71 protein-coding genes, 1 tRNA gene and 1 other annotated feature (2 of these 73 cut by a window edge) are annotated in these 57,671 nt (G+C 32.6%); of the genes, 2 read left to right on the forward strand and 70 right to left on the reverse strand.

All coding sequences use genetic code 11. From position 1 onward, the window contains the following. The 3 genes from iadA to HCG76_RS06800 form a co-directional block, all read right to left on the reverse strand. Positions 1-1,041: the 5' portion of a beta-aspartyl-peptidase gene (gene iadA / locus HCG76_RS06790; protein WP_221699489.1), read on the reverse strand. Its footprint begins 132 nt before the window's first position; 1,041 of the gene's 1,173 nt are visible here — the first part of the coding sequence; it begins with the start codon at positions 1,039-1,041; the stop codon falls past the left edge of the window. A 91-nt stretch (positions 1,042-1,132) separates the two neighbouring features. Beyond that, on the reverse strand, positions 1,133-1,657 hold the full coding sequence (locus tag HCG76_RS06795) for a chromate transporter (RefSeq protein ID WP_221699488.1): 525 nt from the start codon (positions 1,655-1,657) through the stop codon (positions 1,133-1,135). After that, entirely contained in the window at positions 1,657-2,193 is a 537-nt protein-coding gene (locus HCG76_RS06800) for a chromate transporter (RefSeq protein ID WP_221699487.1), read from the reverse strand. The genes HCG76_RS06795 and HCG76_RS06800 overlap by 1 nt, the downstream gene beginning before the upstream one ends. A 295-nt stretch (positions 2,194-2,488) precedes the next feature. Here HCG76_RS06800 and HCG76_RS19020 point away from each other — a divergent pair, with 295 nt between their 5' ends. Beyond that, positions 2,489-3,208 (forward strand): helix-turn-helix transcriptional regulator, encoded by a 720-nt coding sequence (locus HCG76_RS19020; RefSeq protein ID WP_260458052.1) that lies wholly within the window; start codon positions 2,489-2,491, stop codon positions 3,206-3,208. A 77-nt stretch (positions 3,209-3,285) separates the two neighbouring features. On the opposite strand, the gene ptsP is transcribed toward HCG76_RS19020, so the two are convergent. From ptsP to HCG76_RS06820, 3 genes are all read right to left on the reverse strand, one after another. Then, positions 3,286-4,905 carry a phosphoenolpyruvate--protein phosphotransferase gene (gene ptsP / locus HCG76_RS06810; RefSeq protein ID WP_221699486.1) on the reverse strand — a complete coding sequence of 540 codons (1,620 nt, stop codon included), beginning with the start codon at positions 4,903-4,905 and terminating at the stop codon, positions 3,286-3,288. Between the two features lie 334 nt (positions 4,906-5,239). Further along, positions 5,240-6,274, reverse strand: a complete 1,035-nt coding sequence (locus HCG76_RS06815; protein WP_221699485.1) for a ribonucleotide-diphosphate reductase subunit beta — start codon at positions 6,272-6,274, stop codon at positions 5,240-5,242. Positions 6,275-6,381: 107 nt separating this feature from the next. Then, a complete protein-coding gene (locus HCG76_RS06820; protein ID WP_221699542.1) occupies positions 6,382-8,595 on the reverse strand; it encodes a ribonucleoside-diphosphate reductase subunit alpha in 2,214 nt (737 codons plus the stop codon). Positions 8,596-8,929: 334 nt separating this feature from the next. Between HCG76_RS06820 and HCG76_RS06825 the strand changes: the two genes are divergently transcribed. Beyond that, positions 8,930-9,787, forward strand: a complete 858-nt coding sequence (locus tag HCG76_RS06825; protein ID WP_221699484.1) for a YitT family protein — start codon at positions 8,930-8,932, stop codon at positions 9,785-9,787. A gap of 27 nt (positions 9,788-9,814) precedes the next feature. On the opposite strand, the gene HCG76_RS06830 is transcribed toward HCG76_RS06825, so the two are convergent. The 64 genes from HCG76_RS06830 to HCG76_RS07145 form a co-directional block, all read right to left on the reverse strand. Continuing rightward, complete coding sequence (locus HCG76_RS06830; RefSeq protein WP_221699483.1) at positions 9,815-10,372, reverse strand: Fe-S-containing hydro-lyase; 558 nt, start codon at positions 10,370-10,372, stop codon at positions 9,815-9,817. Positions 10,373-10,384: 12 nt separating this feature from the next. Beyond that, positions 10,385-11,227, reverse strand: a complete 843-nt coding sequence (locus HCG76_RS06835) for a fumarate hydratase (RefSeq protein ID WP_221699482.1) — start codon at positions 11,225-11,227, stop codon at positions 10,385-10,387. A 165-nt stretch (positions 11,228-11,392) separates the two neighbouring features. Next, positions 11,393-12,088: an N-acetylmuramoyl-L-alanine amidase CwlD gene (gene cwlD, locus HCG76_RS06840; protein ID WP_221699481.1), complete on the reverse strand. Its 696-nt coding sequence runs from the start codon at positions 12,086-12,088 to the stop codon at positions 11,393-11,395. A 122-nt stretch (positions 12,089-12,210) separates the two neighbouring features. Beyond that, positions 12,211-13,824, reverse strand: a complete 1,614-nt coding sequence (locus tag HCG76_RS06845) for a Na/Pi cotransporter family protein (protein ID WP_260458051.1) — start codon at positions 13,822-13,824, stop codon at positions 12,211-12,213. Between the two features lie 260 nt (positions 13,825-14,084). After that, the gene (rpsI, locus tag HCG76_RS06850) at positions 14,085-14,477 is read right to left on the reverse strand and encodes a 30S ribosomal protein S9 (RefSeq protein WP_195986974.1); all 393 of its coding nucleotides are present in this window, start codon (positions 14,475-14,477) and stop codon (positions 14,085-14,087) included. A 26-nt stretch (positions 14,478-14,503) separates the two neighbouring features. Beyond that, positions 14,504-14,938 carry a 50S ribosomal protein L13 gene (gene rplM / locus HCG76_RS06855; protein WP_221699480.1) on the reverse strand — a complete coding sequence of 145 codons (435 nt, stop codon included), beginning with the start codon at positions 14,936-14,938 and terminating at the stop codon, positions 14,504-14,506. 162 nt (positions 14,939-15,100) lie between these two features. Then, on the reverse strand, positions 15,101-15,835 hold the full coding sequence (gene truA / locus HCG76_RS06860; RefSeq protein ID WP_221699479.1) for a tRNA pseudouridine(38-40) synthase TruA: 735 nt from the start codon (positions 15,833-15,835) through the stop codon (positions 15,101-15,103). A 25-nt stretch (positions 15,836-15,860) separates the two neighbouring features. After that, complete coding sequence (locus HCG76_RS06865; RefSeq protein ID WP_221699478.1) at positions 15,861-16,658, reverse strand: energy-coupling factor transporter transmembrane component T family protein; 798 nt, start codon at positions 16,656-16,658, stop codon at positions 15,861-15,863. A gap of 56 nt (positions 16,659-16,714) precedes the next feature. After that, a complete protein-coding gene (locus HCG76_RS06870) occupies positions 16,715-17,569 on the reverse strand; it encodes an energy-coupling factor transporter ATPase (protein WP_221699477.1) in 855 nt (284 codons plus the stop codon). Beyond that, the gene (locus tag HCG76_RS06875; protein WP_221699476.1) at positions 17,554-18,396 is read right to left on the reverse strand and encodes an energy-coupling factor transporter ATPase; all 843 of its coding nucleotides are present in this window, start codon (positions 18,394-18,396) and stop codon (positions 17,554-17,556) included. Before HCG76_RS06875 ends, HCG76_RS06870 begins: the two co-directional genes overlap by 16 nt. 216 nt (positions 18,397-18,612) lie before the next feature. Continuing rightward, positions 18,613-18,954 (reverse strand): 50S ribosomal protein L17, encoded by a 342-nt coding sequence (gene rplQ / locus HCG76_RS06880; RefSeq protein ID WP_195468557.1) that lies wholly within the window; start codon positions 18,952-18,954, stop codon positions 18,613-18,615. A 12-nt stretch (positions 18,955-18,966) separates the two neighbouring features. Next, a complete protein-coding gene (locus HCG76_RS06885) occupies positions 18,967-19,914 on the reverse strand; it encodes a DNA-directed RNA polymerase subunit alpha (protein WP_221699475.1) in 948 nt (315 codons plus the stop codon). Between the two features lie 102 nt (positions 19,915-20,016). Beyond that, positions 20,017-20,637: a 30S ribosomal protein S4 gene (gene rpsD / locus HCG76_RS06890; RefSeq protein ID WP_221699474.1), complete on the reverse strand. Its 621-nt coding sequence runs from the start codon at positions 20,635-20,637 to the stop codon at positions 20,017-20,019. A 31-nt stretch (positions 20,638-20,668) separates the two neighbouring features. Further along, on the reverse strand, positions 20,669-21,064 hold the full coding sequence (rpsK, locus tag HCG76_RS06895; RefSeq protein WP_005212098.1) for a 30S ribosomal protein S11: 396 nt from the start codon (positions 21,062-21,064) through the stop codon (positions 20,669-20,671). A 15-nt stretch (positions 21,065-21,079) separates the two neighbouring features. Next, a complete protein-coding gene (rpsM, locus tag HCG76_RS06900) occupies positions 21,080-21,448 on the reverse strand; it encodes a 30S ribosomal protein S13 (protein WP_042401482.1) in 369 nt (122 codons plus the stop codon). Positions 21,449-21,662: 214 nt separating this feature from the next. After that, a complete protein-coding gene (gene rpmJ, locus HCG76_RS06905; RefSeq protein ID WP_003448032.1) occupies positions 21,663-21,776 on the reverse strand; it encodes a 50S ribosomal protein L36 in 114 nt (37 codons plus the stop codon). 40 nt (positions 21,777-21,816) lie between these two features. Next, the gene (infA, locus tag HCG76_RS06910) at positions 21,817-22,035 is read right to left on the reverse strand and encodes a translation initiation factor IF-1 (protein ID WP_221699473.1); all 219 of its coding nucleotides are present in this window, start codon (positions 22,033-22,035) and stop codon (positions 21,817-21,819) included. Between the two features lie 7 nt (positions 22,036-22,042). Further along, a complete protein-coding gene (locus HCG76_RS06915) occupies positions 22,043-22,324 on the reverse strand; it encodes a KOW domain-containing RNA-binding protein (RefSeq protein ID WP_221699472.1) in 282 nt (93 codons plus the stop codon). An 83-nt stretch (positions 22,325-22,407) separates the two neighbouring features. Next, positions 22,408-23,157, reverse strand: coding sequence for a type I methionyl aminopeptidase (map, locus tag HCG76_RS06920; RefSeq protein ID WP_221699471.1), 750 nt, complete (start codon positions 23,155-23,157; stop codon positions 22,408-22,410). After that, positions 23,157-23,807 carry an adenylate kinase gene (locus HCG76_RS06925; protein WP_221699470.1) on the reverse strand — a complete coding sequence of 217 codons (651 nt, stop codon included), beginning with the start codon at positions 23,805-23,807 and terminating at the stop codon, positions 23,157-23,159. Before HCG76_RS06925 ends, map begins: the two co-directional genes overlap by 1 nt. 23 nt (positions 23,808-23,830) lie before the next feature. Next, positions 23,831-25,108 (reverse strand): preprotein translocase subunit SecY, encoded by a 1,278-nt coding sequence (secY, locus tag HCG76_RS06930; protein WP_221699469.1) that lies wholly within the window; start codon positions 25,106-25,108, stop codon positions 23,831-23,833. Between the two features lies 1 nt (position 25,109). Continuing rightward, on the reverse strand, positions 25,110-25,550 hold the full coding sequence (gene rplO / locus HCG76_RS06935) for a 50S ribosomal protein L15 (protein ID WP_195986986.1): 441 nt from the start codon (positions 25,548-25,550) through the stop codon (positions 25,110-25,112). A gap of 22 nt (positions 25,551-25,572) precedes the next feature. After that, positions 25,573-25,752: a 50S ribosomal protein L30 gene (gene rpmD / locus HCG76_RS06940; protein WP_005212077.1), complete on the reverse strand. Its 180-nt coding sequence runs from the start codon at positions 25,750-25,752 to the stop codon at positions 25,573-25,575. A 12-nt stretch (positions 25,753-25,764) separates the two neighbouring features. Next, entirely contained in the window at positions 25,765-26,262 is a 498-nt protein-coding gene (gene rpsE / locus HCG76_RS06945) for a 30S ribosomal protein S5 (protein WP_032117040.1), read from the reverse strand. 20 nt (positions 26,263-26,282) lie between these two features. Then, positions 26,283-26,645, reverse strand: a complete 363-nt coding sequence (rplR, locus tag HCG76_RS06950; protein ID WP_005212073.1) for a 50S ribosomal protein L18 — start codon at positions 26,643-26,645, stop codon at positions 26,283-26,285. A gap of 19 nt (positions 26,646-26,664) precedes the next feature. Beyond that, positions 26,665-27,207, reverse strand: coding sequence for a 50S ribosomal protein L6 (gene rplF, locus HCG76_RS06955; RefSeq protein WP_221699468.1), 543 nt, complete (start codon positions 27,205-27,207; stop codon positions 26,665-26,667). Positions 27,208-27,272: 65 nt separating this feature from the next. Beyond that, the gene (rpsH, locus tag HCG76_RS06960) at positions 27,273-27,671 is read right to left on the reverse strand and encodes a 30S ribosomal protein S8 (RefSeq protein ID WP_005212071.1); all 399 of its coding nucleotides are present in this window, start codon (positions 27,669-27,671) and stop codon (positions 27,273-27,275) included. 28 nt (positions 27,672-27,699) lie between these two features. Continuing rightward, entirely contained in the window at positions 27,700-27,885 is a 186-nt protein-coding gene (locus HCG76_RS06965) for a type Z 30S ribosomal protein S14 (RefSeq protein ID WP_005212070.1), read from the reverse strand. Positions 27,886-27,900: 15 nt separating this feature from the next. Next, positions 27,901-28,443, reverse strand: coding sequence for a 50S ribosomal protein L5 (gene rplE, locus HCG76_RS06970; RefSeq protein ID WP_195986988.1), 543 nt, complete (start codon positions 28,441-28,443; stop codon positions 27,901-27,903). Between the two features lie 22 nt (positions 28,444-28,465). Continuing rightward, positions 28,466-28,780: a 50S ribosomal protein L24 gene (gene rplX, locus HCG76_RS06975; protein WP_195468546.1), complete on the reverse strand. Its 315-nt coding sequence runs from the start codon at positions 28,778-28,780 to the stop codon at positions 28,466-28,468. 17 nt (positions 28,781-28,797) lie between these two features. Next, entirely contained in the window at positions 28,798-29,166 is a 369-nt protein-coding gene (gene rplN, locus HCG76_RS06980; protein WP_021876949.1) for a 50S ribosomal protein L14, read from the reverse strand. A gap of 32 nt (positions 29,167-29,198) precedes the next feature. Continuing rightward, positions 29,199-29,453 carry a 30S ribosomal protein S17 gene (gene rpsQ, locus HCG76_RS06985; RefSeq protein WP_005212062.1) on the reverse strand — a complete coding sequence of 85 codons (255 nt, stop codon included), beginning with the start codon at positions 29,451-29,453 and terminating at the stop codon, positions 29,199-29,201. A gap of 22 nt (positions 29,454-29,475) precedes the next feature. Continuing rightward, complete coding sequence (gene rpmC / locus HCG76_RS06990) at positions 29,476-29,688, reverse strand: 50S ribosomal protein L29 (RefSeq protein ID WP_005212060.1); 213 nt, start codon at positions 29,686-29,688, stop codon at positions 29,476-29,478. Continuing rightward, positions 29,688-30,122, reverse strand: a complete 435-nt coding sequence (gene rplP, locus HCG76_RS06995; RefSeq protein WP_040419026.1) for a 50S ribosomal protein L16 — start codon at positions 30,120-30,122, stop codon at positions 29,688-29,690. The genes rpmC and rplP overlap by 1 nt, the downstream gene beginning before the upstream one ends. An 18-nt stretch (positions 30,123-30,140) precedes the next feature. Continuing rightward, positions 30,141-30,809, reverse strand: coding sequence for a 30S ribosomal protein S3 (rpsC, locus tag HCG76_RS07000; protein ID WP_221699467.1), 669 nt, complete (start codon positions 30,807-30,809; stop codon positions 30,141-30,143). Between the two features lie 20 nt (positions 30,810-30,829). Further along, positions 30,830-31,165 carry a 50S ribosomal protein L22 gene (gene rplV, locus HCG76_RS07005; protein ID WP_005212053.1) on the reverse strand — a complete coding sequence of 112 codons (336 nt, stop codon included), beginning with the start codon at positions 31,163-31,165 and terminating at the stop codon, positions 30,830-30,832. A gap of 21 nt (positions 31,166-31,186) precedes the next feature. Beyond that, complete coding sequence (gene rpsS, locus HCG76_RS07010) at positions 31,187-31,471, reverse strand: 30S ribosomal protein S19 (RefSeq protein ID WP_005212052.1); 285 nt, start codon at positions 31,469-31,471, stop codon at positions 31,187-31,189. Positions 31,472-31,535: 64 nt separating this feature from the next. Continuing rightward, positions 31,536-32,369 carry a 50S ribosomal protein L2 gene (gene rplB, locus HCG76_RS07015; protein WP_221699466.1) on the reverse strand — a complete coding sequence of 278 codons (834 nt, stop codon included), beginning with the start codon at positions 32,367-32,369 and terminating at the stop codon, positions 31,536-31,538. A 58-nt stretch (positions 32,370-32,427) separates the two neighbouring features. Next, positions 32,428-32,724 carry a 50S ribosomal protein L23 gene (gene rplW, locus HCG76_RS07020; RefSeq protein WP_133016289.1) on the reverse strand — a complete coding sequence of 99 codons (297 nt, stop codon included), beginning with the start codon at positions 32,722-32,724 and terminating at the stop codon, positions 32,428-32,430. After that, positions 32,724-33,344, reverse strand: coding sequence for a 50S ribosomal protein L4 (rplD, locus tag HCG76_RS07025; protein WP_133016290.1), 621 nt, complete (start codon positions 33,342-33,344; stop codon positions 32,724-32,726). Before rplD ends, rplW begins: the two co-directional genes overlap by 1 nt. Positions 33,345-33,368: 24 nt before the next feature. After that, on the reverse strand, positions 33,369-33,998 hold the full coding sequence (gene rplC, locus HCG76_RS07030) for a 50S ribosomal protein L3 (RefSeq protein ID WP_195986993.1): 630 nt from the start codon (positions 33,996-33,998) through the stop codon (positions 33,369-33,371). Between the two features lie 80 nt (positions 33,999-34,078). After that, positions 34,079-34,387 carry a 30S ribosomal protein S10 gene (rpsJ, locus tag HCG76_RS07035; protein WP_021876938.1) on the reverse strand — a complete coding sequence of 103 codons (309 nt, stop codon included), beginning with the start codon at positions 34,385-34,387 and terminating at the stop codon, positions 34,079-34,081. A gap of 797 nt (positions 34,388-35,184) precedes the next feature. After that, on the reverse strand, positions 35,185-36,378 hold the full coding sequence (gene tuf, locus HCG76_RS07040; RefSeq protein ID WP_133017125.1) for an elongation factor Tu: 1,194 nt from the start codon (positions 36,376-36,378) through the stop codon (positions 35,185-35,187). A 186-nt stretch (positions 36,379-36,564) separates the two neighbouring features. Continuing rightward, positions 36,565-38,631 carry an elongation factor G gene (fusA, locus tag HCG76_RS07045; RefSeq protein WP_221699465.1) on the reverse strand — a complete coding sequence of 689 codons (2,067 nt, stop codon included), beginning with the start codon at positions 38,629-38,631 and terminating at the stop codon, positions 36,565-36,567. A 77-nt stretch (positions 38,632-38,708) separates the two neighbouring features. Beyond that, complete coding sequence (gene rpsG, locus HCG76_RS07050) at positions 38,709-39,179, reverse strand: 30S ribosomal protein S7 (RefSeq protein WP_032117019.1); 471 nt, start codon at positions 39,177-39,179, stop codon at positions 38,709-38,711. 155 nt (positions 39,180-39,334) lie between these two features. Next, the gene (gene rpsL / locus HCG76_RS07055; RefSeq protein WP_133016968.1) at positions 39,335-39,712 is read right to left on the reverse strand and encodes a 30S ribosomal protein S12; all 378 of its coding nucleotides are present in this window, start codon (positions 39,710-39,712) and stop codon (positions 39,335-39,337) included. A 55-nt stretch (positions 39,713-39,767) separates the two neighbouring features. Further along, positions 39,768-40,007, reverse strand: a complete 240-nt coding sequence (locus HCG76_RS07060; protein WP_221699464.1) for a ribosomal L7Ae/L30e/S12e/Gadd45 family protein — start codon at positions 40,005-40,007, stop codon at positions 39,768-39,770. A gap of 151 nt (positions 40,008-40,158) precedes the next feature. Beyond that, the gene (rpoC, locus tag HCG76_RS07065; protein ID WP_221699463.1) at positions 40,159-43,695 is read right to left on the reverse strand and encodes a DNA-directed RNA polymerase subunit beta'; all 3,537 of its coding nucleotides are present in this window, start codon (positions 43,693-43,695) and stop codon (positions 40,159-40,161) included. Positions 43,696-43,716: 21 nt separating this feature from the next. Continuing rightward, a complete protein-coding gene (gene rpoB / locus HCG76_RS07070; protein WP_221699462.1) occupies positions 43,717-47,424 on the reverse strand; it encodes a DNA-directed RNA polymerase subunit beta in 3,708 nt (1,235 codons plus the stop codon). A gap of 328 nt (positions 47,425-47,752) precedes the next feature. Continuing rightward, complete coding sequence (gene rplL, locus HCG76_RS07075) at positions 47,753-48,118, reverse strand: 50S ribosomal protein L7/L12 (protein ID WP_005212821.1); 366 nt, start codon at positions 48,116-48,118, stop codon at positions 47,753-47,755. 33 nt (positions 48,119-48,151) lie between these two features. Continuing rightward, positions 48,152-48,655: a 50S ribosomal protein L10 gene (gene rplJ / locus HCG76_RS07080; protein WP_221699540.1), complete on the reverse strand. Its 504-nt coding sequence runs from the start codon at positions 48,653-48,655 to the stop codon at positions 48,152-48,154. Between the two features lie 36 nt (positions 48,656-48,691). Then, positions 48,692-48,823 (reverse strand) — a sequence feature (ribosomal protein L10 leader region). Positions 48,824-48,868: 45 nt separating this feature from the next. Further along, positions 48,869-49,558 carry a 50S ribosomal protein L1 gene (gene rplA, locus HCG76_RS07085; protein ID WP_133017083.1) on the reverse strand — a complete coding sequence of 230 codons (690 nt, stop codon included), beginning with the start codon at positions 49,556-49,558 and terminating at the stop codon, positions 48,869-48,871. Between the two features lie 61 nt (positions 49,559-49,619). Then, positions 49,620-50,045: a 50S ribosomal protein L11 gene (rplK, locus tag HCG76_RS07090; protein ID WP_042402288.1), complete on the reverse strand. Its 426-nt coding sequence runs from the start codon at positions 50,043-50,045 to the stop codon at positions 49,620-49,622. A gap of 82 nt (positions 50,046-50,127) precedes the next feature. Continuing rightward, positions 50,128-50,649, reverse strand: a complete 522-nt coding sequence (nusG, locus tag HCG76_RS07095; RefSeq protein WP_221699461.1) for a transcription termination/antitermination protein NusG — start codon at positions 50,647-50,649, stop codon at positions 50,128-50,130. Positions 50,650-50,688: 39 nt separating this feature from the next. Next, the gene (secE, locus tag HCG76_RS07100) at positions 50,689-50,925 is read right to left on the reverse strand and encodes a preprotein translocase subunit SecE (RefSeq protein WP_195468533.1); all 237 of its coding nucleotides are present in this window, start codon (positions 50,923-50,925) and stop codon (positions 50,689-50,691) included. 50 nt (positions 50,926-50,975) lie between these two features. Next, positions 50,976-51,125 (reverse strand): 50S ribosomal protein L33, encoded by a 150-nt coding sequence (rpmG, locus tag HCG76_RS07105; protein WP_042402281.1) that lies wholly within the window; start codon positions 51,123-51,125, stop codon positions 50,976-50,978. A 175-nt stretch (positions 51,126-51,300) separates the two neighbouring features. Further along, entirely contained in the window at positions 51,301-52,494 is a 1,194-nt protein-coding gene (tuf, locus tag HCG76_RS07110; protein WP_221719004.1) for an elongation factor Tu, read from the reverse strand. Positions 52,495-52,558: 64 nt separating this feature from the next. Then, a tRNA-Thr gene (locus HCG76_RS07115) sits at positions 52,559-52,634 on the reverse strand. A 78-nt stretch (positions 52,635-52,712) separates the two neighbouring features. Beyond that, positions 52,713-53,360 (reverse strand): RNA polymerase sporulation sigma factor SigH, encoded by a 648-nt coding sequence (sigH, locus tag HCG76_RS07120; protein ID WP_221699460.1) that lies wholly within the window; start codon positions 53,358-53,360, stop codon positions 52,713-52,715. 35 nt (positions 53,361-53,395) lie between these two features. Next, positions 53,396-53,905: an NYN domain-containing protein gene (locus HCG76_RS07125; RefSeq protein ID WP_221699459.1), complete on the reverse strand. Its 510-nt coding sequence runs from the start codon at positions 53,903-53,905 to the stop codon at positions 53,396-53,398. Between the two features lie 23 nt (positions 53,906-53,928). After that, positions 53,929-54,795, reverse strand: coding sequence for a 23S rRNA (guanosine(2251)-2'-O)-methyltransferase RlmB (gene rlmB, locus HCG76_RS07130; RefSeq protein ID WP_221699458.1), 867 nt, complete (start codon positions 54,793-54,795; stop codon positions 53,929-53,931). A 14-nt stretch (positions 54,796-54,809) separates the two neighbouring features. Next, a complete protein-coding gene (locus HCG76_RS07135; RefSeq protein ID WP_221699457.1) occupies positions 54,810-55,232 on the reverse strand; it encodes a Mini-ribonuclease 3 in 423 nt (140 codons plus the stop codon). 237 nt (positions 55,233-55,469) lie between these two features. Beyond that, positions 55,470-56,870 (reverse strand): cysteine--tRNA ligase, encoded by a 1,401-nt coding sequence (gene cysS / locus HCG76_RS07140; protein ID WP_221699456.1) that lies wholly within the window; start codon positions 56,868-56,870, stop codon positions 55,470-55,472. A 32-nt stretch (positions 56,871-56,902) separates the two neighbouring features. Beyond that, positions 56,903-57,671, reverse strand: partial view of a proline--tRNA ligase gene (locus HCG76_RS07145; RefSeq protein ID WP_221699455.1) — the final stretch only. The gene runs 941 nt beyond the window's last position; the window shows 769 of its 1,710 coding nt (coding positions 942-1,710); its start codon lies beyond the right edge, outside the window; it ends in the stop codon at positions 56,903-56,905.

A 57,671-nucleotide genomic window follows, 5' to 3' on the forward strand; every position in this document is an offset into this window, starting at 1 on the left:
TCCCTTATTATTTAATTTTAAAACTTCAGCAACATTAGAAGTTATAACTTTAATAGCTTCTTCTATAGGAACCTTATGCTCTATTATACTTTCCTTAACTTCTCCATAAAGTGTTTTTACTGAACATATTCCAAGCCCAATTAATTTACCACTATCATCAAATACCGGCATACTTCCATTTCCATCCGAAGAAAAAGTTATATGTTTGATATCTACTCCCTTCTTTAATAAAAGTGCTAATCCTTCACCAGCCCTTAACTCTCCTGGCTCTAAAAATCTTGGGTCTGAACTTGTTGTTAAATCAATGAATCCACCCTTTTTAGCATAGTCAATTCCTACCTCAAATAATTTATCACTTCTATTAATATGTGTTGGTAAAAGCTGAGTTGGTGGTATTTCAGTTTCTTCAATTACTTTAAATAAATATTCTAATCTTCTTGCTCCATCACCTAAATGAACATTAACAATTCCTGCTTTTCCCGATAATATTCCACCTACCCTGGCTTGTGCTACTGTATTTACGAAATCCTCATATGTAGCTTGTGAACTTCTATGATCAGATAAAGCAACTTCTCCAACACCGATAACCTTATCTACCATCATAAAATCACCTTTAATACTCTCTGTAATAGTTTTTACTGGTATTTCATAAGAACCTGTATAACAGTAAGATGTTATTCCCTCTTCTTCTAATCCTTTAGCTTTAGCAATTAAGGCTCTCATACTTCTACATACTCCATCTGTTCCTATACACCCTACTACTGTTGTAATCCCAGCTTCAACTAAAGAAATAATTGATATCTCTGGAGTTCTAGTTTTAAATCCACCTTCTCCTCCCCCACCAATTATATGAACGTGACAATCTAAAAAACCTGGAAAAATCAATTTTCCTTCTCCATCTATAGTTTCTATTTCTACAAAATTATTAGGAATATTAACATTATCATAAATACCTTCAATTTTATCATTTACTATGACAACATCCTTTTTCCCCATATTTTCCGGTGCATACACATTAATGTTTTTAATAACAGTAATCATTTTAATTCCCTCCTTTATTATCTAATAAATAGTAAATTTGTTATAGAGATTTTAAATAACTTATTCCAAATTATACAATTACCAATAATTGCTATAAATAAAATAACACTCCTAATACAGCTGCTATAACTATTACTAATATAGGATGAACCTTTTTAGATAACAATATAACTCCAATTATCAAAGTTATTATTATACTTTTTATATCTATATACGCTTCCTTTGCTAAGTCAAAAAATGCATATATTATAAGCGCAATAAGTATAGGCCTCATTCCTAACAATGTAGCCTTTATAACCTTTGATTCTTTGAATTTATCTAATAATTTATTTATTACTGTTACTAATATGAAAGATGTTGTAATTACTCCTAAAGTAGCAACTATACTTCCAAATACTCCACCAACCTTATATCCAACAAATGTTGCTGAATTTATTGCTACAGGCCCTGGTGTCATTTGAGATATACCTATTATATCAGTTAATTGAGACATAGATATCCAATTATTTTTTTCTACTATTTCCTTTTGAATAAAAGGTAGCATCGCATATCCACCACCAAAACTAAAAGTTCCTATTTTCAAAAATGCTAAATATAATCTAATTAAAAGTTCCATTAGCTCACCTTTTTCCTTAAGAATATAGCTCCATATACTCCTGATATTATTATTACTATTACTGGATGAATATTAAAAACTATTAACGCAACTAATCCTACAATTATGGTTACTATTGTTCTAATATTTTTAGGTAACCCCTTTGATAAACTAATTGCTCCTACTAATACAAGCATTGGCACTGCTGCTGTTATTCCTTGAAAAGCTGCATTTACATAATAATTATCTCTAAATTGCATAAAGAATACTGCTATTACCAATATTATAAAAAAGGAAGGTATTATTACTGCCATTAATGCAGTTATTGCTCCTACTATTCCACTTATTCTATATCCTAAAAATATTGATGTATTTATAGCTAATGCTCCTGGTAAGCTTTGAGCAACTACTAAAATATCAACAAACTCCTCTTTACTTAACCACTTTTTATTTTTAACTACCTCTTCTTCAATTAATGGAATCATTGCATATCCCCCGCCAAATGTAAATGCTCCAATCTTAAATATAGATATAAATAATTCTATTATCTTTTTCATATAATCACCTCTCATAACTTATAATATATTTACTTTTATTATCTAAAATTAAAATCTAAATTATCCAATAGAAAATTTCACATCATTACCACTATAACAAATTATATAATTATTGGAAAATATTATTTATTAATGTTACTATATTCTTATTGAAATTTTATATGGTTAAAACAGTCCAATCCCTTTAAAAGTAAGAATGCAAAGAGAATTTGCGAACTTAAAAATTAAATGTAAAAGATCAATTGCTAGACTTATATATATCTAGAATAAATACTGGTATTGAGGAGGAAAATTTATGAATATTGCAATGACAATAATTAAAATAAGAAAAGATAAAAAAATGACTCAAGAAGACTTTGCTAAATTATTTAATGTTACAAGACAAACTGTATCTAATTGGGAAAATGAAAAGAGTTATCCTGATTTACAAACATTGATAAAGATCAGTGATATGTTTGAAATTTCATTAGATACTTTAATGAAAGGGGACAAGACTATGGTTAAAAAATTTGATAAAGAATTATTACAAAATAAATATATAAAAAATTTATTTAAAGTACTATCTGTCGTATTTATTGTACTTATTATATCTTATGGCGTTTATACAGCACTTTGGTATAATAACAAAAAGGTTTGTGAAGAGAATTTCTATTCTAATACTGAAGAACTAGGATTCAAATTCGACGATAAACTTGGATATTATAAACTTGAAGCTGATGAAGGTCTTTATTTTACTCCCAATCAAAAAATGCCTAAATATAGTTTCCATTTTTATGTTCAACAAATTTCATCTGAAATACCCGATGAAGATGTTTCTCTTCTTGTAATTGGGCCTGAACATGATGCTGGTTTATATTTATCAAATAGTTATGGGGTTGATTCAGAAGGAAATATAGTTAGAGGTACTTTATCAAAAAGAGATAAGGTTACTTATGAGGAGTTAAAAGATAAAATCGCTTTAATGGCTAAAAAATCATATGAATTATATGATAAAATTTATGGTCAGTACGAATAACATAATTAATTACTCTAATTTAAGTTAACACACTAAATAAAAAAAGAATCGCAAATGCGATTCTTTTTTTATTTATATTATTCTTGTTCTAACATTATCTTCTTAGCGCCTAAGATTGATGTAGCACTCATTGAGAACTCATCTAATCCGTATTGAACTAATGTAGGGATAGCAGCTTCATCTCCTGCCATTTCTCCACACATTCCAACCCACTTACCGTGTTTGTGAGCTCCATCTATAGTCATCTTTATTAATCTTAATACAGCTGGGTGCATTGGGTTGTAAAGGTATGATACCTTTTCACTCATTCTGTCAGCAGCTAATGTGTATTGGATTAAGTCGTTTGTTCCTATTGAGAAGAAGTCAACGTGCTTAGCTAATTCATCAGCCATAACAGCTGCAGCTGGAATTTCAACCATGATACCCCATTGAGTAGTTTCAGAAGTCTTAACTCCTTCAGCATGTAATTCTGCTCTACATTCTTCAACGAATTCTTTAGCAGCTTGGAATTCTTCTAAGCCAGAAATCATTGGGAACATAACGCATAGGTTTCCGTATACAGAAGCTCTTAATAAAGCTCTGATTTGAACCTTGAATATATCTTTTCTATCTAAACATAATCTGATAGCTCTGTATCCTAAGAATGGATTCATTTCTTCAGGTAATGGTAAGTAAGGTAATACCTTATCTCCACCGATATCTAATGTTCTGATAACAACTTGCTTACCGTTAGCTTTTTCTAAAACAGTCTTGTAAGCTGTGAATTGTTCTTCTTCAGTTGGAGCTTGGTCTCTGTCCATGTATAAGAATTCAGTTCTGAATAATCCTACACCGTCTCCACCGTTAGCTAAAACTTGATCTATATCTTCTGGCTTACCGATGTTACCGCAAACTTCAATTCTCTTACCTGATTTAGTTACAGTTTTAACTTCGATAAGTTTCTTTAATTCTTCTTGTTCTTCTGCAAATTTTGCTTTCTTAGCTTGGTATTCAGCAATAACTTCTTCTGATGGATTGATTATTGCAAATCCTTCAATACCATCAACGATGATTGAATCACCATTTTTAACTGTTTTAGTTATGTCTCCTAAACCAACAACAGCTGGAATTTCTAAAGTTCTAGCCATAATAGCTGAGTGAGAAGTTCTTCCTCCGATATCAGTTAAGAAACCACATACTTTTGTTCTGTCTAATTGAGCTGTATCTGATGGAGTTAAATCATAAGCAACTACAACTGTATTTTCTTCAGTTATAGCAAATGCACTTCCACCTTTACCTGCTAAGTTAGAGATTATTCTCTTAGAAACGTCTTTAATGTCAGCAGCTCTTTCTCTCATATATGCATCGTCCATTGATTCGAAAATCATAACGAATGTGTCTGTTACATTTTGAACAGCTTTCATAGCGTTTAATGCTTCACCTTCAACTGTTGCTTCCATTGTTCCAGTAAATTCTGGGTCATCTAATAATGTTAAATGTGCTTCGAAAACAGCAGCTTCGTGTTCACCAATTTCAGCTAAAGTCTTTTCTTTAATTGCTGTTAATTGTTCCTTTGATGCTTCTAAAGCAAGTGTTAATTTTTCCTTTTCTGCAGCTACGTCACTAACTTTTGCGTCAGTTATAACTATTTCCTCATGTTCTTGAATGAATACTTTACCTATTGCATAACCCTTTGATGCAGCGATACCTTTTTTCATTTCAAATTTCCTCCTACACTTAAGCATAAATTTAGTACTGTTATTAATATTCTTATACTTACATCACTATACTACAATATTATGTAAATTTCGTGACAAAATATAAATTAAAATTATTATTTAAAGATAGATTTTAAATCTTTTTAACCTATCTTCTAGAAACTTTATACGAACAAAAATTATTATAACACATTTTTTAGAACGTTATCATTAAAATTTTTAAAATTTATATTTTTGTGGAAACTTTCCCCTAAAATATAAATTTTAATATTTTATATCCTAATTATTATATATCATATCTTCACTCAACCAAAGATTAAATTTTTGCTATTACTTACAAATCATCAACTAAAACACTTGCTTTTGCATATGCTGTTGATTTTGCTTCAAAGAAGTCTGTTTTAACAGAATTAGCATTAGCTAAAGAGTCAACCCATGCAGCTGGATTTTTATCATGACCTTCAAATAATGGTTCTAATCCAATTTCCTTTAATCGTTTATTTCCTAAATACTTAATATATGATTCAATTAAATTTTTATTAATTCCTTGAATATTTTCTCCAATTACGTAATTTCCCCAATTAATTTCATGTTCAACACCTATTTTCATCATAAGCCTTAATTCACTAACTAGATTATCATCAAAAATTTCTGCCTCTTCCTTTTGAAGTTCTCTAATTAAGTTTCTAAATAACCAAAGATGAGTATTCTCATCTCTATTTATATAACGTATTTCTTGAGATGACCCTGGCATTTTTCCATTTCTCTCAAGATTATAAAAGAACATAAAACCTGAGTAAAAATAAATTCCTTCTAATATGAAGTTTGCCATTATTGTCTTTATAAGATTCTCTTTAGTTGGATTTTCTAAAAATTTATTGTATTGCTCACCAATAAACTTATTTCTTTCTAAAAGAACTTTATCATCCTTCCATTGATATAAAATCTCATTTCTTTTTTCTGGTGAACATATAGTATCAAGCATATAACTATAACTTTGAGAATGTACAGCTTCTTGGAATGCTTGAATAGTTAAACATAAGTTAACCTCACTAGCAGTTATATAATTATTTATATTACTTAAATTAGCTGTTTGTATTGAATCTAAAAATATTAAGAAAGATAAAATCTTATCATATGCTGCTCTTTCATACTCGTTCAACTTATTATAATCCTTTAAATCCTGAGATAAATTTATTTCTTCAGGAATCCAAAAATTATTCATTGCTTGCCTATACCAATCAGCAACCCATCCATATTTCATATTATTAAAATCATTTAAGTTAGTAGTATTTCCATTTATCATTCTTTTCTTACTAACTTCTATATCACCATTTTCATTAAATAAAGGCTTTTTATTTATATTCATTATTATTCTCCCAACTTTATCTTATATTTAACTTACCTCAGAGTCATATTAATTTACTTTTATCCTTTCAGTTTCGCTAATATTATCTCCCTCTGAGGCACTTTAAATTAAGCAGAACAGCTTTCACATTCTGCCACTTCTAATGATTTTGATCTAACATAATAAATTGATTTAACTCCACGTTTACATGCTTCTATATATAAATTCATTATTTGTCTCATAGTAAAATCTGTTGTTATATATAAATTAAATGACTGACCTTGATCTATATGTCTTTGTCTAATACCATTTATTTTTACACAAAGGTTTTGATCTACATTATAAGCAGAATTATAGAACCAGAAATTTTCCCAACTCAAATTAGGCGCAGTTTTTGGAACTATACTTCCTTTTTTTTCTTCTAGCCAGAATCTTGCCATAACAGGATCTACACCCTCTGATGTCCCTGCAATAGTCGCTGTTGATCCATTTGGTGCAACTGCAAAAAGATATCCATTTCTTAACCCATATTCTTTAACATCATCCTTTAATCTGTTCCAATCATCTGAATTATAATCTCTTAGTTTAAAATAATCACCATTATCCCAATCAGATCCTTTAAAACATGAATATTTACCCTTTTTCTTTGCAATATTCATACTGGCTTTAATTGCGTAATAATTAATCTTTTCATAAACTTTATCTGTAAATTCTAAGTGTTTCTCTTCATTCCAATGAACCTTATTATTAGCAAGCATATGATGATATCCACTAGTTCCAAGTCCAATAGCTCTATATTTTTTATTAGTAACTTCTGCAAATGGTACTGAATAATAATTTAAGTCTATAACATTATCCATAGCTCTTATTTGCGTTTCAACTACGTACTCTAATTCTTTATCACTATTTACATCTACATTTCCTAAAACAACAGACGATAAATTACATACTACAAAATCCCCTGCTTTAGTTTTTTCTATAATAACAGTATCCCCATTTTCATCACATATAGTTGTCTCTTCAATATCCATTGGACTCATATTTTGCATTATTTCTGTACAAAGATTAGATGAGTATATCATTCCTTTATGCTTATTAGGATTCATTTTATTTACTGTATCTCTATAAAATGCAAATGGAGTTCCTGTTTCTGCAGCACTTTTTATTATTAATCTAACCATATCCTTAACAGACATAACTCTTTTATCTATTCTTTCATCATTAACACAATCATAGTATCTTTTTTCCCATTCTTCGCCGTAAAAATCTTCTAATGAATATCCTTTAATAGACTTTATTTCATGCGGACACATCATATACCAATTTGCATCAATATCTTCTTCTGCTAGCTTCCAGAATAAATCTGGATAGCAAAGCCCTGGGAATATATCATGTGCCTTTTTTCTATCATCACCATTATTTGTTCTTAACTGTAAGAATTCCGGTACTTCTTTATGCCATGCATCTAACCATATAGCAACTGATCCATTTCTAACTCCTAATTGATCAACTGCAACTGCTGTATCATTAAATAATTTTATCCATGGAATTATTCCTCCTGAAGCACCTTTAAATCCCCTTATTGATGATCCTATTGCTCTTATTTTTCCTATATAAATCCCCATTCCTCCACCAAATTTAGAAACTTCAGCAAAATTATCTAATGATTTATATATTCCCTTTAAACTATCTTCTACCGTATCAATAAAGCATGAGCTTAATTGATAAAATGGTTTTCTTGCATTTGACATTGTAGGAGTTGCCATAGTTGCTTTAAGAGAGCTTAAAACATCATAAAACCTCTTTGCCCACATAACTCTATCTTCTTGCTTTTCTGGAATTGCTAAATGCATTGCTATTCCCATAAACATTTGTTGTGGAAGCTCAAGAGGTTTTCTATTATAATCTTGAATTAAATATCTTTTTGTTAATAAATCTATACCACTATAAGTAAAAATAAAATCTCTTTCTGGTTTTATTTCTTTTTCTAATTCTTCAATTTCATCTTGTGTATAATTTTCTAAAATATATTTTCCATATAAATTTTTATCTGTCATTTCATTAATAAATTCATAAAAATTGCTATATGGTTCTACCTCTACGTTTATTTCCCTATTTCTTTTGACTTCATCATACAATCTATATACATATAACTTAGACGCAACATATTGCCATTTAGGTTCTTGCTCAGTAGTTAATTCTAATGCTGCTTGAATTATAGAATCCCTAATTCCGTCACTATCCATAGATTCTCTAATTATATTTTTACAGCTTTCAATAAGTTTCTCTTTTACATAAATTCCTTTTAAATCATCTATTTCCTCAATTGCTTTTTGGCACATATTATCTAAATTAATCACTTTAATTCCTCCACTATATGTTGTACATGCTTATCTTTCTCACACAATATATTGTTAATTATAATATTAGTATTTATTCTTGTAAAACAAAGTAGAAATCAAAAAATTGAAAAAAAAATACTAATTCATTTAATTGCTATCTTTTTCTTTAATTATCTATAATGATTATTTATAGATAATTATTATTCCTTATCTTTCCTAAAAATAATTTTTTTTCATATTTAACATAGTTTTTAATAAATAGCTTAACATACTCTACTTTTTAATATATAATTTTTATGATAACTATAGATATATCTATAACAGAGGTATTATTATGAAAGATTTGTTTAAAAATAAAAGTTTTTATGTTGATGTCGTAGTCATTATATTAGGGTGTTTTATTTCATCTTTAGGAGTAAATCTATTCCTATCTAATGCAAAACTACTAAGTGGTGGTGTAACAGGTATAGGTCTTATTCTTCAATATTTATGGAATATTCCATCTGGTATTACTGTATTTATACTTAATATTCCCTTATTTATAGTTAGCTATAAATTTTTAAGTAAGAGGTTTACTATTTATACAGCTATAGGAATGATTTCTTTTTCAACTGCTTTAATGCTAACTAAACCTTTATCTTCTTTAGTCCAAGTTGATGATACATTATTATATTGTATATATGGTGGTGTTTTAAGTGGAATTGGTTATGGTTTAGTATTCTTTAGAAATGGTTCTATAGGTGGTACTGATATAATTACTATGGTAGTAAGAAAAAAATACTCAAATCTTGATATAGGTAAAGTTGGTTTTGGTTTTAATTTAATTATAGTAACTTTAGCAGCCTTTATTTTTGGTTTACCTAAAGCTCTATATACACTTCTATCAATGTTTATTACAAGTACTATATTAGATAAAGTCTTAAACGGATTTACAAGTAAAAAGCTACTACTTGTTTTAACAGAAAAAGAGGAAGATATTATTACTTACGTTATTAAGGATATGCATCGTGGAATTACGTCTCTTATGGCTGAAGGTGGATATACTCACAATCAAAAGAAACTTTTATATATCGCAGTAACTACATCACAAATGATAAGTCTAAAAAATAGAATCCTTAGAATTGATCCTAAAGCATTTATTACTATAATTGATGTTTCTGAAGTTAAGGGTAAGGGATTCCAGAGTATATAAATAAAAAGCGGATTTATTCCGCTTTTTTTATTTATTCTTTTCTAGATATTCTCTTTTGCCTATTTCATATAAGTTATTTCCCTCAGTATCAATAATGACAACTAAAGGCATGTCTTTTACTTCTAGCTTTCTTATAGCTTCTGCGCCTAAATCATCATATGCAATAACTTCACATCCTATTATGCACTTACTTATTAGAGCACCAGCTCCTCCTATAGCTCCAAAGTATATTGCTTTATTTCGTATTATTGCCTCTATTACCTCTTCATTTCTAGCCCCTTTTCCTATCATACCTTTTAAACCTAAATCTAAAAGTCTTGGAGCATAGCTATCCATTCTATAACTAGTTGTTGGGCCTGCTGATCCTATTACTTCTCCTTCTTTTTCAGGAGTTGGTCCAACATAATATATAATTTCATTCTCTAAATTTATAGGAAGTTCTTTTCCTTCATTCAATAAGCTAATCATTCTTCCATGAGCTGCATCTCTGGCTGTATATATAGTCCCACTTAAAAGAATACTATCCCCAGCTTTTAATCCTAAAGTAATATCTTTTGTTAAAGGTGTCTTTATATTTTTAATCATAGCATATCCCCCTTATATTTCTTTCTCTTTATGTCGAGTTGCATGACAATTAATATTAACTGCTACAGGTAAGCCAGCTATATGAGTTGGATATGTTTCTATATTTATTCCTAAAGCCGTTGTCTTTCCACCAAAACCTTGTGGTCCTATACCTAATTTATTTATTGTTTCCAATAACTCTTCCTCTAAATCGCCATAAAATTTTTCATCATTTCTTTTATTTACTGGTCTAATTAATGCTTTCTTAGCTAAATACGCTGCTTTATCAAATGTTCCCCCAATTCCAACACCAATAATTATTGGTGGACATGGATTTGGCCCTGCTAATTTTACAGTTTCAATTATAAAATCTTTAACTCCTTGTAATCCATCAGAAGGTTTAAGCATCTTTATTCTACTCATATTTTCTGATCCAAATCCCTTTGGAGCTACTGTAATCTTAAGCTTATTACCTGGAACTATATCATAATAAATAATAGCTGGTGTATTATCCTTTGTATTAACTCTATTTATTGGATCTTTAACTACTGATTTTCTTAAAAAACCTTCGTCATATCCTCTTCTTACACCCTCATTAATAGCATCCTCTAATGCTCCGCCAACTATATGTACTTCTTGTCCAATTTCTATAAAAATACACGCCATACCAGTATCTTGACATATCGGCATATTCTCATTTTGTGCAATATTAGAATTTAATATTAACTGATCTAAGACGTTTTCTGCTAATGGCCATGTTTCATTTTCTTTAGCATTATTTAATGCTTCCTTTACATCATTTGATAAATAATAATTTGATTCTATACATAATTCTTTTACTGTATTAATAATTTCTGATATATGTATTTCTCTCACTATATAGTCCCCCTTTTTATTAATATAATTTTAGTTTATTATTTTCTTACATTTTTTACAACAATAAGATTTCAACTCTTTTATAAATTATAAAACCGGCATAAGCCGGCTTTATTTATTTATCTTATTATTTTATAAAATTATTATGTATTTCCTAGGAAATTACTATAATTCTGACCCTTTACCTATATCTCCCTCAAAATATTTATCGATTCCATCAGATATTCCTTCAACGATTAAATTTTGATGATCCTCACTCTTTAATCTTGATTCTTCATCTGGATTTGAAAGGAAACCACATTCTACTAATATTGAAGCTCCTTCATGCTTATCTCTTAAAATTAAATAAGCTTCTGCTGCTGGTTTAGCTACTCTCTTATTATTATCTTTAACTGTTTGCTTTATTGATTCTTGAACAACTGTAGCTAGATTATAACTATTTTCATTTGATGCATACCATACCTGTGCACCATAACATTTACTTTGTGGAAACATATTTTGATGAATTGAAACAAATATATCACATTCTGTTTCCTTTTTCATTTCAACTCTTCTATTTAAATCTTCTCTCTTCTTTTCCTTAACTGTATTTCCTTTTTCATAAAGCCCCTCATCATTATCTCTTGTCATATAAACCTTATACCCTTTTTCCTCTAGATTATCTCTTAGTTTTAATGAAATTTGTAAGTTTATATCTTTTTCTATAGTCCCAGTTTTAGATTTTGCTCCACCATCAATTCCTCCATGGCCAGGATCAATCAAAATTACCTTATCTGAATTATCAATAGTTGACGCATTAATCGGTACTATATAAGTAATAATAAGTAGACATGTAATAATAGCAACAATTACTTTTCTCATGACATATCCTCCATTATTTTAATATCACTTTTATTATGTTTAACTTTTAAGCTTATTATACTTATTATATGTTTTACTTTTTTTATTTTAAAATAAAAAAAAGAAGCCCAATGGCTTCTTTTTTATGCATTATTCTCTACAACTATTTCAGCTATATTCGTAGAGTGGTCCCCTATTCTTTCTAAATTACTTAATAAATCTAAGAATATTGCTCCTGCATATGCATTACAAGTACCTTCATGTAATCTCTTAATATGAAGATCTCTATATCTCTTGTTTTGCTTATCTATTTCTGCTTCAACATTTGCTATTTCATTAGCTTTAGTCACATCTCTATCTGCATAACTTTCAATTGATATATCTAAAGCTTTTAATGTTGTTTCATATATATTAGTTATTTCACCAATAGCCTCTGCGCTATATTGTAATTTTTTATTTATTTTTTGAATCGTTAAATCAGCAAGATTTTCAGCATGATCTCCTATTCTTTCGATATCATTTACTATATGGAAAGTAGATGCTACTATATTCTTTTCTTTATCTGATAATTCACACTTAGAAAGTTTAACTAAATATGTAGTTATACATTCTTCAAGGTTATTAATTATTTCTTCATTTTCATAAACTTTTTCAGCTAAGCTTTCATCATTTTTCATGAACGCATCCATAGCTAATTCTAAGCTTAATTTAGCCTTATTAGCCATTCTAACAGTTTCTTTTAGAACTTGTCCAGCTGCAATTACTGGTGTTTCTAATAATCTATCATCAATATATTTAGGTCCTACCTTTTCATCATCTTCACCAGGTATTATCTTTTCTACTATTTTACACAATACTGGAATTAAAGGTACCATTATTAATGTATTAACAACATTAAATATTGTGTGTGCATTAGCTATTTGTCTCTTTACATCCCCTGTAAAATATGAAACAAAATCTCCTAAGAAACCTGGTATTATTATTGGTAAGAATAATAATGTACCAACAACGTTAAATATTAAATGTAACATTGCAGCTCTATGTGCTGTCTTATTTGTACCTACTGTTGCAAGCATTGCAGTTATACAAGTACCTATATTACAACCCATAATTATTGGTAAAGCTTGATCAATATTTAGTGCTCCAGCCGTAGCTAATGCTACTAATATACCTGTAGTAGCTGATGAACTTTGTAATACTGCTGTAATTAAAGCCCCTGCTATTACACCTAAATACCAGTGTTGTCCTACTGTTGTAAGTATCTCTTGGAACATAGGTAATGTTGTTAATGGCTTCATTGCACCACTCATTGTACCCATACCAACAAATAATATACCAAAACCTAGTATTATATTACCAACTTCTCTTCTTTTCTTGCCCTTTACGAACATTACCATCATAGCACCAACAAAAACAAAAACTGGCGCTATTTCGTCTAATTTAAATGCAACTAATTGAGCTGTAATAGTTGTCCCTATATTAGCCCCCATAATAATTCCAGCTGCTTGAGCTAAATTCATTAATCCTGCATTAACAAATCCAACTACCATTACAGTTGTAGCACTACTACTTTGAATAACCATAGTAACTACAGCACCTACAACTACTGCAATTATAGGATTCTTAGTTACTTTTTCTAGTATCTTCTTTAATCCTTCTCCTGCAGCATTTTCAAGGCCATCACCCATCAGCTTCATTCCGTAGATAAATAGTCCCAATCCACCTAATAACTTGATTATTGTCATTAACGTATCCAAGATTTATTCTCCTTCACTCTTGTATATTTTATATACTTTTATAAAACTTTTACATCGTTAAGTTTACAATAAAATTTAACATTTGTTAATAGATTTCAACAATTTTTAACATAGATTTAATATAACTTTTTCTATGTATATACTTCATGTTAATTAAACCCATTTATTCCTTTATCTTTTTATTTAATTAAATGTATAAAAAAAAGCCTTGGAATAAACATTCCAAAGCTTTTGATACGTCTTTGCTTGAAAAACACAAACTATCTCTTTGAGAATTGAGATGCTTTTCTTGCTTTCTTAAGACCGTATTTCTTTCTTTCTTTCATTCTTGAGTCTCTAGTTACGAAACCAGCTTTCTTTAATTCTGATTTTAAGTTTTCATCAGATTTAATTAAAGCTCTTGTTATTCCGTGTCTGATAGCTCCAGCTTGACCTGTGAATCCACCACCGTGAACGTTAACTAATACATCAAACTTATCCTTAGTTCCAGTTAAAACTAATGGTTGGTTAACTATCATTCTTAAAGTTTCTAAACCGAAGAAAGTTTCGATTTCTCTATTATTGATAACAACTTTACCATTTCCTGGTACAAGTCTAACTCTTGCAACTGATTTTTTTCTTCTTCCAGTACCCATGTATTGAACTTTTGCCATTTTTTATTCCTCCTCCCGAGCCTGTATTAGTACTTTAATTCAAGTACTTCTGGTTGTTGAGCTGCATGTTCGTGCTCAGCACCTTGGTATACTTTTAACTTCTTAAGCATTTTTCTTCCTAATACTCCTGTTGGAAGCATTCTTCTAACAGCTTCTTCGAAAGCGAACTCAGGTTTCTTAGCTAATACTTCTCTATATGGAGTTTCTTTTAATCCACCTGGATATAAGCTGTGCTTTCTCATCATTTTTTGATCTAACTTCTTACCAGTTAAAACAACTTTTTCAGCATTGATAACTATTACGAAATCTCCGCAGTCAACATTTGGTGTAAATGTTGGCTTATTCTTTCCTCTTAATATTGAAGCAACTTGGCTAGCAACTCTTCCTAGTGGCTTACCAGCAGCATCAACAACATACCATTTTCTTTCAACTTCTTGTGATTTTGCAATGTATGATTTCATGTTTTTCCCTCCCTGAACTTACATTTATCGTTATACTCTAATGTATAACATTTATGTCAAGACCTCGGGGCTCGTGGTCTTTCGTACATAAATTATTCTAACAAACAAAATAAATTATAATACACGCTTACGGGCGTGTCAACAATTTTTCATAAATTTTTTTTAATAATATACTTCTTTTAAGATTAATCCATTAGGTGGAACGCAATCTCCTGCTAATGTTCTATCCTTTTTGTTTATTATATCTACTATTGATGTGGCTGGAGTCTTTCCTCTGCCAACATTTATTAAGGTCCCAACTATTATTCTAACCATATTATATAAAAAACCATCACCACTTACAGAAATTTTTATAATTTTTTCTGTTTTTTCTACTTTTACATCAAAAATAGTCCTTATAGTTCCTTTTACAGAACTTCCTTGGGTTCTAAAGGCAGCAAAGTCATGAGTTCCAATAAATTGCTTTGCGCCTTCCTTCATAGCTTCTATATCTAAGTCATATTTATAATGATATACTTGATTTCTAATTAATGCTGAAGGTACTTGATCATTTAATATGTAATATTCATATGTCTTTCCCTTTGCACAATATCTTGCATGAAAATCATCTTCTACCTTCTCTGATTTAATTACAACTATATCATTAGGTAATTTAACGTTTAGTGCCTCTCTAAACCTTTCTGGAGGCACCTTACTATTTGTTTTAAAATTGGCAACAAAACCTTTCGCATGAACTCCTGCATCGGTTCTAGAGCTTCCTGTTACTTCACAAGCTTCCTTTGTAACAATAAAGATAGCCTCTTCTAGCTGTCCTTGTATTGTTTTCATTTCCTTTTGTTTCTGCCAACCATAATATTCAGTTCCATCGTATTCTAATGTCAATTTTATATTGTTCAAATTATCACCTTTTTAATTTTAATTATTATATTGCAAATCTAACTATAAGCGTACTTGCAAATAATAGTGCAAAAACTCCAAATGCAACAAAATCCTTAGAGGTAAACTTTAAAACTTTCATTCTAGTTCTACCTGCTCCCCCTCTATAACATCTTGCTTCCATAGCCATAGCAAGCTCATCAGCTCTTCTAAATGAACTAATAAATAATGGTACTAATAAAGGTATTAAACTCTTTGCTTTTTGAACTAATCCGCCACTTTCAAAATCAGCACCTCTAGCTTTTTGTGCTTTCATTATCTTATCAGTCTCATCAATAAGTGTAGGTATAAATCTTAACGCTATTGTCATCATCATAGCTAATTCATGTGCTATTTCCTTACCAATAGGTTTTAATAGTCTTTCTATACCATCCGTTAGTTCAATAGGAGATGTAGTTAATGTTAAAACTGACGTCCCCATTATAAGAAGTATTAATCTTATTGCCATAAAAAATGCAGTTCTTATTCCCGATTCATAAATTTTAATAAATCCAAGTTCAAAAATTAATCTTCCATCTCTAAGCATAAAAATATTTAATATAGCTGTTAATGCTATTAAAAGGAATACAGGCTTTAATCCTTTATAAAGATATCTTGGAGATATCTTAGCAACATAAACTACTAAAGCTAAAAATGCTACAACAAATATATATCCAACAAACTTATTAACAATAAACAAACTTATTATAAATAAAAATGAAATCAATATTTTAGTTCTTGGATCTAGTTTATGTATAAAAGATTCACCTGGTATATATTGACCTATAGTTATATCTTTAATCATTTTAAACTTCTCTCTTTCACATATTTTTAATAAACAAAATTATATTTATATTTCTACTATTTCTTTAATAACACACTTAGGATTTCTTTATACCCTTGTTCAACAGTAAATATTTCATCAGAAACATTAAATCCCTTTTCCCTTAAAGCTCTCATTAAATAAGTTACTTGTGGAACTGCTAAACCTATATTTTCTAATACTTCGACTTCTCTAAATACTTCTGAAGGTTTACCCATTAATGCTATTTTTCCTTTATTCATTACAACTATTCTTTCAGCAAGTTTCCCAACATCCTCCATGCTATGACTTACTAAAACAATTGTCATTTTATACTCTTGATGAAGAATTCTTATCTGTTCTAGAATATCATCTCTTCCCTTAGGATCTAAACCTGCTGTAGGTTCATCTAATATTAAAACCTTTGGTTCCATAGCAATAACACCTGCTATAGCAACCCTTCTCTTTTGGCCTCCACTTAAGTCAAATGGTGAAATATCTTTATAGGTTTCATAATCTAGCCCAACCATCTCCATTGACTTTTTTACTCTCTTTGAAACTTCATCTTGAGTTAAACCTAAGTTATTAGGTCCAAATGCTATATCTTTTTCTATAGTTTCTTCAAATAACTGATATTCCGGATATTGAAAAACTAATCCTATTTTCTTTCTTATATCAGTAAGCTTTGTTTCTTTATTAGTAATATCAATATCATCAACTAATATTTTACCTGAACTTGGTTCTAATAAACCATTTAAATGTTGTATAAGCGTTGATTTTCCTGATCCAGTATGACCTATTAAAGCTAAAAATTCTCCATCTTCAATAACTAAGCTTACATCATCTAAAGCCTTTTTTTCAAATGGAGTTTTAGGCATATATACATGTGTTAAATTCTCTATTTTAATTGACATAATGCACTCACCATCTCATTCACATTTAAAATTTTAGTATCTATATTTATTCCAGCCTTTCTAAGCTCATAACATATTTCTGTTACTTGTGGAACATCTAATCCAATTTTTTTCATAGTTTCAACATGTGAAAAAACATCACGTGGAATACCTTCAATTATAACTTTTCCTTTATCCATTACTACAACCCTATCAGCTTCTGCTGCTTCATCCATATAATGAGTTATTAAGATTATAGTTATTCCGTGTTTTTTATTTAATTCTTTAATATTATTAATTACTTCTTTTCTTCCTGATGGATCAAGCATTGCTGTTGGTTCATCAAAAATTATACATTTAGGCTGCATTGCTAGTATTCCAGCAATAGCAATTCTTTGTTTTTGCCCACCAGATAATAAATGAGGTGCATGCCTTTTATACTCACTCATACCAACCTTTTCTAATGCATCATCAACTCTTTGTCTAATCTCTTGTGGTGGAACACCTAAATTTTCTGGACCAAATGCTACATCTTCTTCTACTATAGTAGCTACTAATTGATTATCTGGATTTTGAAATACCATTCCCGCAGTAGATCTTATATCCCATATATTCTTTTCATTACATGTATCTAATCCATTAACGATAACTGTACCTTCAGTAGGTGTTAATAATGCATTCATATGCTTTGCTACTGTTGATTTTCCTGATCCGTTATGACCTAATATTACTAAAAATTCACCATTGCTAACTTCTAAATTTAATCCATCTATAGCTATCTTTTCTATTCCTTCTTCAACTGTAGAATATTTAAATACTACATTTTTACACTCTATCATTTTCTCCATTTATATCCCTCCTTTAGTAACATATTAAATATAACTAAGTTATATAAATTTTGATATAAATTTCCATAACTTAATTATATATAAGCATCAATTAATTACAAGTATTTCATATAAGTTATTATTTATTATAATTTTCAACATAATATAATAAAAATAAATAATATGTTTTTATATACAAAAATGGGGATTAAGTTAAACTTAATCCCCCGAGTGAAATTATACTAATTCAAGTATAACAACTTCAGCTCCGTCTCCTCTTCTAGGACCTTTTTTGATCATTCTAGTGTATCCGCCGTTTCTTTCAGCGTACTTTGGAGCGATTTCATCAAATAATGTCTTAACTACTTCTTCTTCTAAAACGTAAGCTAAAACTTGTCTTCTAGCATGAAGATCTCCTCTTTTTGCAAGAGTGATCATCTTTTCAGCTATAGATCTAGCTTCTTTAGCTCTAGTTTCAGTAGTTTCAATTCTACCATGCTTTAAGAAGCTAGTAACTAGACTTCTTAACATAGCTCTTCTTTGGTCTGTAGAAAGACCTAACTTACGATAACCTGCCATGGATTTACCTCCCTACTCGTCGCTTAGTTTTAAGGCTAAACCTAATTCCTTAAGCTTTCTTTCAACTTCTTCTAAGGATTTCTTTCCTAGATTTCTTACCTTCATCATGTCATCCATTGATTTACCAGCAAGTTCTTGAACTGTATTGATTCCAGCTCTCTTTAAACAGTTATAAGATCTAACTGAAAGGTCTAGTTCTTCAACAGTCATTTCTAGTACTTTTTCCTTTTTATCTTCTTCTTTTTCAATCATAATTTCAACATCATTAGTCGCAACGCCTAATGACATGAATAATTTGAAGTGCTCTATTAAAATCTTAGCAGATAAGCTTATTGCTTCATCTATTTTAATAGTTCCATTAGTCCAAATTTCAAGTGTTAATTTGTCATAATCAGTGATTTGACCAACTCTTGTATTGTCAACAGTAAAGTTAACTCTCTTAACTGGAGTGTATATAGAATCAATAGCTATTGCTGAAAGTGGTAATGAATCACTCTTATTTTTATTTTGAGTAACATATCCTCTTCCTCTATTAACTGTTAATTCCATGTATAGTCTTCCATTTTCATCAAGAGTTGCTATGTGTAAATCTTTGTTTACAACTTCAACATTTCCATCTGTTTTAATGTCTGCACCTGTAACAACTCCAGGTCCTTTAGCATCTATATATATAGTTTGTGGACCTTCGCCTTCCATTGTAAGTGCTAAACATTTAATGTTAAGAATTAATTCAGTAACATCTTCTTTAACACCTTGTACAGTTGAGAATTCATGAAGCACTCCATCAATCTTAATTGATGTAGTAGCTACACCTGGAAGTGATGATAAAAGAATTCTTCTCATCGCATTTCCAAGTGTAATACCATATCCTCTTTCTAATGGCTCAACTACATATTTACCATATGTACCATCTTCATTTGATTCTATACATTCAATTATTGGCTTTTCTATTTCTAACATGTACAAACCCTCCTTGTATATAAAATGGCAACCTTATTACGAGGGCAACTGATTCCATTTAATATTTTAATATAATATCTTAATATTAAAAATATTAATTTATTATTTGCTGTATAATTCGACAATTAGAGTTTCGTTAACTGGTACGTCAATATCTTCTCTAGTTGGAACAGCAACTACTTTACCTTCATAGTTTTCAACGTTAGCTTCTAACCATTTTGGTAATGTCTTTGGATTTTCTACGAAAGTCTTGAACTTTTCAGTTCCTCTGCTCTTTTCGCAAACAGATATTACATCGTTAACTGATACTCTGTATGATGGAATATCAACTTTCTTACCATTTACTAAGAAATGTCCATGAGTAACTAATTGTCTAGCTTCGCTTCTTGAAGCACCGTATCCTAATCTATACGCAACGTTATCTAATCTCATTTCTAGTAACATTAATAAGTTTTCACCAGTGATTCCCTTCATGTGATCAGCCTTTTCATAGTAAGTTCTGAATTGACCTTCTAAAACACCGTATATTCTTCTAGCTTTTTGCTTTTCTCTTAATTGTACTCCGTAGTTAGATAACTTTTTCTTAGCTGCTCCATGTTGTCCTGGTGCATAGCTTCTTCTTACGAAAGCACATTTATCTGTATAACATCTATCTCCCTTAAGGAATAGCTTTTGACCTTCTCTTCTACATAATCTACATGTAGCTCCAGTATATCTTGCCATTCGTTACACCTCCTGTTGAATTTAAATATAATTAGACTCTTCTTCTCTTCGGTGGTCTACATCCGTTGTGTGGAATTGGAGTAACGTCTTTAATTAGAGTTACTTCTAAACCTGCAGCTTGTAATGATCTTATAGCTGCTTCTCTACCAGCACCTGGTCCTTTAACGTATACTTCTATACTCTTTAAACCGTGTTCCATAGCTGCTTTAGCTGCAGTTTCTGCTGCCATTTGAGATGCAAATGGTGTGCTCTTTCTTGAACCTCTGAAACCTAAAGCTCCAGCACTTGACCATGATAAAGCATTTCCAGCCGCATCAGTTAAAGTAACTATTGAGTTATTGAAAGTTGATTGGATATGTGCAGCACCATGCTCAACATTCTTTCTTTCTTTTCTTCTTCTAGTAGTCTTTTTGACTTTTTGAGCCATCGAAATCCCTCCTCACTACTTCTTCTTATTTGCGATAGTCTTCTTAGGACCTTTTCTAGTTCTAGCGTTAGTCTTAGTTTTTTGTCCTCTAACTGGAAGACCTTTTCTATGTCTTATTCCTCTGTAACAACCTATTTCAACTAATCTCTTAATGTTTAAAGCAACATCTCTTCTTAAGTCACCTTCAACCATTAAGTTCTTGTTTACATAGTTTCTGATTTCATTTACTTCATCCTCAGTAAGATCCTTAATTCTAGTATCTGGGTTAATTCCAGTAGTAGCTAATATCTTTTGAGAAGTAGATAAACCAACTCCGTATATATATGTTAGACCTATTTCAACTCTTTTTTCCTTTGGTAGGTCAACTCCTGCTATTCTTGCCATTGAACTTACACCTCCTGTTTATTGAAATGCAATTTTTTATTTTTGCTTTTGGTAAATTTATATTAAAATCTTAGGTCGATAGGTAAAAAAACCTATCGTCAGCCGTACCTAAAATTAATAAGCTGATTTAAACGCCTATATAATAATATTGAACTTTCAAAAAAAAGTCAACATATTAATATTTGTAAATTATTCTGCCTAATATTTAATTATATTAGCCTTGTTTTTGCTTGTGCTTAGGATTTTCACAGATTACCATTACTCTTCCTTTTCTTCTTATAATCTTGCACTTTTCGCAAATAGGCTTAACTGATGGTCTTACTTTCATCGCTAACCCTCCTTGTGTAATTTATGGTAAACTTTTTACCTTATTTTGCTCTCCAAGTAATTCTTCCTCTTGTTAGGTCATATGGAGAAAGTTCTATAGTAACCTTATCTCCAGGTAGAATTCTTATGAAGTTCATTCTTAATTTTCCTGATATGTGAGCTAAAATTCTATGACCACTTTCTAACTCAACTTGAAACATTGCATTTGGTAAAGCCTCTAAGACTACACCTTGCATTTCTATTACATCATCTTTTGACATAAGGTAATCAACCCTCCTTAACAATGCCTTTTAGTTTTAGAAATCTTTTAATTTTTAAATCAGTACCTTTATCCTTTAATATAAGTGATGCTTTAATCTCATCATCTACATTTTCTAAAACAATAAAATGTTTTATGTTTTTCTTCTTAGGCATCTGAATTGTCTTATTACTTCCATTAATTAGAAGGTAATAATCATCATTCACTTTATCAACAATAACGTAATAATGATCCTTATCTCTTCCGCATTTTGAAAGAACAATTTTCCCAATTAAGTCATTGTCTTGCAAATTTCTTTCACCTCGATGATTACCTTAGTCATAAATCTACAAGCCACCTTTTGGTATCATGCGAATTTATAACTAAGCAACACTTATTTAATCAGTGTTAATATCTCTGGTCCATCTGGTAAAATTACAACAGTGTTTTCATAGTGAGCCGAAAGGCTCTTATCTGCTGAGACTACTGTCCAATCATCACCTAAAGTAGCTACTCTATATGTTCCCATATTAACCATAGGTTCTATAGCTAAAGTCATACCAGCAACTAATTTTGGACCTCGGCCTGGTCTTCCGAAGTTAGGAATTTCCGGATCCTCATGGACACTTTTTCCTATCCCGTGACCTACGAAATCTCTTACAACTGAGAAACCTGAAGCCTCAACATAGCGTTGTATTTCATGTGAAATATCAGTTAGTTTATTTCCTACTTTAGCAAACTCCAAACCTTTAAAGAAAGATTCTTCAGTAACTTTTATAAGTTTGTTTGCTTCTTCTGAAATATTACCTACAGCAAATGTTCTTGCTGCATCACCGTGAAACCCATTAATATGTGCACCACAGTCTACACTAATAATATCTCCCTCTTTTAATACATACCCTCCTGGTATTCCATGAACTACTTGCTCATTAACAGATATACATAGTGAAGCAGGAAATCCATAGAGCCCTTTAAATGAAGGTATTGCCCCATGCTTAGTTATAAATTCTTCTGCTATCCTATCTAATTCAGCAGTAGTTATCCCTGGTTTAACTTTTGTTTCAACAAGTAGTAGAGTTTCTGCTACTATTCTTCCTGCAATTCTCATTAGGTCGATTTCTTTATCATTTTTGATAATAATCATTAGTTTGCACTCCCTAAAATATTACAGATACCTTCGAATACTTCATTAATAGCTTTTGTTCCATCTACTGTGGAAAGTAAGTTTTTCTCTTTATAAAAATCAATCAGTGGTTGTGTTTGTCTTTCATAGACATCTAGTCTCTCTTTTACTGTTTCTTCAACATCATCTTTTCTTTGGATAATGTTATCACCACACACATCACAAACTCCATCAACAGTTGGTGGATTAAATTTGATATGATAACTAGCTCCACATGATAAACAAACTCTTCTTCCTGTCATTCTTTCAAGTATGAAACTGCTAGGTACTTCGATACATAAAGCTGTATCTAAGTTTTCATTTCTTGAATCTAAAAACTCTTGTAGAGCTTCTGCTTGAGCAACAGTTCTTGGGAATCCATCTAATAGATAACCATTTTTACAGTCTTCCCATGTTAATCTATCTTTAACCATATTTATAGTTACTTCATCTGGTACTAATTGACCATTATCAATATATTGCTTAGCTTCTATTCCTAAAGGGGTTTCTTCTGAAATATTCTTTCTAAAGATATCCCCAGTAGAAATATGTGGTATAGAGTATCTATTACTAATTGATTTTGCCTGTGTTCCTTTTCCAGCCCCAGGAGGACCTAATAATACTATCTTCACGGGCATCATCTCCATTATAAAATCTATTTTAAGAATCCTTGGTAGTGTCTCATAACTAATTGTGAATCTAATTGTCTAGAGAAATCTAAACCAACTCCAATTAAAATTAATAGTGACGTTCCACCAAATTGAATTCCACTTAAATCTGTATAATTACTAATTAATATTGGAGTAACAGCAAGTAACGCTGCAAATAATCCCCCGATTAGAGATACTTTTGTAAGTACCCTTTCAAAATACTTCTCTGTAGCTTCACCTGGTCTTACACCTGGTACAAAACCTGCAGACTTATGAAGATTTTCAGCCATTTCATCTGGTTTAAATGTTATTTGAGTATAGAACCAAGTAAAGAATACTGTTAATACTGCATAACAAAGTGGATACATCCAAGTAGTTTTATTAAAAATACTATATGGACTTGTTAGTATCCATTGAGACCATCCCTTAGTTGGGAAGAAATTTGCTATTGTTTCAGGGAACATCATTACAGACATTGCAAATATTATTGCAATAACTGCTGATCCTATTAAACTTAATGGTATATGAGTAGATTGACCTTTCATAACCTTAGCTCCTACAGCCTTACCAGCATATTGGATTGGCACCCTTCTCTCTGCTAATGAGAAGTAAATTGTAATTGCTAATAGTGCTAATGCACCAATTAAGAATAATGCTATTTCTATTATAGAAATTTCACCTGCGTCTTTTAATGTAAATAATGACATTAAAGTTGTAGGTAATTGAGATACTATATTAACGAATATTAATATTGAAACCCCATTTCCAAATCCTTTTTGAGTTATTTGGTCACCAAGCCACATACAGAAAGTAGATCCTACTACTAATGAAATTAGTACTACAGCTTTTTGAGCTGCTCCTAATCCTGTTGCTGCACCTTGTGCTGCAATCATTGAGTAAATTCCTATTGCTAATACAAATCCTATTGCTATAGAAGCGTATCTTGTAATAGATTGAATTTTCTTTCTACCTTCTTCTCCTTCTTTAGAAAGTTGTTCTAAAGATGGAATTGCAATTGTTAATAATTGCATTATGATTGATGCATTAATATAAGGTGAAACACTTAATGCAAATATACTAAATTTACTTAAAGCGCCTCCTGATATTAAGTTATAAAACCCAAGTAACCCACCAGAGTTAGTCATTGAGCTTAAATAGCTAGTATCAATTCCAGGAACTGGAATATGTATTCCTATCCTGAAAATTGCTACTAAAAATATCGTCCATAAAAATCTTTTTCTTAGTTCCGGAACCTTCCAGGCATTACGTAGGGTTGATAGCATATTACATCACCTCAACTTTTCCTCCAGCTGCTTCTATCTTCTCAGCCGCTGACTTAGACATTTTACATCCTTGTACAGTTAGGCTCTTTTCTAATGTTCCGTTTCCTAATATCTTAACTCCGTCTAATACTTTAGATATTACTCTTGTTTCAAGTAATAATTCTGGAGTTACTACTGTGCCGTTTTCGAATATGTTTAATCTATCAACATTGATAGAAACAATTTTCTTAGCGAAGATATTAGTGAATCCTCTCTTAGGAAGTCTTCTGTATAATGGCATTTGACCACCTTCAAATCCTGGTCTAACTCCACCGCCTGATCTAGCGTTTTGTCCTTTTTCACCTTTACCAGCGTTTCTTCCTAAACCTGAACCAGTACCTCTACCAACTCTCTTAGGAGCTTTTTTGCTACCAGCTGCTGGCTTTAATTCATGAAGTTTCATATCTTAGTGCACCTCCTCTTTATTATACTTCTTCTACTTTTAATAAGTAGTCAACTTTGTTGATCATACCTCTGATTTGAGGAGTATCCTCATGCTCTACAGTTTTATTAATCTTTCTTAGACCAAGAGCATTTGCAGTAGCGATATGGTCTTTCTTTCTGCCTATTAAGCTTTTAACTAAAGTAACCTTTATCTTTGCCATTGCGTATACCTCCTAACCTAATATTTCTTCTACAGTTTTGCCTCTTAACTTAGCTATATCTTCAGCTGTTCTTAAGCTTGCTAAACCGTTAATTGTAGCATTTACCATGTTTCTTGGATTGTTTGAACCTAAAGACTTAGCTCTAACGTCCTTTAATCCTGCTAATTCTAGGACAGCTCTTGCTGGACCTCCAGCGATAACTCCTGTACCTTCTTTAGCTGGCATGATTAAAACTTTACCAGTTCCAAACTTACCATATATTTCGTGAGGAACTGTTGTTCCAACTATAGCAACGCTAACCATGTTTTTCTTAGCGTCTTCGATACCTTTTTTAATTGCTTCTGGGATTTCGATTGACTTACCCATTCCCACGCCTACGTGTCCGTTCTCATCACCAACAACCACTAATGCGCTGAATCTGAAGTTTCTACCACCCTTAACAACCTTAGTAACTCTGTTTATAAAAACAACCTTTTCCTTAAGGTCTAGTGTGCTAGGATCGATTCTCATTGATTTCCCTCCTTGTTTGATTAGAATTTTAAGCCTGCTTCTCTAGCGCTTTCTGCTAATGTTTGAACTCTTCCGTGATATACGTATCCACCTCTGTCGAATACAACTTCAGTAATACCTTTATCTAAAGCTCTCTTAGCAACTAGTTCACCAACTAATTTAGCAGCTTCTTTGTTTCCGCCTACTTTAACGTCAACATCTTTATCTAATGTTGAAGCAGATACTAAAGTAACAGCATTTATATCATCTATTATTTGAGCATATATATTCTTTTCACTTCTATATACTGAAAGTCTTGGTCTTTCAGGAGTACCAGAAACTTTCTTACGTACTCTAAGGTGACGTTTTGCTCTACTTGCTTTTTTGTCTGCCTTCTTGAACATAAGGTTCACTCCTTCCTAATTATTTCTTACCAGTTTTACCTTCTTTACGTCTGATAACTTCGCCTTCGAACTTAATTCCTTTACCCTTATATGGTTCAGGTTTTCTCCACTTTCTGATATCAGCAGCAGCAGCACCAACCAATTGCTTATCGATTCCTGATATAACTACCTTTGTAGCTGCTGGAGTTTCGAAAGTAATTCCTTCAGCTGGTTCTATTTCAACTGGGTGTGAATATCCTAAGTTCATTACAAGTTTCTTTCCTTGTAATTGAGCTCTATAACCAACACCGATTAATTCTAGAGTCTTTTGGTATCCCTTTTCAACTCCTATGATCATGTTGTTGATTAATGCTCTAGTTAAACCGTGAAGAGCTCTATGCTCTTTAACGTCACTAGGTCTTGTAACAACAACTTGGTTGTCTTCAACTACTATATTCATGTCTTTGTCCATAGCCTTAACTAATTGCCCTTTAGGTCCTTTTACAGTAACAACGTTATCTTCAGCAACTGTCACTGTAACACCAGCAGGGATAGCTATTGGTAATCTACCTACTCTTGACATAACCGCACCTCCTGTATTACTTGTTAGATCTATATGTTAATCTAGTTAATTTTCAAAATTAGTTACTACCAAACGTAGCAAACAACTTCTCCACCTAAGCCTAATTTTCTAGCTTCTCTGTCTACAACTATACCTTTTGAAGTTGAAATTACAGCGATTCCTAATCCATTAAGAACTCTTGGAACTTCATCTTTCTTACAGTATACTCTTAAACCTGGCTTTGATATTCTCTTAATTCCAGTTATAACTCTTTCTTTGTTAGAACCGTACTTAAGTGATAATCTCATCATTGGAACAACACCGTCATTATATTCTTCAATATTCTTGATGTATCCCTCTTGTAATAATATATTTGCAACAGCCTTCTTTACGTTTGAAGAAGGAACTTCTACTACTTCGTGTCTTACAGCATTCGCATTTCTAATACGAGTTAGTAAATCTGCGATAGGATCTGTCATAACCATTTAATTTGCCTCCTTTCAGTCGTTAGGTTTACCAGCTTGCCTTCTTACAACCAGGAATTTCACCTTTGTAAGCAAGTTCTCTAAAGCATATACGGCAAATACCAAACTTTCTTAATACTGCATGTGGTCTTCCACATATTCTGCATCTTGTATAAGCTCTTGTTTTATATTTAGGAGCTTTGCTCCACTTTTCAATAATAGCTTTACGTGCCACAGTTTTCCCTCCTTATTATTGAGCGAATGGCATTCCAAGGAATCTTAATAATTCTCTTGCTTCTTCGTCAGTCTTTGCAGTTGTAACGAAGATAATATCCATTCCTCTAACCTTATCGATTTTATCGTATTCTACTTCTGGGAATATTAATTGTTCTTTAATTCCTAAAGAATAATTTCCTCTTCCATCAAAAGCTCTATCAGAAACTCCTCTGAAGTCTCTAACTCTTGGAAGAGCTATTGACATTAGCTTATCAGCAAATTCAAACATCTTTGCTCCTCTTAATGTAACTTTACATCCTAATGCCATGTTTTCTCTGATCTTAAAGTTAGCAACTGATTTCTTTGCTCTAGTTAAGATTGGTTTTTGTCCTGAGATAAGTTGTAAGTCAGCAACCGCAGATTCTAAAACCTTTTGGTTATCTTTAGCTTCTCCAACTCCCATATTTATAACGATTTTTTCAAGCTTTGGAACTTCCATGATGTTTTTGTATCCGAACTTTTCTGTCATAGCTTGAATTACTTCATTTGTATACTTCTCTTGAAGTCTTGGTGTCATAATTAGTACCTCCTTTCAGATTTTAGAATGTTTCTCCACACTTCTTACAAACTCTAACCTTAGTACCATCTTCTAAGATTTTACTGCTAATTCTTGTAGCATTTTTGCATTTTGTGCAGTATAACATAACTTTTGAGCTATATATAGCTCCTTCTTTTTCTATTATTCCACCTTGAGCATTTGCTCTAGTTGGCTTTTGGTGTTTCTTTACTATGTTAACTCCTTGAACAAGAACCTTTCCTGTTTTTGGATATACTTTTAAAACTTCACCAGTTTTTCCAGCATCTTTACCAGAAATAACTACTACTGTGTCGTTCTTTTTAACGTGTAACTTCAAATTAGCCACCTCCTCTATTATAGAACTTCTGGTGCTAATGATAATATTTTGTTAAATTCTTTATCTCTTAGCTCCCTAGCAACTGGTCCGAAGATACGAGTTCCTCTTGGTTGCTTATCATCTTTTATTATAACAGCAGCGTTCTCATCAAATTTGATGTATGAACCGTCAGCTCTTCTTAATCCTCTTACTGATCTAACAATAACAGCTTTTACAACGTCACCTTTTTTAACAACTCCGCCTGGTGTTGCACTTTTAACGCTAGCTACTATTATATCTCCAATGTTACCGAACTTTCTCTTTGATCCGCCTAAAACTCTGATACACATAATTTCTTTAGCACCTGAGTTATCTGCTACCTTTAATAAGGTTTGTTGTTGTATCATTGAAATTTACCCTCCTTTCAGTCCTAAAAAGCTTATTTAGCTCTTTCAACTATTTCAACAAGTCTCCATCTCTTATCTTTAGATAATGGTCTAGTTTCCATTATTAATACTCTATCATTCATGTTAGCTTCATTATTTTCATCATGAGCTTTGAATTTAGTAGTTCTATTCATAGTTTTTCCGTATAGTGGATGTCTTACCTTAGTTTCAACAGCAACTACGATAGTCTTATCCATTTTATCAGAAACAACTCTACCGATTTTCTTCTTTCTTAATCCTCTTTCCATTAGGGGCTACCTCCTTCCAGATTTACTGTTCAAATGCCCTGATCTCTTCTTCTCTAATGATGGTTTTGATTTGGGCTATAGATTTCTTTACTTCTCTTATTCTCATAGGATTTTCTAATTGTCCTGTAGCTAATTGGAATCTTAAGTTGAATAATTCAGCTTTTAATTCTCCTAGCTTAGCAACTAAATCTTGAGGATTATTTGCTCTTAAATCTTTTAATTCTCTAGCCTTCATTATTCTTCACCACCCATTTCCTCAAAATCTCTTCTTGTAACGAATTTACACTTTACAGGAAGTTTGTGTGATGCAAGTCTCATTGCTTCTCTTGCAACTTCTTCGTTAACTCCTGATAATTCAAATAATACTCTACCAGGTTTAACTACAGCTACCCAATATTCTGGTGAACCTTTACCAGAACCCATTCTTGTTTCAGCTGGTTTTTCAGTAACTGGCTTATCTGGGAATACTTTTATCCAAAGTTTTCCTCCTCTTCTAATGTATCTGTTAATTGCTATTCTGGCAGATTCTATTTGGTTACTTGTTATCCATCCACAAGTTTGCGCTTGGATACCAAAATCTCCATATGCAAGGAAATTACCTCTAGTAGCTTTTCCTTTCATTCTACCACGTTGTACCTTACGATGCTTAACTCTTTTAGGCATTAACATGATTATATTCCTCCTTTCTTACGCGTTAACTTCTTCCTTCTTTTCAACTTTTTTAGTTGGAAGAACTTCTCCATTATAAACCCAAACTTTAACTCCGATTTTACCGTATGTTGTATCTGCTTCAGCAAATCCATAATCGATATCAGCTCTTAATGTTTGTAGTGGAATTGTTCCTTCGTGATATTGTTCAGTTCTAGCGATTTCAGCTCCGCCTAATCTTCCTGAACAAGCTGTTTTAACACCCTTAGCTCCTAATCTCATAGCTCTTTGGATGCTTTGTTTCATAGCTCTTCTGAAAGAAACTCTTTTTTCTAATTGAGCAGCAATGTTTTCAGCAACTAATTGAGCGTTTGCTTCAGCATTCTTAACTTCAACTATGTTTATTAAAATGTTCTTTCCGTTTACTAATTTAGCAACCTTAGCTTTTAAAGCTTCGATTCCTGCACCACCTTTACCGATAACAACACCTGGTTTAGCAGTATATATATTTAACTTAACTCTTTTAGCTGATCTTTCGATTTCAATCTTAGCGATCCCAGCTGAGAAAAGTTCTTTCTTTACGAATTCTCTTATTTTGTTATCTTCGATTAAGTTATCTGCAAATGTTCTCTTATCAGCATACCATTTTGCATCCCAACCTTTGATAACTCCAACTCTAAGTCCGTGAGGATGTACTTTTTGACCCACTTGTTTTTCCCTCCTTCTTACTAAGCTCTTTCTTTAACTACTACTGTTATATGACTTGTTCTCTTATTGATTCTGAACGCTTTACCGTGGTCCATTGGTCTGAATCTCTTTAAAGTTGGACCAGCACCTACGAATGTTTCAGCAACATATAAGTTTTCAACATTTAAGTCATGATTGTTCTCTGCATTTGCAACAGCTGATTTTAAAACTTTGTTTATAACAACTGCAGCATCTTTTGGAGTGTATTGTAATATAGCGAAAGCCTCGTTAACGTTTTTTCCTCTTATTAAATCAAGAACAACTCCTACTTTCATTGGAGACATTCTAACATATTTAGCTATAGCTCTAGCTTCCATTGGTGTTCCTCCTTTCCCAGATTACTTTCTTTTTCTTGATGCTTTTTCGTCGTAATCGTGTCCTCTGTATGTTCTAGTAAGTGCAAATTCTCCTAATTTGTGTCCTACCATATCTTCGCTCACATATACTGGAACGTGTTTTCTACCATCATGAACAGCGATTGTATGACCAATCATTTGTGGGAAAATTGTTGATGATCTTGACCAAGTCTTAACAACCTTATTTTCACCATTAGCATTCATTTCTTCTATCTTCTTTAAAAGTCCTTCGTGTACGAAAGGTCCCTTTTTTATTGATCTACTCACTATAATTTGCCTCCCTTCATAATCTCTAGGCCCAGTAAGCCTGAAGAGAATTAATTCTCTTCAATTACTTACTATTTCTTCTCTTTATTATGAATCTATCAGAATACTTCTTATTCTTTCTAGTCTTGTATCCAAGTGCTGGTTTACCCCATGGAGTAACTGGACTTGGTCTACCGATTGGTGATCTACCTTCACCACCACCATGAGGGTGATCGCAAGGGTTCATTACAGAACCTCTAACTGTAGGTCTCCATCCCATGTGTCTCTTTCTACCAGCTTTACCAATATTGATAATGTCGTTAGTAGTGTTAGAAACTGTACCGATTGTAGCTTTACATTCGATTCTTACATATCTCATTTCACCTGAAGGTAATCTTAATGTTGCATAGTTACCTTCTTTAGCCATTAATTGAGCTGAAGTACCTGCTGATCTAACCATTTGGCCACCTTTACCAGCTTGTAATTCTATATTATGAACAACTGTACCAACTGGCATATCTTTTAATGCTTTTGCATTACCAACTTTGATATCAGCTTCTGGTCCAGATACGATTGTATCTCCAACCTTTAATCCTACTGGTGCAATGATGTATCTCTTTTCACCATCAGCATATACTACTAAAGCAATGTATGCTGTTCTGTTTGGATCGTATTCTATAGTAGCAACTTTTGCTGGAATACCATCCTTATTTCTCTTGAAATCTATTATTCTATACTTTCTCTTAGCTCCACCACCGTGGTGTCTAACAGTTATTTTACCTTGTGCATTTCTACCACCAGTTTTCTTTAAAGAAACAAGAAGTGATTTCTCTGGGCTGTTTGTAGTTATTTCTTCAAAACTTGCCATTGTCATTTGTCTTCTTGATGGTGTAGTAGGTCTAAACTTTTTAACTGCCATGCTAATTCCCTCCTTCTTTAAGCTTATCTGGTATTTTTACCAATACTTCGCTTTGATATTATTGCATTCCTTCGAAGAATTCAATACCTTTGCTATCTTGAGCTAATGTGATTATAGCTTTCTTTTGGTCAGCTCTCTTACCAACATGTACGCCCATTCTCTTAGTTTTTCCCATAGTTCTTATTGTTTGAACTTTTTCAACTTTAACGCCGAAAACTTCTTCAACCGCTTTCTTTATTTGAACTTTGTTAGCGCTCATATGAACTATGAAAGTGTACTTCTTTTCTGCCATTGCAGCCATTGACTTTTCAGTTATAACTGGTTTTCTGATTATATCGTGGCTTGTTAACTTCATTATGCGTACACCTCCTCAATCTTTGATACAGCATCCTTAGTCATGATTACTTTTGAGTATTTTAATAAATCATAAACGTTGATGTTGTTAACTGGAAGTACTGCTACTCCTTCTATGTTTCTAGCTGATTTGTAAACTGTTTCGTTTGCTTCAGCAGTAACGATTAATGTCTTCTTAGCATTGAAAGCATTTAACATTTTAACAATTTCCTTAGTCTTAGGAGCTTCTAATGTTAAGCTATCTAATACTACCATTTCATCATTTTGAACTTTGCTAGTTAATGCTGATAACATAGCAACTCTTCTCATTGATTTTGGTATTGACATTCTGTAATCTCTTGGCTTTGGTGCGAATACAACTCCACCTTTGATCCATTGTGGTGCTCTGATTGATCCTTGTCTAGCTCTACCAGTTCCCTTTTGTCTCCAAGGCTTGATTCCGCCTCCTCTAACCTCAGCTCTAGTCTTAGCTGATTGAGTTCCTTGTCTCTTGTTAGCTAATAATGCAACAACTACTTGGTGCATAGCATCTGCATTCACTTCAACAGCGAATACTTTATCATTTAATTGAATATCTTCAATTTTATTTCCTTCTTTGTTAAATAATCCTACTGTAGGCATTCTGTCTCCTCCTTTCTAAAGAAATTAAGCTTTAACAGCGTTTCTTATTACAACTGTGCTCTTGTTAGCACCTGGGATACCACCCTTAACTAATATTAAGTTCTTTTCAGCTATTACTTTAACAACTTCTAAGTTTAATACTGTTGTGTTAACAGCTCCCATGTGTCCTGGCATGTTCTTGTTCTTGAATGTTCTTGATGGATCAGAAGAAGCTCCCATTGAACCTACTGCTCTGTGGAACTTAGAACCGTGTGACATTGGCCCTCTGTTAGCATTCCATCTCTTAATAACCCCTTGGAATCCCTTACCTTTAGAAACTCCAGAAACGTCAATTTTATCTCCAGCTGCAAATAAATCAGCTTTGATTTCTTGACCTACTTCGTAAGCGCTGCAATCTTCTAATCTGAACTCTTTTAATGTTCTTCTTAAAGATACTCCAGCCTTAGCAAAGTGTCCTTTTCTTGGCTTATTAACTAATTTTTCTCTTATTTCACCGAAACCAACTTGTATTGCTTCATAACCATCCTTTTCGATAGTCTTCTTTTGAACAACAACACATGGTCCAGCTTCTACTACAGTTACAGGAACTACCTTTCCATTTTCATCGAAAATTTGAGTCATTCCTATTTTCTTACCGATTATAGCTTTTTTCATGTATTTACACCTCCTAAACGTATTAGCGGATTGCCCTTGCAATCATAACCGTTCAAACTGTTTATTTAATAGTTAAGCTATTATAGCTTTATTTCGATATCTACACCAGCAGGTAAGTTTAATCTCATTAATGCATCAACAGTTTTTGGTGATGGATTAACGATGTCGATTAATCTCTTGTGTGTTCTGATTTCGAATTGTTCTCTTGAATCTTTGTACTTATGAACAGCTCTTAATATAGTAACAACATCTTTTTCAGTAGGTAGTGGTACTGGACCTGCAACCTTAGCTCCTGTTGATTTAGCTGTTTCAACGATTTTTTCAGCAGATTGATCTAATATAGTGTGATCAAAAGCCTTTAATCTGATTCTTATTTTTTGTTTTGACATTCTGGTTTCCCTCCTTTTCATGTACGCTTTACTTCTAACGCACAACAGCAATAGTTATGTAAACTGTTCCTGGTGTTTCACGCCTAAGAACACAAATTACTATTCCTGCCGTCGGATTCTAGATCCTGACTTGCTCCTCAAGAATAACCCGGAAGTCCGGCAACCTCTTGATTCATCGCGTTATGCTACACAACTTCTTTATTATACTATCTTTATAAATCTTTATCAAGACTTTTTTTTCATCTTTTTTTAACCATTTTTTATAAAAATTTTTTAAGTTTTTAGAAGTAATCCTGTCGTTCAACTGTTATAATTTTATATCGAATTTAAAAATTTTTCAATAGTATATTTGATGAAATTTTAGTTTCTATTGCCTTATATTATATATATTTAACCAAATTATTGTATTATAAACATTTTTTATGCTTATTTTTAGTTTCTATATACATAATTTTCAAACTACGTTATGTATTCTTATCATATATAATAATAAAAACAATTAATATTCTTCTATTTTAATAATATACATTCTATTTATACTTTATATATTTTAAAAAACTTCATTACTTTACTTCTATCCTTTTATTTCTTTTATAATTATTAAAATTTATTTTTTTATTTAGATATACTTCTAAACTAAAAAAGGAATTAATTATTACTAAATATTAATAAACAAAAAAAAGAAAGAGTAAAGGCGTCCCCTTACTCTTTCTATTTTTGTGATCACAATTATTAAGCGCTTTAATTTAAAATTTATATTTAAAAAGAATTTAAAACTTAAATTGAAAAGTTTAAAACTATTCGATTATAGAAGTAACAACTCCTGAACCTACAGTTCTTCCACCTTCTCTGATAGCGAATCTTAAACCTTCATCCATAGCTACTTGAGTGATTAACTCAACGTTCATATCGATGTGGTCTCCAGGCATAACCATTTCCATTCCTTCTGGTAATTTGATTGATCCTGTAACGTCTGTTGTTCTGAAGTAGAATTGTGGTCTGTATCCATCGAAGAATGGAGTATGTCTACCACCTTCATCTTTCTTAAGTACGTATACTTGACCTACGAACTTGCTGTGTGGATTTACTGATCCAACTTTTGCTAAAACTTGACCTCTTTCGATTTCAGTTCTTTGAACACCTCTTAATAATGCTCCGATGTTATCTCCAGCTTGTGCTTCATCTAATAACTTTCTGAACATTTCGATTCCTGTAACAACAACTTTTCTCTTTTCTTCTGTTAATCCAACGATTTCTACTTCGTCTGATACGTGAAGAACTCCTCTTTCAACTCTTCCTGTTGCAACTGTTCCTCTACCAGTGATTGTAAATACGTCTTCGATTGGCATTAAGAATGGCTTATCTGTTGCTCTTTCTGGAGTTGGGATATAGCTATCTACTGCGTTCATTAATTCCATGATGCAAGCTGTTGCTTCTGGATCTGTTGGGTTTTCTAATGCTCTTAAAGCTGATCCTTTGATTACTGGAATGTCATCTCCTGGGAAGTTGTATTCAGATAATAATTCTCTAACTTCCATTTCAACTAATTCTAATAATTCTTCATCGTCAACCATATCTGCTTTGTTTAAGAAAACAACGATGTAGTCAACACCAACTCTTGAAGCTAGTAGTATGTGCTCTCTTGTTTGAGGCATTGGACCATCTGCAGCTGAACAAACTAATATAGCACCGTCCATTTGAGCCGCACCAGTGATCATGTTCTTAACGTAGTCAGCATGTCCTGGACAGTCAACGTGAGCGTAGTGTCTGCTTTCTGTTTCGTATTCAACGTGAGCTGTGTTGATTGTGATTCCTCTTTCTTTTTCTTCTGGAGCTCTATCGATATCAGCATAGTTGAACGCTTCTGCGAACCCTCTGTTTGCTAATACTGTTGTGATAGCAGCTGTTAATGTAGTCTTACCGTGGTCTACGTGACCGATTGTTCCGATATTTACGTGTGGTTTACTTCTTTCGAACTTTTGCTTTGCCATTTAAAAATCCTCCTTTATGGAAACAAACTTTTTTTTGAATTTTAAGTATATTATAAAATTCTAAATTTGTTCTTTATTATAAATTTAAATTATTTTTTAATTAATTAATATATATATTAATTTCTGCAATGCTACCCATAAATATATTATGGATAACATTACAAAAAATTATTACAAAATTATAAACTATTTAGCTCTCTTTCCAGCAACTTCTTCTTGGATGCTCTTTGGTACTTCTTCATAGTGATCGAATACCATTGAGTAGTTACCTCTACCTTGAGATCTAGATCTTAAAGCTGTAGCATATCCGAACATTTCAGCTAGTGGAACGTATGCTCTTATAACTTGAGCTCCGTTAACAGCTTCCATTCCTTCCATTCTACCTCTTCTAGAGTTGATATCACCGATAACATCTCCCATGTACTCTTCTGGTACAGTTACTTCAACCTTCATCATTGGCTCAAGTAATACTGGGCTTGCTTTTTGCATAGCGTTCTTGAATGCCATAGAACCAGCAATCTTGAATGCCATTTCTGATGAATCGACTTCGTGGTAAGAACCGTGTACTAACTTAACTTTGAAGTTAATAACTTCGTATCCAGCTATTATACCGTTCTTAGCAGCTTCTTGAATACCAGCATCAATTGCAGGAATGTATTCTTTTGGAATAGCTCCCCCAACGATAGCATTTTCAAAGCTGTATTCTCCTTCAGTTGGTTCCATTTCAATTACAGCGTGACCGTATTGACCCTTACCACCTGATTGCTTAGCATACTTAGCTTCTGCTTTAACAGCAGATCTGATAGTTTCTTTGTAAGCAACTTGAGGAGCTCCAACGTTACACTCAACTTTGAATTCTCTTTGTAATCTATCAACGATGATATCTAAGTGTAATTCACCCATACCAGCGATGATTGTTTGACCAGTTTCTTGGTCAGTCCAAGTTTTGAAAGTTGGATCTTCTTCAGCTAGCTTAGCTAAAGCTAATCCCATCTTTTCTTGACCAGCTTTTGTCTTTGGCTCGATAGCTACAGATATAACTGGTTCTGGGAATTCCATTGATTCAAGTATAATTGGTGCGCTTTCATCACATAAAGTATCACCAGTTGTAGTGTTCTTTAATCCGATAACTGCTCCTAATTCACCTGCTTCTAATGATTCAACTTCTTCTCTTGTGTTAGCGTGCATCTTAACAAGTCTTCCTATTCTTTCCTTCTTACCCTTTGTAGAGTTAAGAACATATGAACCACTGTTCATAACACCAGAATAGATTCTTGTGAAAGCAAGTTTACCAACGAATGGGTCAGTTGCGATCTTGAATGCTAAAGCTGACATTGGAGCTTCATCTGAAGCTTCTCTTGAATCTTCTTCTCCTTCTAAGCTTGTTCCTTGGATTGCAGGAATGTCTAATGGTGATGGTAAGTAAGCAACAACACCGTTGATCATTTCTTGAACCCCTTTGTTCTTGTATGAAGAACCACAGATACATGGAACTATTTCGTTAGCTATTGTAGCTTTTCTTAAAGCAGCGTGTAACTCTTCTTCAGTTAATTCTTCACCTTCAAGGTATTTTTCCATTAACGTTTCATCAGTTTCAGCGATTGCTTCAATCATAGCCATTCTGTATTCTTCAGCTTGATCAGCTAAATCTGCAGGAATTTCTTCAATTCTTACATCTGTACCTAAATCATCATAAGTTATGATAGCGTGGTTAGCTATTAAGTCAATCATACCCTTGAATTCTGATTCAGAACCTACTGGTATTTGTATTGGAACTGCATTAGCCTTTAATCTATCTCTTACAGTGTTTATACATCTGTAGAAGTCAGCTCCTGTAGCATCCATCTTATTAACATATATCATTCTTGGTACGCCGTACTTATCTGCCTGTCTCCAAACAGTTTCAGTTTGTGGTTCAACCCCACTCTTAGCATCTAGAACTGTAACAGCTCCGTCAAGAACTCTTAAAGATCTTTCAACTTCAACTGTGAAGTCTACGTGACCTGGAGTATCGATGATATTTAATTCGTGACCTTCCCAGAAACAAGTTGTTGCAGCAGAAGTGATTGTTATACCTCTTTCTTGCTCTTGAACCATCCAGTCCATTTGTGAAGCACCTTCATGTGTTTCACCGATTTTGTGAGTTTTTCCCGTATAGAATAATATTCTCTCAGTTGTTGTTGTTTTACCAGCATCAATATGAGCCATTATTCCGAAGTTACGGAATTTGTCTAATGGATATTTTCTAGCCATTGTATGTCCTCCTCTCAATGAGTAATTTTATATTCGACAAAACTGTTTTGGCATAAGCCAAAACAGTTTTTGTAATATTAGTATCTGTAGTGAGCGAATGCTTTGTTTGCTTCTGCCATTTTGTGAGTATCTTCTCTCTTCTTAACAGCAGCTCCAGTATTATTAGCTGCATCTAATAATTCTCCAGCTAATCTTTCAGCCATAACTTTTTCGCCTCTTTTTCTAGCAGCAGCTAATATCCATCTTAAACCTAAAGTTTGTCTTCTCTCAGGTCTAACTTCGATTGGAACTTGGTAGTTAGCACCACCTATTCTTCTAGCTTTAACTTCTAATAAAGGCATAACATTGTTCATAGCTTCTTCGAATACTTCTAAAGCATCTTTGCCTGTTTTTTGCGCCATAATTTCAAACGCTTCGTAGCAAATCTTTTGTGCTACTCCTTTTTTACCATCTTCCATTACGTTGTTTATTAACTTAGTAACAACTTTTGAGTTGTACATTGGATCTGGTAATACATCTCTTTTTGCGATAAATCCTTTTCTTGGCACTTTTCTTCCCTCCTTAACAATTTTAAATTTAATTCATAGGTACTCGGTAATTTTTAATTACCGTAAAGTGCTTCGCTTCTTACATCTATATAAACTTATGTAAAATTTCTAGTCTATGTAAATGCCGAAGATAAGCACTGTCTTAGTTTAGAAAACTATTTTTGCTTTGGTCTCTTAGCACCGTATTTAGATCTTCCTTGCATTCTGTTAGCTACTCCAGCACAGTCTAGTGCTCCTCTTACGATATGGTATCTAACACCAGGAAGGTCCTTAACTCTACCACCTCTTATAAGAACAACGCTGTGCTCTTGTAAGTTGTGACCTACACCACCGATGTAAGCAGTAACTTCGAATCCATTTGTAAGTCTTACTCTCGCAATTTTTCTTAACGCTGAGTTAGGCTTCTTTGGAGTAGTAGTTTTAACAACTGTACAAACTCCTCTTCTTTGTGGACACTCGTTTAGTGCTGGTGCTGTTGATTTGTTAACAACAGTCTTTCTACCTTTTCTTACTAATTGGCTTATAGTTGGCATTTCTTCACCTCCTGAAATTTATTTATCTATATAAAATAAGATAAACACTAATTTATTATTCTAGGGTCAATACCGCTGATGATTTAACATCAATTCCGCTTATTTTCCCAAGTTCCTTCATTGTAGTTATCTCTACAATATCAATGTTTTTCTCTTTTGCTAGTTGAATTATTGGAGAAATCAACTTAGCATTTGCATCTTTAGCTACATATAAAACTTTGCCTTCACCACTTTTCAGCAATTTAGTACATTGTTTTATTCCAATTACTTTTTTTACTACAATTCTGTCTAACATGAATCCCCCTCCTTAATTAAAGTTCATAGAGGCATGCTATACAGGATGCCTCCATAAATCATGTAGACAATCATACTGTAGTGTAGCTTTAAAATCACACAATTCGTATTTTATCATTTAAGCATACACATGTCAATAAAATTGCATTGTATTATTCTATTGTATCAATATTATCTTCTTCAGCTTCTTCCCCTGGTACATCAAGCTTCACAGATCTATATCTCATCATACCTGTTCCAGCTGGAATTAACTTACCTATAATAACATTTTCTTTCAATCCTATTAATGGATCAATTTTACCTTTGATAGCTGCTTCTGTAAGAACTCTTGTTGTTTCTTGGAATGAAGCTGCTGATAAGAAACTATCAGTTGCTAGAGCTGCTTTTGTTATACCTAATAACGCCATTTCACCCTTAGCTTCTTCTCCACCAAATTCTCTTACTCTTGAATTTTCTTCTTCAAAGTCAAACATATCTATCATTGTACCTGGTAATAACTCTGTATCTCCAGAATCAGAAACTTTTACTTTTCTAGTCATTTGTCTAACAACTACTTCTAAGTGCTTATCATTAATATCAACACCTTGAAGTCTATAAACTTTTTGAACTTCAGAAAGTAAGTATCTTCTAGCACCTTCAACACCCTTAATATTCATTATATCATGAGGGTTAACTGAACCTTCTGTAATTTCATCTCCTGCTTCGATAACATCATTATCGGATACTCTTAATCTTGAACCAAATGGAATGTCATAGCTACGTTCTTCTCCGTCAGCTCCCATTACATATACAGTCTTTTTCTTTTTAGTTTCTTCAACTCTTACAGTACCTGCAATTTCAGAAACTATAGCAAGACCCTTTGGTTTTCTAGCTTCAAATAATTCTTCAACTCTAGGAAGACCTTGAGTGATATCCGCACCTGTAGCAACACCACCAGTATGGAATGTTCTCATTGTAAGCTGAGTACCTGGTTCTCCGATTGATTGAGCAGCTATTATACCAACAGCTTCTCCTATATTAATCTTTTGAGCTGTAGCCATGTTCATACCATAACACTTAGCACAAACACCTACTTTACAGTTACAAGTGAAGACAGATCTTATTTTAACCTTCTTAACTCCTGCAGCTGTAATTCTATCAGCCATATGAGATTCAATATATTGATCTTTTGCTAATAATAATTCACCGCTTTCAGGATCAATAATATCCTCTGCAGTATATCTTCCGTATAATCTTTCTGCTAATCCTTCGATTACTTCGTTACCTTCTTTAATTTCAGCAACAATTAATCCTCTATCAGTACCACAGTCTTCTTCTCTTACGATAACGTCTTGTGATACGTCAACAAGTCTTCTTGTTAAGTAACCTGAATCGGCAGTCTTAAGTGCTGTATCTGCATTACCTTTTCTCGCACCGTGTGTTGAAATGAAGTATTCTAATACGTCAAGACCTTCTCTGAATGAAGCCTTGATTGGTAATTCGATGATTTTACCTGATGGAGCCGCCATAAGTCCTCTCATACCAGCTAATTGCTTGATTTGGGCCTTAGATCCTCTGGCTCCTGAGTCAGCCATCATGAATATTGGGTTGAATTTATCCAAGCTATCCATTAGGGCATTGGCAACATCTTCTGTAGTTTTACTCCATTTTTCAATAACTTTTTCATATCTTTCATCTTCAGATATGAATCCTCTCTTATACATCTTTTCTACCTTTTCAACTGTTTCTTCAGCTTCTCTAAGTAATTCATACTTAGCTTCAGGTACTATCATATCTGATGCAGCAACTGTTACAGCACCGATAGATGAATAGTGGTATCCTAATGCTTTGATCTTATCTAACATTATTGATGTATTAGTAGGACCGTGTTTTATATAACACTTATCTATTAATTTACCTAAAGTCTTCTTAGTTATTAAGAAATCAACTTCAAGATCAAATTCTGTTTCTGGATTTTCTCTATTAACATATCCTAAGTCTTGAGGAATAGATTCATTGAATATAATTTTACCTACTGTAGTTTTAATTACACCGTGCTTAACTACTCCATCTACTTCTTTAAACATTCTAACGTTAATTGCAGCATGAATAGCAATTTCTCCAACATTGTAAGCCATTATAGCTTCATCAACTGATGAGAAACACATTCCTTCTCCCTTAGCGTTTTCCTTATCCATTGTTAAATAATATGATCCTAAAACCATATCCTGTGTTGGTACACATACTGGCTTACCATCTGAAGGTTTCATAATATTATTAGCTGCAAGCATTAAGAATCTTGCTTCTGCTTGTGCTTCAACAGATAAAGGTACGTGAACAGCCATTTGGTCACCGTCGAAATCGGCGTTATATGCTGTACATACTAATGGGTGAAGTTTTATTGCTCTACCTTCAACTAATACAGGTTGGAATGCTTGAATTCCTAGTCTATGTAGAGTAGGTGCTCTGTTAAGTAAAACTGGATGATCAGTAATAACTTCTTCAAGTATATCCCATACTTGATCATTAACTCTTTCAACCATTCTCTTAGCACTCTTTATGTTGTGAGCAACACCATCTTCAACTAACTTTTTCATTACGAAAGGCTTGAATAACTCTAAAGCCATTTCTTTTGGTAAACCACATTGGTACATTTTTAATTCTGGTCCAACAACGATAACTGATCTACCAGAATAGTCAACTCTCTTACCAAGTAAGTTTTGTCTGAATCTACCTTGCTTACCTTTTAACATATCAGATAATGATTTTAAAGGTCTATTACCTGGTCCTGTAACCGGTCTTCCTCTTCTACCATTATCTATAAGAGCATCAACAGCTTCTTGAAGCATTCTCTTTTCATTTCTAACAATTATATCAGGAGCTCCTAAATCTAAAAGCTTCTTTAATCTGTTATTTCTGTTAATTACTCTTCTATATAAATCATTTAAGTCAGATGTTGCAAATCTTCCTCCATCTAATTGAACCATTGGTCTTAAATCTGGTGGAATAACAGGAATTACGTTTATAACCATCCATCTTGGATCATTTGCTGATTTTCTGAAAGATTCAACTACTTCTAATCTTCTTATGATTCTTACTTTCTTTTGACCACTACTAGTCTTTAACTCTTCTTTTAAGTCTCTTGAAGTTGCTTCTAAGTCTATTTCTCCTAAGATCTCTTGAACAGCTTCTGCACCCATTCCAGCTACGAAACTTTCTTCTCCAAACTTATCTACAGCTTCTCTATATTCTTTTTCACTTAAAAGTTGTTTCTTTAATAGTGATGTTTCCTTAGGGTCTATAACTACATATGAAGCAAAGTAAAGAACTTTTTCTAAAGCTCTTGGTGACATATCTAAAAGTAATCCCATTCTTGATGGAATTCCTTTAAAGTACCAAATATGAGATACTGGGGCAGCCAGTTCAATATGCCCCATTCTCTCTCTTCTTACTTTAGCTTTTGTAACTTCAACTCCACATCTGTCACAAACAATACCTTTGTATCTAACTCTCTTGTATTTACCACAATGACATTCCCAGTCTTTCATTGGTCCAAATATTCTTTCACAGAATAGACCATCTCTTTCTGGCTTTAAAGTTCTATAATTAATTGTTTCAGGTTTCTTAACTTCACCTCTAGACCATTCTCTAATTTGGCTTGGAGAAGCTAAACCAATTTGTATAGCATCAAAATTGTTCAATTCAAACAAGGGTATATCCTCCCTTCAATTTTAGTGTTCGTCATTAACGAAATCATCTAATTCTAATTCTTCTTCATGGAAACCTTCTAAAGTAAATGATTCATAATCTATATCTTCTTCAATTTCCTCATCATTAGTTGTGTAACTATCATCACCTGTGAATTGTTCTGGAACAACTTCTTCAGTTCCTTCGATATTTACTTCTAATTCTTCAGAATCATCATCTGAGAATTCTTTTAATTTAACTTCTTCGTTATCTTCATTTAAAACTTTAACATCTAAGCATAAAGCTTGAAGTTCTTTTATAAGAACCTTAAATGATTCTGGAACTCCTGGTTCAGGGATATTTTCACCCTTAACTATTGCTTCGTATGTCTTAACTCTACCTACAACGTCATCTGACTTAACTGTTAAGATTTCTTGTAATGTATGAGCTGCACCGTAAGCTTCTAATGCCCAAACTTCCATTTCTCCGAATCTTTGACCACCAAATTGAGCTTTACCTCCAAGTGGTTGTTGAGTAACTAGTGAGTATGGACCTGTTGATCTAGCATGGATCTTATCATCAACTAAGTGAGCAAGCTTTAAGATATACATTATACCAACTGTAACTTCATTATCAAATGGTTCTCCAGTTCTTCCATCGTATAATACAGTCTTTCCGTTTGCATTGTATCCAGCTTTTTCTAAACATTCTTCAATGTTCTTTTCTGTTGCACCATCAAATACAGGTGTTGCAATGTGCCATCCTAATGCACTTGCAGCCCAACCTAAGTGAACTTCTAATACCTGACCGATGTTCATACGTGATGGAACCCCTAGTGGATTTAAACAAATTTGTAGTGGTCTACCATCTGGTAAGAATGGCATATCTTCTTCTGGTAAAACTCTAGAAATAACCCCTTTGTTACCATGACGTCCTGCCATCTTATCCCCAACAGATATTTTTCTCTTTTGAGCTATATAACATCTTACAAGTTCGTTAACACCTGGATTTAAGTCATCGCCGTTTTCTCTTGTAAATACTTTTACGTCAACGATAATACCAGCTTCTCCATGTGGAACTCTTAAAGAAGTATCTCTAACTTCTCTAGCTTTTTCTCCAAATATAGCTCTTAATAATCTTTCTTCAGCTGTTAATTCAGTTTCTCCCTTTGGTGTAACTTTACCTACAAGTACATCTCCTGATCTAACTTCAGCCCCGATTCTGATTATTCCTCTTTCATCTATATCCTTAAGAGCATCTTCACTTACGTTTGGAATATCTCTTGTTATTTCTTCTGGTCCTAGCTTAGTATCTCTAGCTTCACATTCATATTCTTCAATATGAATAGAAGTAAATACGTCTTCTCTTACTAATTCTTCAGAGATAAGCATAGCATCCTCGTAGTTATAACCTTCCCATGTGATGAATCCCATTCTGATATTCTTTCCTAATGCGATTTCTCCAAGGTCAGTTGCTGGTCCATCAGCTAAAACTTGGTTCTTAAATACAATTTCACCCTTATCAACTAAAGGTCTTTGGTTGATACAAGTACCCGGGTTACTTCTCTTGAATTTAAGTAATTTATATGTGTCAATTCCTCCATCAACGTCTCTCTTAACTCTGATTTCTGAAGAGCTTACATATACAACAGTACCTGAATTTTTAGCTTTAGGTAATACTCCTGAATCAGCTGCTGCTCTATACTCTATTCCTGTACCAACTATAGGTGCTTGTGGCTTTAATAGTGGAACTGCTTGACGTTGCATGTTTGCTCCCATAAGTGCTCTAGATGCATCATCATTTTCAAGGAAAGGTATCATCGCTGTTGCAACTGAAACTATTTGTCTTGGTGAAACGTCTATTAAATCTACGTCTTTAGCATTAACTTGTAATATGTCATGCTTATGTCTAACAGTAACTCTACTGTCAACGAATCTTCCATCTTCACCAATAGGTTCCTTTGCTTGTGCAATTAAGTATAAATCTTCTTCATCAGCTGTGAAGTATCTTATTTCATCTGTAGCTTTTCCTGTTTCTTTATCAATAACTCTATATGGAGTTTCTATAAATCCATATTCATTAACTTTTGCATATGTTGCAAGTGAGTTGATTAATCCTATATTTGGTCCTTCTGGAGTTTCTATAGGACACATTCTACCGTAATGTGAGTGGTGAACGTCTCTTACTTCGAAACCAGCTCTTTCTCTTGAAAGTCCTCCTGGTCCTAATGCAGATAATCTTCTCTTATGTGTTAATTCTGAAAGTGGATTCGTTTGATCCATGAATTGTGATAATTGTGAACTACCAAAGAATTCTTTTATAGCTGCAGCTACTGGTCTAATGTTTATTAACATTTGAGGAGTAATTGCCTCTTGGTCTTGAATAGTCATTCTTTCTTTAACTACTCTTTCCATTCTTGATAAACCAATTCTGAATTGATTTTGTAGTAATTCACCTACAGATCTTAATCTTCTATTACCTAAATGGTCTATATCATCAGTATATCCAACACCATAAGCTAATCCTAACTCGTAGCTTATTGTTGCAAATATATCATCTCTTACAATATGCTTAGGTATTAATCTAGTTATGTTCTTTTTAACTTCTTCTTTTATAGATTGTTCATCATCATAGTTTTCTAGGATTTCCATTAAAGTAGGATAATGAACAGCCTCTCTTATGTTTAAATCACTAACATCAAAAGGTAAAACTTTTTCTAAATCAACGAAATGATTTCCTATTACTCTTAATACTTTATCTTCTACTAAAATATCAACAGAGTTTATCCCTGCATTTTGTATGTTAGAGGCCATAGCTCTGCTTATTTTTTCACCTTGTTCAACCATTATTTCTCCAGTTGAAGGGTTTATAATATCAGTTGCTGCTATTTGATTTATTAATCTAAGATTAATAGCTAATTTTTTGTTAAATTTATATCTACCAACTCTTGATAAATCATATCTTTTTGCATCAAAGAATAAAGAGTCAATTAAAGATACAGCACTATCAACTGTTGGTGGTTCACCTGGTCTTAATCTCTTGTAAATCTCAAGTAAAGCTTCTTCCTTAGTTTTAGTGTTATCTTTTTCTATTGTTGCTTTAAATCTTTCTTCTTCACCAAAATAGTCTAAAAGCTCTTGGTCACTTCCATAACCCATAGCTCTAGCTAAAATTGTAATTGGTAATTTTCTAGTCTTATCAATTCTAACATAAATAACATCATTAGAATCTGTTTCATATTCTAACCATGCACCTCTGTTAGGAATAACAGTTGATGAAAATAGCTTTTTACCACTCTTATCAACAGTATTACTATAGTAAACACCTGGAGATCTAACTAACTGACTTACTATAACTCTTTCAGCACCGTTAATAATAAAAGTTCCTTGTTCAGTCATTAATGGGAAATCGCCCATAAACACTTCTTGTTCTTTTATTTCTCCTGTTTCATTGTTTGTCAGTCTTACTGACACTTTTAGTGGAGCCGCGTAAGTACAATCTCTTTCTTTACACTCTTCCACTGAGTACTTAATATTATCCATATCAAGTTTATAGTCTACAAACTCAAGTACTAGATTACCAGTAAAGTTTGAAATAGGGTTTACGTCATCAAATACTTCTAATAACCCTTCTCTTAAAAACCACTCGTAAGAATCTAATTGTACCTCGATTAAGTTTGGCATTTCGGTTACATCTTTAACCTTAGCAAAGCTCATTCTAGTTCTTTTTCCGACTTGGACAGGATGTACCATGAATTTTCACCCCTTGTTTAAAGTAAAATAACCAAAAGCATAATTTCCCTAAGGACCTATGCTTTCGGAGAGCATCACGTTATAGTATAACCACTTTTTTACTGATTATACTCATTTTCGCAAGAATATATAATTATCCATAATGAATAGTACATTTTATGATAGTAACATATCAATTTTTCTTTGTCAATACTTTTATATACATACATTTTATTTGTATTTTATCAATATAATAGTATTTTCAAATTATAGTTTTTTATTCCATAAAAAACTATTTAGGCAATAAAAAAGGTGCTATAAAGCACCTTTTTTATATTAAGTTAAGAAATTACTTAACTTCTACTTCAGCTCCAACTTCAGCTAATTTAGCTTTCATGTCTTCAGCTTCTTCTTTAGAAACAGCTTCTTTTAATGTCTTAGGAGCTCCGTCAACTATTTCTTTAGCTTCCTTTAATCCTAATCCAGTTATTTCTCTAACAACTTTGATAACTTTGATCTTGTTAGCACCAGCGTTAGCTAATACTACGTCGAACTCAGTCTTTTCTTCTGCTGCAGCACCTGCAACAGCTCCACCAGCAACAGCAACTGGAGCAGCAGCGCTAACACCAAACTCCTCTTCGCAAGCAGTTACTAATTCGTTTAATTCTAAAACAGTCATTTCTTTTATAGCTTGAATGATTTCTTCTCTTGTCATTTTAATTGCACCTCCAAAATTTTTATCAGTTTATTATTCAGCTGACTCTGATTCTTTTTTTTCTTTAATTGCATTTAATAAGTATGCAAGGTTTGATAATGGAGCTTTGAAGCTTCCAAGAAGTTTTGCAATAAGAACTTCTTTTGATGGGATTGTTGCAAGTTTTTCAACTCCAGCCTTGTCATAAACAATACCGTCAACAACACCTGCTTTTAACTCTAACTTCTTGTGGTCCTTAGCGAAGTTATTTAATACTCTAGCAGGAGCAGTAGCATCTTCGTATCCGAATGCTATAGAAACTGGTCCTTCTAAATATTGTTCTAAATCACTTAAACCTAATTCGTTAGCTGCTAATGTTACTAATGAGTTTTTGTAAACTTTATATTCAACACCAGCTTCTCTTAAGCTCTTTCTTAACATTGTATCTTCTTCAACTGTTAAACCTTGGTAATTAGCTAATGCTATACCTTGAGCTTTTTCTAACTTCTCTTTAATTTCAGCTACTTTAGCTTCTTTAATTTGTCTGTTCTTCTTTATCACTGTGTGTCCACCTCCTCACAGTTATTAACTGTAATATATATTAAGAAAGGTCTTCCCATAGACATAGGAAGACCAAATAAACAATCACTTATCTAGTTATCCTAGGCAGGCGATTACTTTAAACCTTACGGCACCTACTGTCTACGGAAACAGTATTCTCTTTTTTCACAACGAAATTTATTATACTATGCAAATTTCACTATGTCAATATTAATCTAAAACTTTTGTTGGGTTAATTTTAGCTCCAGGTCCCATTGTGCTTGAAACAGATACTGATTTAACGTATTGTCCCTTAGCAGCAGCTGGTTTAGCCTTAACTAAAGCATCCATTAAAGCATGGAAGTTTTGTTGTAATTTTTCAACTCCAAATGAAGCTTTTCCGATTGGGCAGTGAACGATAGCAGTTTTATCAACTCTATATTCAACCTTACCAGCTTTGATGTCAGCTATAGCTTTAGCAACATCAAATGTAACTGTTCCTGATTTTGGGTTTGGCATTAATCCCTTAGGTCCTAAAACTCTACCTAATCTACCAACAACACCCATCATATCTGGTGTAGCTACTACTACATCGTAATCGAACCAGTTTTCACCTTGGATCTTTTGAACTAATTCTTCAGCTCCAACGAAATCTGCTCCTGCTTCTTGAGCTTCTGTTGCTTTAGCACCTTTAGCGAATACTAAAACTTTAACAGTCTTACCAGTTCCGTTTGGAAGAACAACAGCTCCTCTAACTTGTTGGTCAGCGTGTCTTGGGTCTACCCCTAATCTTACGTGTAATTCGATTGTTTCATCGAACTTAGCTTTTGCAGTTTTTACAGCTAAATCTAATGCTTCAGCTGGTGTGTATAAAACGTTCTTATCAACTAATTTTGAACTTTCAACATATTTCTTTCCCATTGTTATGCCTCCTTCGTGGTTTTAGCGGTTTTTACCTCCCACATTTTAAAAAAACTCAGAATTACTCTGCTATTGTAACACCCATACTTCTTGCAGTACCTTCGATCATGCTCATAGCAGTTTCGATTGTTGCAGCGTTTAAGTCTGGCATCTTTAATTCAGCGATCTTTCTTACTTGATCCTTAGTTAATGTTCCAACCTTTGTTCTATTTGGAACTCCTGATCCGCTTTCTAATCCTAATTCTTTCTTAATTAGAACTGCAGCTGGAGGAGTCTTTAAGATAAAACTAAAAGATCTATCTTGGTATACTGTTATAACAACTGGTATTATTAATCCAGCTTGATTAGCAGTCTTTGCGTTAAACTCCTTACAGAATCCCATAATGTTAACACCGTGTTGCCCTAATGCTGGACCTACTGGTGGTGCTGGTGTTGCCTTACCTGCAGGAAGTTGTAATTTAATCATTCCTGTTACTTTCTTAGCCATTTACTATTCCTCCTATACTGTGGTAATACGGACTTTTTTGTCCTCCCACTTAATTAAAAACATTAGTTTTATATATAATATATTAAACTAATTTCTCAACTTGGTTAAAATCTAGTTCAGCTAATGTTTCTCTGCCGAACATATCTATTAAAGCTTTTATCTTGTGTTTTTCAACACTTATCTCTTGGATTATTGCTACGAATTCTCTTAGCGGTCCTGAGATAACTCTTACACTTTCTCCTACTTCTAAGTCAATATCAATCGGCATTTCAACAACACCCATTGATTCTACTTCCTCATCAGTAAGAGGTACTGGTTTAGAACCTGGTCCAACAAATCCTGTTACACCTCTTGTGTTTCTAACCACATACCATGACTCATCAGTCATTAGCATCTTAACTAACACATATCCTGGGAATTTTTTCTTTAAAGAAACCTTTTGCTTTCCATCTTTCTCTTCAACAACTTCCTCCATAGGAACTTGAATATCAAGAAGTAAATGCTCAAGATTTCTATTTTCTATAGTTTTTTCAAGGTTAGCTTTAACCTTATTTTCATATCCTGAATATGTGTGTACTACATACCATCTAGCTCTTTCACTCATATTTACTATAGATGAGAAACCTCACCTAAACCTCCTTCATTATAGTTTAAAAATCAATTTAAAGAGGTTTGTAAAAATATAATCTAACCCGCCTACTAATACAATATATATTAGTACGACTACGCCTACTGCAATTAACGCTTTTTTTGTGTCATCTTTAGAAGGCCAAGTTATTCTTTTAACCTCTGCCTTAAGCTCTCTAAAAAACTTAGAAATCCCTCTTTTTTCAGAAGTCTTAGTATTAATATTTACATTTACATTTTCTTTAATAGCCATTACTTCACATCCTTAACTATTGCGAGTATGTGTCATCACTCTAAAGCGAACTATTTAGTTTCTTTGTGTTGTGTGTGTTTTTTACAGAATCTGCAATATTTATTCATTTCCATTCTGTCTGGGTTGTTTTTCTTGTTTTTCATTGTGTTGTAATTTCTTTGCTTACACTCTGTGCATGCTAATGTTACCTTAACTCTCACAGTCTGCACCTCCAGTTTATCCAAATAATTATATAAGTCTATATGATATTGTGTTATCTATTTCGTTAATTACTTAAACACCTTACCACAAAACCGATATTATGTCAATAATATTAGCTTTGTAAAGGACTAGGTAAACTAACCCAGTCCTTATATATGTTAAGTAAAACTTTTACTATTCTATTATAGAAGTAACAACTCCTGAACCTACAGTTCTTCCACCTTCTCTGATAGCGAATCTTAAACCTTCATCCATAGCTACTTGAGTGATTAACTCAACGTTCATATCGATGTGGTCTCCAGGCATAACCATTTCCATTCCTTCTGGTAATTTGATTGATCCTGTAACGTCTGTTGTTCTGAAGTAGAATTGTGGTCTGTATCCATCGAAGAATGGAGTATGTCTACCACCTTCATCTTTCTTAAGTACGTATACTTGACCTACGAACTTGCTGTGTGGATTTACTGATCCAACTTTTGCTAAAACTTGACCTCTTTCGATTTCAGTTCTTTGAACACCTCTTAATAATGCTCCGATGTTATCTCCAGCTTGTGCTTCATCTAATAACTTTCTGAACATTTCGATTCCTGTAACAACAACTTTTCTCTTTTCTTCTGTTAATCCAACGATTTCTACTTCGTCTGATACGTGAAGAACTCCTCTTTCAACTCTTCCTGTTGCAACTGTTCCTCTACCAGTGTTTGTAAATACGTCTTCGATTGGCATTAAGAATGGCTTATCTGTTGCTCTTTCTGGAGTTGGGATATAGCTATCTACTGCGTTCATTAATTCCATGATGCAAGCTGTTGCTTCTGGATCTGTTGGGTTTTCTAATGCTCTTAAAGCTGATCCTTTGATTACTGGAATGTCATCTCCTGGGAAGTTGTATTCAGATAATAATTCTCTAACTTCCATTTCAACTAATTCTAATAATTCTTCATCGTCAACCATATCTGCTTTGTTTAAGAAAACAACGATGTAGTCAACACCAACTCTTGAAGCTAGTAGTATGTGCTCTCTTGTTTGAGGCATTGGACCATCTGCAGCTGAACAAACTAATATAGCACCGTCCATTTGAGCCGCACCAGTGATCATGTTCTTAACGTAGTCAGCATGTCCTGGACAGTCAACGTGAGCGTAGTGTCTGCTTTCTGTTTCGTATTCAACGTGAGCTGTGTTGATTGTGATTCCTCTTTCTTTTTCTTCTGGAGCTCTATCGATATCAGCATAGTTGAACGCTTCTGCGAACCCTCTGTTTGCTAATACTGTTGTGATAGCAGCTGTTAATGTAGTCTTACCGTGGTCTACGTGACCGATTGTTCCAATATTTACGTGTGGTTTACTTCTTTCGAACTTTTGCTTTGCCATTTGAAATTCCTCCTTATTTTAAATAAACTTTGCCTAGCGTTTGCATACTAATTTATATTCTCTATGGAGCTCATGATCGGGATTGAACCGACGACCTCCGCCTTACCAAGGCGACGCTCTGCCGACTGAGCTACACGAGCATTAAAGTGGCTCGCACTTTAATATACCAATTATAAAGTTTACTATCATTTGTTTTTTTTGTCAATATTATTTTACTATTATTGTTTATTGTCGGAAAGGCACTTTTCAAGCTTTCTCTTAACTCTTTGAAGTGCATTATCTATAGACTTTGCATGTCTATCTAAATCACAGGCTATTTCTTGATAAGACTTACCATCTAAATAAGATTGTAATACTTCCATTTCTAAATCTGAAAGAACTCTTGAAATAGCATCTTCTATTTGAGCCTTTTCTTCCTTACCTATCACAAGTTCCTCTGGATCACTAATCTTCATACTAGAAAGTATATCCAAAAGAGTCCTTTCTGAATCATCTTCTGATACTGGTTTATTAAGAGAAATATATGTATTTAAAGGTATATGCTTCTGTCTTGTTGCTGTTTTTATTGCAGTTATTATTTGTCTTGTTACACATAACTCAGCAAACGCCTTAAATGTTGTTGATTTCTCATAATTAAAATCTCTAATTGCTTTATATAGACCAATCATTCCTTCTTGATAAATATCCTCTTTATCAGCACCTATTAGAAAATATGATCTAGATTTTGCTTTCACAAAGCCTTCATACTTAGAAATAACATATTCTTGTGCTCTCACATCTCCATTTTTAGCCTCTATAACTATTTCTTCTTCTTCTTTTCCATCAAACTCAACTGCTATTTCCTTTGAATAATCTTTGTTATTCACAAATCCCCCTCCATTTCCTAAAACACCTTTGATATTTACCCACGCCTCATAGCCTCTAACTTTTTCAGTATATCTTCATCAATATTGTCTTGTACAGTACTCTTATATGATAGATTTACCTTACTGCTAGTTCTTTTTATATCTTCAGATGTATCAAACACCATATTATAAAACTCTACACTAGAAATTCTAGTTGCTCCTCTTTGAAATATAGTTTGTTGCTCTAAAGAGTCTGATGTTACTACAGACACTTCAAACCTTCTTCCTATATTATGTATTTCTCTTTCAATATAAGCATCCGCGGTTTCTCCACTTTTAGTAAAAACTACTGTAAGATTTTTATTGTATTCATATTTATTCTCTAAATTTCCTGCTACTCTGTATCCATCAAATACAAGCATAATTTTACATTGATGAATTGCACCATAATTATGTAAAATATCAATTAGCTTTTGTCTTGCACTATCTAAACTTATTTCTTTTTCTCTTTTTAAATTACTCCAGCTATTTATTACATTATATCCATCTATAAAAATAAATTTCACTTTTAACCTCTGTTAGTATTAAACTATTTAGTTAATCTACCTTTTAATACCTCATACATCATTATACCACCTGCAACTGAAGCATTTAAAGAGTTAATTTTACCTACCATGGGAATTTTAACTAATAAATCACATTTTTTAAGAGTTAAGTTTGATATCCCCTTTCCTTCACTACCAATAATTAATGCACATGGACCTGAGAAATCAGTATTATAGCTATAATCTTTTCCATGTATATCAGCTCCATAAACCCAAATTCCTCTTTCTTTTAAAATATCTATTGTAGCATTTATATTAGTAACCTTTGCAATTCTCATATGTTCTATTGCACCAGCTGCACATTTATATACAGTAGAAGTAACTCCAACATTTCTTCTTTTTGGTATTATTATTCCATGAACACCACATAATTCTGCAGTTCTTATAATTGATCCTAAGTTATGTGGATCCTCTATTTCATCTAATATAATTATAAATGGCTTTTCACCTTTTTTATCAGCATAGTCTAGTATATCGTTAACTTCACTATATTTAAACGGAGTAATTTTAGCAATAATTCCTTGATGATTTAATCCTTCACACATAGCATCTAATTTTCTTCTATCTGCTTCTTTGATTACTATTCCTTTATCTTTAGCTAACCCTAATGCAACCTTTATTGAACCTTCTAAATCACCCTTAATAGAATAAATACATTCAATAGTTCTATCGCTTTTTAATGCCTCAATAACCGCATTTCTTCCTATTATCAAATCTTCTCTTAAAGCTTCTATATTAGTTTCTTTTGCTGGTGTAGCATAAGCTCTTTCTCTTCTTTGTTCCCTATTAGCTTTTTCTTGTAATTTATTAAATTCTCTTTCTCTTCTTCTTGGATTTTCTCTTTTCGCCATAAAATAATTTCTCCTTATTTATTATTTATCTCACTTTTTAATGCATGATTAAAAATAAATTCTAATCTTTCTGTATTACCAATTAAATATAAGTATCCGACTAAGGCCTCAAAACCTGTTGCCATTCTATAGTCTCTAACATCTGCATTTTTAGGAACTGTTGCAGATTTAGCGTTTCTTCCTCTTTTATATATGTAACTTTCGTCTTCTGTCAAAAATTCTTCTATTTCATGCATAATTGTACTTTGACTTTTTGCCTTAACGTATCCAATTGCTTTAACATGAATTTTATGAGCGCTTAACTCAAGATTATTTGATAGTATTGAATTTCTAACAAAAAGTTCATAAACTCCATCTCCTATTAAAGCAAGTTGAAGGGGATTTAAAAGTCTAGCCTCTTTTTCAGTAAATTCCTTTACTCTAAAATCATTTAGCATATTTGTCTCCTCATTGTATGATTAAAAGTCAGTACATTAATTATACTAACCTTAAATCTTTAATATATAAATATCTAACTAAATTATTTATATAATAATTTATAATTAAAAATTAAGAGTCAAGAATTAAGAATAAAGCTTCTAAAACAGCTTTTTATTTTTATTTTAAAGCCAGTTTTACTGCCTTTACTCTCAACTCTCAACTCTAAACTCTTAATTCTTAAATAATTAATTAAATTAATCTATCTTTTTCCATCTAACTCCTTGTGGAGTATCTAAAAGTTCTATTCCTTTAGCCTTTAAATCATCTCTTATTTTATCAGCTAAAGCAAAATTTCTATCTTTTCTAGCTTGTTGTCTTTCAGCTATTAAAGCCTCAATTTCTTCCTCTAAGTTTGCTTTAGTTGTTTTTTGTAGTATTCCTAACGGTAATCCTAATTCTCTTATTAACTCTAAGGCCTTTTCACATAACTCCTTAGATGAATTAATTCCTATATTACTATTAATATCTCTTATTAAATCAAATAAAACTGAAATAGCATCTGCAGTATTAAAATCGTCATCCATCTTTTCAATATATCTTTGTCTATAAGCATCTAACGATTCTAAATACTTAACTTCCTCATCATTCATTTTTTCAACTTTAACTTCTGATATTAAATTTTCTAAGTTTCCTATAGCATTATATAATCTTTCAATAGAAGCTTTAGCTGATTCTAATAATTCATTACTAAAGTTTAATTGAATTCTATAGTGTCCTGATAACATTAAAAATCTTATTACATCTGCATCATATTCCTTTAATGCATCTCTTGCTGTTAAGAAGTTATTTAAAGACTTAGACATTTTTTGATTATTAACATTTAAAAATGCTGCATGCATCCAATAGTTTGCAAATTTTCTTCCTGTTAATGCTTCACTTTGAGCAATTTCATTTTCATGATGTGGGAATGCTAAATCCATACCTCCAGCATGTATATCTATTGTATCTCCAAGTAAATTTTTAGCCATACATGAACATTCAATGTGCCATCCTGGTCTTCCTAATCCCCAAGGACATTCCCAAGCAGGTTCACCTGGTTTTTGTGCTTTCCAAATGGCAAAATCCATTGGATCTTCTTTTCTTTCATCAACATTTATTCTAGCTCCAGCTTGTAAATCTTCTAAATTTTGACCTATAAGCTGACCATAACCTGCAAACTTTTTAGTTCTGAAGTAAACATCTCCATTCACTTCATATGCATATCCCTTTTCTATTAATCCAGAAACGAACTTGATTATTTCATCAATATATTCTGTAGCTCTTGGATTAGTAGTAGCTCTTTTAATATTAAGCCCGTCAGCATCTTTATAATACTCACAAATATATTTATCCCCAATTTCTTTTACAGTCGTATTCTCTTCATTGGCCTTGTTTATCATCTTATCATCTATATCAGTAAAATTCTGAACAAAATTAACTTCATATCCTCTATATTCCATGTATCTTCTTATAGTATCAAAAACAATAAATGTTCTACCATTTCCTATATGAAAATAATTATAAACTGTTGGACCACAAACATACATGCTAACTTTCCCTGGATTTAACGGAATAAATTCTTCCTTTTTTCTAGTTAAAGAATTATATATTTTCATTTAATAATACCTCCTTTTTTATTTTTTAAATTCTATAATCTTATATTATTCTTTTCGAATTGAGATTTTACAGTCGTAATAACATCATCTATTTTTATTACTTCCATTTCACCATCTCTTAATTTAAATTCTACTTCGCCATCAGTTATTTTTTTACCTACAGTAACTCTCATTGGAATTCCTATAAGTTCTGAATCCTTAAACTTAACTCCTGGTCTTTCATTTCTATCATCTAATATAGCATCTACACCAGCTTTTCTTAATTCTTCATATAATTTATTAGCTATTTCCATTTGTGCTTCATCTTTAATATTTACTGGAATTACAGAAACATGATATGGTGCTACTGATAATGGCCATACTATACCATTTTCATCATGATGTTGTTCTATTATTGAAGCCATAGTTCTTGTAACACCAATTCCATAGCATCCCATAACAAATGGAGTATTCTTTCCATTTTCATCTATAAATGTAGCATTCATAGCTTCAGAATATTTAGTTCCTAATTTAAATATATGACCTACTTCAGTTCCTCTTGCTATAGTTACTTCAGCACCACATTCAGGACATTTTTCTCCATTTTCTATATTTCTAAAGTCTCCTACAGTTCCTTCAAAATCTCTTCTATAGTTAACATTTTTTAAGTGATATCCAGTTTCATTTGCTCCTGTTATCATGTTATACATATAAGTAACTTCTTCATCTACTAATAATAAGTCTACCTTTATTCCTACTGGTCCACCAAACCCAACTTCACAACCAGTTGCATTAGTATACTCTTCATGAGAAGCCATTATT

It is taken from the genome of Clostridium sp. K13 (genome assembly GCF_019734195.1).
Lineage (GTDB): Bacteria > Bacillota > Clostridia > Clostridiales > Clostridiaceae > Clostridium.

Excerpts from the sequence above, each read along its gene's own strand:
- HCG76_RS19020 (WP_260458052.1), top strand. The coding sequence starts at position 2,489 with ATGAATATTGCAATGACAATAATTAAAATAAGAAAAGATAAAAAAATG.
- rplE (WP_195986988.1), bottom strand. The coding sequence starts at position 28,443 with ATGACACCAAGACTTCAAGAGAAGTATACAAATGAAGTAATTCAAGCT.
- rplA (WP_133017083.1), bottom strand. The coding sequence starts at position 49,558 with ATGGGAAAGAAATATGTTGAAAGTTCAAAATTAGTTGATAAGAACGTT.
- map (WP_221699471.1), bottom strand. The coding sequence starts at position 23,157 with ATGATTATTATCAAAAATGATAAAGAAATCGACCTAATGAGAATTGCA.
- cysS (WP_221699456.1), bottom strand. The coding sequence starts at position 56,870 with ATGAAAATATATAATTCTTTAACTAGAAAAAAGGAAGAATTTATTCCG.
- rplR (WP_005212073.1), bottom strand. The coding sequence starts at position 26,645 with ATGTTCAAGAAGGCAGACAAAAAAGCAAGTAGAGCAAAACGTCACCTT.
- rplL (WP_005212821.1), bottom strand. The coding sequence starts at position 48,118 with ATGACAAGAGAAGAAATCATTCAAGCTATAAAAGAAATGACTGTTTTA.
- ptsP (WP_221699486.1), bottom strand. The coding sequence starts at position 4,905 with ATGAAAAAAGGTATCGCTGCATCAAAGGGTTATGCAATAGGTAAAGTA.
- rplV (WP_005212053.1), bottom strand. The coding sequence starts at position 31,165 with ATGGAAGCTAGAGCTATAGCTAAATATGTTAGAATGTCTCCAATGAAA.
- rplW (WP_133016289.1), bottom strand. The coding sequence starts at position 32,724 with ATGAAGTTAACAAGCCACGATATAATCAGAAAACCAGTTATAACTGAA.
- rpmC (WP_005212060.1), bottom strand. The coding sequence starts at position 29,688 with ATGAAGGCTAGAGAATTAAAAGATTTAAGAGCAAATAATCCTCAAGAT.
- HCG76_RS06885 (WP_221699475.1), bottom strand. The coding sequence starts at position 19,914 with ATGTTAGAAATAGAAAAGCCAATAATTGAATGTATAGAATCAAATGAA.
- rpsL (WP_133016968.1), bottom strand. The coding sequence starts at position 39,712 with ATGCCAACTATAAGCCAATTAGTAAGAAAAGGTAGAAAGACTGTTGTT.
- rpsE (WP_032117040.1), bottom strand. The coding sequence starts at position 26,262 with ATGAGAATCGATCCTAGCACACTAGACCTTAAGGAAAAGGTTGTTTTT.
- HCG76_RS07060 (WP_221699464.1), bottom strand. The coding sequence starts at position 40,007 with ATGTTAGACAGAATTGTAGTAAAAAAAGTAATTGGAATAAAACAATGT.
- rplM (WP_221699480.1), bottom strand. The coding sequence starts at position 14,938 with ATGAAATCATACATTGCAAAATCACAAGAAGTTGAAAGAAAATGGTAT.
- rplC (WP_195986993.1), bottom strand. The coding sequence starts at position 33,998 with ATGAAAAAAGCTATAATCGGTAAGAAAATAGGAATGACTCAAATTTTC.
- tuf (WP_133017125.1), bottom strand. The coding sequence starts at position 36,378 with ATGGCAAAGCAAAAGTTCGAAAGAAGTAAACCACACGTAAATATCGGA.
- rpsK (WP_005212098.1), bottom strand. The coding sequence starts at position 21,064 with ATGGCTCAAAAAGTCAAAAAGACTACTAGAAGAAGAAAAGAAAGAAAG.
- HCG76_RS06815 (WP_221699485.1), bottom strand. The coding sequence starts at position 6,274 with ATGAATATAAATAAAAAGCCTTTATTTAATGAAAATGGTGATATAGAA.
- rplF (WP_221699468.1), bottom strand. The coding sequence starts at position 27,207 with ATGTCAAGAGTAGGTAGATTACCAATAGCTATCCCTGCTGGTGTTACA.
- HCG76_RS06820 (WP_221699542.1), bottom strand. The coding sequence starts at position 8,595 with ATGTGCCAAAAAGCAATTGAGGAAATAGATGATTTAAAAGGAATTTAT.
- HCG76_RS07135 (WP_221699457.1), bottom strand. The coding sequence starts at position 55,232 with ATGCTAAATGATTTTAGAGTAAAGGAATTTACTGAAAAAGAGGCTAGA.
- rpsD (WP_221699474.1), bottom strand. The coding sequence starts at position 20,637 with ATGGCAAGATATACTGGAGCTACATGTAGATTATGTAGAAGAGAAGGT.
- cwlD (WP_221699481.1), bottom strand. The coding sequence starts at position 12,088 with ATGAGAAAAGTAATTGTTGCTATTATTACATGTCTACTTATTATTACT.
- rpsH (WP_005212071.1), bottom strand. The coding sequence starts at position 27,671 with ATGGTTATGACAGATCCTATCGCAGATTTACTAACTCGTATTAGAAAT.
- infA (WP_221699473.1), bottom strand. The coding sequence starts at position 22,035 with ATGTCAAAAGATGATGTAATAGAAATGCAAGGTGTAGTCTTAGAGGCT.
- tuf (WP_221719004.1), bottom strand. The coding sequence starts at position 52,494 with ATGGCAAAGCAAAAGTTCGAAAGAAGTAAACCACACGTAAATATTGGA.
- secY (WP_221699469.1), bottom strand. The coding sequence starts at position 25,108 with ATGCTATCAACCCTACGTAATGCCTGGAAGGTTCCGGAACTAAGAAAA.
- rplB (WP_221699466.1), bottom strand. The coding sequence starts at position 32,369 with ATGGCAGTTAAAAAGTTTAGACCTACTACACCATCAAGAAGACAAATG.
- rpsI (WP_195986974.1), bottom strand. The coding sequence starts at position 14,477 with ATGGCAAAAGTTCAATACATGGGTACTGGAAGAAGAAAAAAATCAGTT.
- rpsJ (WP_021876938.1), bottom strand. The coding sequence starts at position 34,387 with ATGTCAAAACAAAAAATAAGAATCAGATTAAAGGCTTTTGATCACACT.
- rlmB (WP_221699458.1), bottom strand. The coding sequence starts at position 54,795 with ATGGCGAAAAGAGAAAATCCAAGAAGAAGAGAAAGAGAATTTAATAAA.
- fusA (WP_221699465.1), bottom strand. The coding sequence starts at position 38,631 with ATGGCTAGAAAATATCCATTAGACAAATTCCGTAACTTCGGAATAATG.
- rpoB (WP_221699462.1), bottom strand. The coding sequence starts at position 47,424 with ATGGTACATCCTGTCCAAGTCGGAAAAAGAACTAGAATGAGCTTTGCT.
- HCG76_RS06800 (WP_221699487.1), bottom strand. The coding sequence starts at position 2,193 with ATGAAAAAGATAATAGAATTATTTATATCTATATTTAAGATTGGAGCA.
- rpsQ (WP_005212062.1), bottom strand. The coding sequence starts at position 29,453 with ATGGAAAGAGGATTAAGAAAGAAGAAAATCGGTAGAGTTGTTTCTGAT.
- HCG76_RS06830 (WP_221699483.1), bottom strand. The coding sequence starts at position 10,372 with ATGATTAAAAATATAAAGACACCTTTAACAAAAGATATTACTTTAGGA.
- rplQ (WP_195468557.1), bottom strand. The coding sequence starts at position 18,954 with ATGGCAGGTTATCGTAAGTTAGGTCTTTCTACAGACCAAAGAAGAGCT.
- nusG (WP_221699461.1), bottom strand. The coding sequence starts at position 50,649 with ATGAGTGAAAGAGCTAGATGGTATGTAGTACACACATATTCAGGATAT.
- rpmD (WP_005212077.1), bottom strand. The coding sequence starts at position 25,752 with ATGGCAAAGATAAAGGTTACTTTAGTTAAAAGCTTAATAGGCAGAAAG.
- HCG76_RS06825 (WP_221699484.1), top strand. The coding sequence starts at position 8,930 with ATGAAAGATTTGTTTAAAAATAAAAGTTTTTATGTTGATGTCGTAGTC.
- HCG76_RS06795 (WP_221699488.1), bottom strand. The coding sequence starts at position 1,657 with ATGGAACTTTTAATTAGATTATATTTAGCATTTTTGAAAATAGGAACT.
- HCG76_RS06865 (WP_221699478.1), bottom strand. The coding sequence starts at position 16,658 with ATGATTAAAGATATAACTATAGGTCAATATATACCAGGTGAATCTTTT.
- rplN (WP_021876949.1), bottom strand. The coding sequence starts at position 29,166 with ATGATACAACAACAAACCTTATTAAAGGTAGCAGATAACTCAGGTGCT.
- rplO (WP_195986986.1), bottom strand. The coding sequence starts at position 25,550 with ATGAAACTTCATGAATTAAAGCCAGCAGCTGGTAGCAAAAAAGCTCCT.
- HCG76_RS06870 (WP_221699477.1), bottom strand. The coding sequence starts at position 17,569 with ATGTCAATTAAAATAGAGAATTTAACACATGTATATATGCCTAAAACT.
- HCG76_RS06875 (WP_221699476.1), bottom strand. The coding sequence starts at position 18,396 with ATGGAGAAAATGATAGAGTGTAAAAATGTAGTATTTAAATATTCTACA.
- rplD (WP_133016290.1), bottom strand. The coding sequence starts at position 33,344 with ATGCCTACAGTAGGATTATTTAACAAAGAAGGAAATAAAATTGAAGAT.
- rpmJ (WP_003448032.1), bottom strand. The coding sequence starts at position 21,776 with ATGAAAGTAAGACCATCAGTTAAGCCTATTTGCGAAAAGTGCAAGATT.
- rplP (WP_040419026.1), bottom strand. The coding sequence starts at position 30,122 with ATGTTAATGCCTAAAAGAGTTAAGCATCGTAAGGTACAACGTGGTAGA.
- rpsM (WP_042401482.1), bottom strand. The coding sequence starts at position 21,448 with ATGGCAAGAATAGCAGGAGTTGACCTACCAAAGGAAAAAAGAGTTGAA.
- rplK (WP_042402288.1), bottom strand. The coding sequence starts at position 50,045 with ATGGCTAAGAAAGTAACAGGAATGATTAAATTACAACTTCCTGCAGGT.
- secE (WP_195468533.1), bottom strand. The coding sequence starts at position 50,925 with ATGGCTATTAAAGAAAATGTAAATGTAAATATTAATACTAAGACTTCT.